Source organism: Streptomyces sp. IBSNAI002 (assembly GCF_052244475.1).
GTDB lineage: Bacteria > Actinomycetota > Actinomycetes > Streptomycetales > Streptomycetaceae > Streptomyces.
This window is the reverse complement of record NZ_JBQPXG010000002.1, coordinates 6,903,122-6,960,074: the sequence shown is the minus strand read 5'-3', so window position 1 is coordinate 6,960,074 and position 56,953 is coordinate 6,903,122. Positions and strand designations below refer to the sequence as shown.

Annotated in this window: 45 protein-coding genes, 1 tRNA gene and 4 pseudogenes (2 of these 50 cut by a window edge); 28 read left to right on the top strand and 22 right to left on the bottom strand. The window is 72.9% G+C overall.

Annotated elements, in window-relative coordinates:
• The 3 genes in view from ACTVZO_RS32795 to ACTVZO_RS32785 are tightly spaced (each overlapping or abutting the next) and all read left to right on the top strand, a layout consistent with a single transcriptional unit that may run on beyond the window.
• Positions 1 to 738 carry the 3' portion of an FAD binding domain-containing protein gene (locus tag ACTVZO_RS32795; RefSeq protein WP_443301766.1) on the top strand. It extends 90 nt beyond the left edge of the window, so the window shows 738 of its 828 coding nt (coding positions 91-828); its start codon lies beyond the left edge, outside the window; the stop codon is at positions 736 to 738.
• Positions 735 to 3,461, top strand: coding sequence for a molybdopterin-dependent oxidoreductase (locus tag ACTVZO_RS32790; protein WP_443301765.1), 2,727 nt, complete (start codon positions 735 to 737; stop codon positions 3,459 to 3,461). The genes ACTVZO_RS32795 and ACTVZO_RS32790 overlap by 4 nt, the downstream gene beginning before the upstream one ends.
• Positions 3,458 to 4,429 carry an antibiotic biosynthesis monooxygenase gene (locus tag ACTVZO_RS32785; protein WP_443301764.1) on the top strand — a complete coding sequence of 324 codons (972 nt, stop codon included), beginning with the start codon at positions 3,458 to 3,460 and terminating at the stop codon, positions 4,427 to 4,429. Before ACTVZO_RS32790 ends, ACTVZO_RS32785 begins: the two co-directional genes overlap by 4 nt.
• Before the next feature lie 64 nt (positions 4,430 to 4,493).
• On the opposite strand, the gene ACTVZO_RS32780 is transcribed toward ACTVZO_RS32785, so the two are convergent.
• The 5 genes from ACTVZO_RS32780 to ACTVZO_RS32760 all read right to left on the bottom strand — a co-directional run bounded on the left by ACTVZO_RS32780 (position 4,494) and on the right by ACTVZO_RS32760 (position 10,712).
• Positions 4,494 to 6,665, bottom strand: coding sequence for a 3-hydroxyacyl-CoA dehydrogenase NAD-binding domain-containing protein (locus ACTVZO_RS32780; RefSeq protein WP_443301763.1), 2,172 nt, complete (start codon positions 6,663 to 6,665; stop codon positions 4,494 to 4,496).
• Between the two features lie 44 nt (positions 6,666 to 6,709).
• Positions 6,710 to 7,924: an acetyl-CoA C-acetyltransferase gene (locus tag ACTVZO_RS32775; protein WP_443301762.1), complete on the bottom strand. Its 1,215-nt coding sequence runs from the start codon at positions 7,922 to 7,924 to the stop codon at positions 6,710 to 6,712.
• A gap of 28 nt (positions 7,925 to 7,952) precedes the next feature.
• Complete coding sequence (locus tag ACTVZO_RS32770) at positions 7,953 to 9,095, bottom strand: acyl-CoA dehydrogenase family protein (RefSeq protein ID WP_443301761.1); 1,143 nt, start codon at positions 9,093 to 9,095, stop codon at positions 7,953 to 7,955.
• Positions 9,092 to 10,225, bottom strand: coding sequence for a CaiB/BaiF CoA transferase family protein (locus ACTVZO_RS32765; protein ID WP_443301760.1), 1,134 nt, complete (start codon positions 10,223 to 10,225; stop codon positions 9,092 to 9,094). Before ACTVZO_RS32765 ends, ACTVZO_RS32770 begins: the two co-directional genes overlap by 4 nt.
• A gap of 94 nt (positions 10,226 to 10,319) precedes the next feature.
• Positions 10,320 to 10,712 carry an MmcQ/YjbR family DNA-binding protein gene (locus tag ACTVZO_RS32760; protein WP_443301759.1) on the bottom strand — a complete coding sequence of 131 codons (393 nt, stop codon included), beginning with the start codon at positions 10,710 to 10,712 and terminating at the stop codon, positions 10,320 to 10,322.
• A 232-nt stretch (positions 10,713 to 10,944) separates the two neighbouring features.
• On the opposite strand from ACTVZO_RS32760, the gene ACTVZO_RS32755 reads away from it, so the two are divergent.
• On the top strand, positions 10,945 to 12,561 hold the full coding sequence (locus ACTVZO_RS32755) for a hypothetical protein (RefSeq protein WP_443301758.1): 1,617 nt from the start codon (positions 10,945 to 10,947) through the stop codon (positions 12,559 to 12,561).
• 116 nt (positions 12,562 to 12,677) lie between these two features.
• Positions 12,678 to 13,880, top strand: a complete 1,203-nt coding sequence (locus tag ACTVZO_RS32750; protein WP_443301757.1) for a saccharopine dehydrogenase family protein — start codon at positions 12,678 to 12,680, stop codon at positions 13,878 to 13,880.
• Between the two features lie 7 nt (positions 13,881 to 13,887).
• Here ACTVZO_RS32750 and ACTVZO_RS32745 read toward each other — a convergent pair whose 3' ends face one another.
• Complete coding sequence (locus ACTVZO_RS32745) at positions 13,888 to 14,568, bottom strand: endonuclease V (RefSeq protein ID WP_443301756.1); 681 nt, start codon at positions 14,566 to 14,568, stop codon at positions 13,888 to 13,890.
• Between the two features lie 26 nt (positions 14,569 to 14,594).
• Here ACTVZO_RS32745 and ACTVZO_RS32740 point away from each other — a divergent pair, with 26 nt between their 5' ends.
• Complete coding sequence (locus ACTVZO_RS32740) at positions 14,595 to 14,894, top strand: YciI family protein (RefSeq protein ID WP_443301755.1); 300 nt, start codon at positions 14,595 to 14,597, stop codon at positions 14,892 to 14,894.
• Positions 14,895 to 14,953: 59 nt separating this feature from the next.
• On the opposite strand, the gene ACTVZO_RS32735 is transcribed toward ACTVZO_RS32740, so the two are convergent.
• Entirely contained in the window at positions 14,954 to 16,036 is a 1,083-nt protein-coding gene (locus ACTVZO_RS32735) for a WD40/YVTN/BNR-like repeat-containing protein (RefSeq protein ID WP_443301754.1), read from the bottom strand.
• A 323-nt stretch (positions 16,037 to 16,359) separates the two neighbouring features.
• Here ACTVZO_RS32735 and ACTVZO_RS32730 point away from each other — a divergent pair, with 323 nt between their 5' ends.
• The 3 genes from ACTVZO_RS32730 (at position 16,360) to ACTVZO_RS32720 (ending at position 19,886) form a co-directional block, all read left to right on the top strand.
• A complete protein-coding gene (locus ACTVZO_RS32730) occupies positions 16,360 to 16,776 on the top strand; it encodes an SsgA family sporulation/cell division regulator (protein ID WP_443301753.1) in 417 nt (138 codons plus the stop codon).
• Between the two features lie 212 nt (positions 16,777 to 16,988).
• Positions 16,989 to 18,629, top strand: coding sequence for an ABC-F family ATP-binding cassette domain-containing protein (locus tag ACTVZO_RS32725; RefSeq protein WP_443301752.1), 1,641 nt, complete (start codon positions 16,989 to 16,991; stop codon positions 18,627 to 18,629).
• A 285-nt stretch (positions 18,630 to 18,914) separates the two neighbouring features.
• The gene (locus ACTVZO_RS32720) at positions 18,915 to 19,886 is read left to right on the top strand and encodes an acyl-ACP desaturase (RefSeq protein WP_443301751.1); all 972 of its coding nucleotides are present in this window, start codon (positions 18,915 to 18,917) and stop codon (positions 19,884 to 19,886) included.
• Positions 19,887 to 19,970: 84 nt separating this feature from the next.
• Here the strand turns inward: ACTVZO_RS32720 and ACTVZO_RS32715 are convergent, their stop codons facing one another.
• Together ACTVZO_RS32715 and ligD are read right to left on the bottom strand one after the other, a co-directional pair.
• The gene (locus ACTVZO_RS32715) at positions 19,971 to 20,219 is read right to left on the bottom strand and encodes a WhiB family transcriptional regulator (protein WP_443301750.1); all 249 of its coding nucleotides are present in this window, start codon (positions 20,217 to 20,219) and stop codon (positions 19,971 to 19,973) included.
• 69 nt (positions 20,220 to 20,288) lie between these two features.
• Complete coding sequence (ligD, locus tag ACTVZO_RS32710) at positions 20,289 to 21,338, bottom strand: non-homologous end-joining DNA ligase (RefSeq protein ID WP_443301749.1); 1,050 nt, start codon at positions 21,336 to 21,338, stop codon at positions 20,289 to 20,291.
• A 75-nt stretch (positions 21,339 to 21,413) separates the two neighbouring features.
• Between ligD and ACTVZO_RS32705 the strand changes: the two genes are divergently transcribed.
• Positions 21,414 to 22,487 carry an ATP-dependent DNA ligase gene (locus ACTVZO_RS32705; protein WP_443301748.1) on the top strand — a complete coding sequence of 358 codons (1,074 nt, stop codon included), beginning with the start codon at positions 21,414 to 21,416 and terminating at the stop codon, positions 22,485 to 22,487.
• Between the two features lie 39 nt (positions 22,488 to 22,526).
• On the opposite strand, the gene ACTVZO_RS32700 is transcribed toward ACTVZO_RS32705, so the two are convergent.
• Positions 22,527 to 23,909, bottom strand: a complete 1,383-nt coding sequence (locus ACTVZO_RS32700; protein ID WP_443301747.1) for an NAD(P)/FAD-dependent oxidoreductase — start codon at positions 23,907 to 23,909, stop codon at positions 22,527 to 22,529.
• Between the two features lie 98 nt (positions 23,910 to 24,007).
• A pseudogene (locus ACTVZO_RS32695) lies at positions 24,008 to 24,999 on the bottom strand (NAD(P)/FAD-dependent oxidoreductase).
• A gap of 66 nt (positions 25,000 to 25,065) precedes the next feature.
• Between ACTVZO_RS32695 and ACTVZO_RS32690 the strand changes: the two are divergent.
• Positions 25,066 to 25,683, top strand: a complete 618-nt coding sequence (locus ACTVZO_RS32690) for a helix-turn-helix domain-containing protein (protein WP_443301746.1) — start codon at positions 25,066 to 25,068, stop codon at positions 25,681 to 25,683.
• Positions 25,680 to 26,165, top strand: a complete 486-nt coding sequence (locus tag ACTVZO_RS32685; protein ID WP_443301745.1) for a nucleotide triphosphate diphosphatase NUDT15 — start codon at positions 25,680 to 25,682, stop codon at positions 26,163 to 26,165. The genes ACTVZO_RS32690 and ACTVZO_RS32685 overlap by 4 nt, the downstream gene beginning before the upstream one ends.
• A gap of 76 nt (positions 26,166 to 26,241) precedes the next feature.
• On the opposite strand, the gene ACTVZO_RS32680 is transcribed toward ACTVZO_RS32685, so the two are convergent.
• The 4 genes from ACTVZO_RS32680 to ACTVZO_RS32665 all read right to left on the bottom strand — a co-directional run bounded on the left by ACTVZO_RS32680 (position 26,242) and on the right by ACTVZO_RS32665 (position 31,694).
• Entirely contained in the window at positions 26,242 to 26,904 is a 663-nt protein-coding gene (locus ACTVZO_RS32680) for a GOLPH3/VPS74 family protein (RefSeq protein ID WP_443301744.1), read from the bottom strand.
• A gap of 138 nt (positions 26,905 to 27,042) precedes the next feature.
• Positions 27,043 to 29,097, bottom strand: coding sequence for an MDR family MFS transporter (locus ACTVZO_RS32675; RefSeq protein ID WP_443301743.1), 2,055 nt, complete (start codon positions 29,095 to 29,097; stop codon positions 27,043 to 27,045).
• 143 nt (positions 29,098 to 29,240) lie between these two features.
• Positions 29,241 to 30,596 (bottom strand): 6-phospho-beta-glucosidase, encoded by a 1,356-nt coding sequence (locus tag ACTVZO_RS32670; protein ID WP_443303342.1) that lies wholly within the window; start codon positions 30,594 to 30,596, stop codon positions 29,241 to 29,243.
• A 111-nt stretch (positions 30,597 to 30,707) separates the two neighbouring features.
• Complete coding sequence (locus ACTVZO_RS32665) at positions 30,708 to 31,694, bottom strand: helix-turn-helix domain-containing protein (RefSeq protein ID WP_443301742.1); 987 nt, start codon at positions 31,692 to 31,694, stop codon at positions 30,708 to 30,710.
• Positions 31,695 to 31,912: 218 nt separating this feature from the next.
• Here ACTVZO_RS32665 and ACTVZO_RS32660 point away from each other — a divergent pair, with 218 nt between their 5' ends.
• The 3 genes from ACTVZO_RS32660 to ACTVZO_RS32650 all read left to right on the top strand — a co-directional run bounded on the left by ACTVZO_RS32660 (position 31,913) and on the right by ACTVZO_RS32650 (position 34,387).
• Positions 31,913 to 32,581: a helix-turn-helix domain-containing protein gene (locus ACTVZO_RS32660; protein WP_384223941.1), complete on the top strand. Its 669-nt coding sequence runs from the start codon at positions 31,913 to 31,915 to the stop codon at positions 32,579 to 32,581.
• A 64-nt stretch (positions 32,582 to 32,645) separates the two neighbouring features.
• Complete coding sequence (locus ACTVZO_RS32655) at positions 32,646 to 33,203, top strand: toxin-antitoxin system, toxin component (protein ID WP_361752715.1); 558 nt, start codon at positions 32,646 to 32,648, stop codon at positions 33,201 to 33,203.
• Complete coding sequence (locus tag ACTVZO_RS32650) at positions 33,200 to 34,387, top strand: MAB_1171c family putative transporter (protein ID WP_443301741.1); 1,188 nt, start codon at positions 33,200 to 33,202, stop codon at positions 34,385 to 34,387. Before ACTVZO_RS32655 ends, ACTVZO_RS32650 begins: the two co-directional genes overlap by 4 nt.
• Positions 34,388 to 34,419: 32 nt before the next feature.
• Here ACTVZO_RS32650 and ACTVZO_RS32645 read toward each other — a convergent pair whose 3' ends face one another.
• Both ACTVZO_RS32645 and ACTVZO_RS32640 read right to left on the bottom strand, forming a co-directional pair.
• On the bottom strand, positions 34,420 to 35,196 hold the full coding sequence (locus ACTVZO_RS32645; protein ID WP_443301740.1) for a bestrophin-like domain: 777 nt from the start codon (positions 35,194 to 35,196) through the stop codon (positions 34,420 to 34,422).
• A gap of 116 nt (positions 35,197 to 35,312) precedes the next feature.
• Positions 35,313 to 35,942 (bottom strand): hypothetical protein, encoded by a 630-nt coding sequence (locus tag ACTVZO_RS32640; protein ID WP_443301739.1) that lies wholly within the window; start codon positions 35,940 to 35,942, stop codon positions 35,313 to 35,315.
• A 204-nt stretch (positions 35,943 to 36,146) separates the two neighbouring features.
• Here ACTVZO_RS32640 and ACTVZO_RS32635 point away from each other — a divergent pair, with 204 nt between their 5' ends.
• The 3 genes from ACTVZO_RS32635 to ACTVZO_RS32625 all read left to right on the top strand — a co-directional run bounded on the left by ACTVZO_RS32635 (position 36,147) and on the right by ACTVZO_RS32625 (position 40,084).
• A complete protein-coding gene (locus ACTVZO_RS32635; protein WP_443301738.1) occupies positions 36,147 to 37,070 on the top strand; it encodes an alpha/beta hydrolase in 924 nt (307 codons plus the stop codon).
• A 108-nt stretch (positions 37,071 to 37,178) separates the two neighbouring features.
• A complete protein-coding gene (locus ACTVZO_RS32630) occupies positions 37,179 to 38,555 on the top strand; it encodes a M20/M25/M40 family metallo-hydrolase (RefSeq protein WP_443301737.1) in 1,377 nt (458 codons plus the stop codon).
• Complete coding sequence (locus ACTVZO_RS32625) at positions 38,552 to 40,084, top strand: YfcC family protein (RefSeq protein ID WP_443301736.1); 1,533 nt, start codon at positions 38,552 to 38,554, stop codon at positions 40,082 to 40,084. Before ACTVZO_RS32630 ends, ACTVZO_RS32625 begins: the two co-directional genes overlap by 4 nt.
• A gap of 60 nt (positions 40,085 to 40,144) precedes the next feature.
• On the opposite strand, the gene metG is transcribed toward ACTVZO_RS32625, so the two are convergent.
• A complete protein-coding gene (gene metG / locus ACTVZO_RS32620; RefSeq protein ID WP_443301735.1) occupies positions 40,145 to 41,860 on the bottom strand; it encodes a methionine--tRNA ligase in 1,716 nt (571 codons plus the stop codon).
• Between the two features lie 495 nt (positions 41,861 to 42,355).
• Between metG and ACTVZO_RS32615 the strand changes: the two genes are divergently transcribed.
• Together ACTVZO_RS32615 and ACTVZO_RS32610 are read left to right on the top strand one after the other, a co-directional pair.
• Positions 42,356 to 42,943 carry an RNA polymerase sigma factor gene (locus tag ACTVZO_RS32615; protein WP_443301734.1) on the top strand — a complete coding sequence of 196 codons (588 nt, stop codon included), beginning with the start codon at positions 42,356 to 42,358 and terminating at the stop codon, positions 42,941 to 42,943.
• A gap of 833 nt (positions 42,944 to 43,776) precedes the next feature.
• A pseudogene (locus ACTVZO_RS32610) lies at positions 43,777 to 44,496 on the top strand (IclR family transcriptional regulator domain-containing protein); the annotation flags it as partial.
• 441 nt (positions 44,497 to 44,937) lie between these two features.
• Here ACTVZO_RS32610 and ACTVZO_RS32605 read toward each other — a convergent pair.
• A tRNA-Leu gene (locus ACTVZO_RS32605) sits at positions 44,938 to 45,022 on the bottom strand.
• A gap of 157 nt (positions 45,023 to 45,179) precedes the next feature.
• Complete coding sequence (locus ACTVZO_RS32600) at positions 45,180 to 46,121, bottom strand: beta-ketoacyl-ACP synthase III (RefSeq protein ID WP_443301733.1); 942 nt, start codon at positions 46,119 to 46,121, stop codon at positions 45,180 to 45,182.
• A 218-nt stretch (positions 46,122 to 46,339) separates the two neighbouring features.
• On the opposite strand from ACTVZO_RS32600, the gene fdhD reads away from it, so the two are divergent.
• Positions 46,340 to 47,167 (top strand): formate dehydrogenase accessory sulfurtransferase FdhD, encoded by an 828-nt coding sequence (fdhD, locus tag ACTVZO_RS32595; protein WP_443301732.1) that lies wholly within the window; start codon positions 46,340 to 46,342, stop codon positions 47,165 to 47,167.
• Between the two features lie 54 nt (positions 47,168 to 47,221).
• Here the strand turns inward: fdhD and ACTVZO_RS32590 are convergent, their stop codons facing one another.
• Both ACTVZO_RS32590 and ACTVZO_RS32585 read right to left on the bottom strand, forming a co-directional pair.
• Positions 47,222 to 47,653, bottom strand: a complete 432-nt coding sequence (locus ACTVZO_RS32590) for a (2Fe-2S) ferredoxin domain-containing protein (RefSeq protein WP_443301731.1) — start codon at positions 47,651 to 47,653, stop codon at positions 47,222 to 47,224.
• 9 nt (positions 47,654 to 47,662) lie between these two features.
• Positions 47,663 to 48,706, bottom strand: a complete 1,044-nt coding sequence (locus ACTVZO_RS32585) for a bile acid:sodium symporter family protein (RefSeq protein WP_443303341.1) — start codon at positions 48,704 to 48,706, stop codon at positions 47,663 to 47,665.
• Positions 48,707 to 48,836: 130 nt separating this feature from the next.
• Between ACTVZO_RS32585 and ACTVZO_RS32580 the strand changes: the two are divergent.
• The 7 genes and pseudogenes from ACTVZO_RS32580 to ACTVZO_RS32550 all read left to right on the top strand — a co-directional run.
• Positions 48,837 to 49,688: pseudogene (locus ACTVZO_RS32580) on the top strand (LysR substrate-binding domain-containing protein).
• Between the two features lie 109 nt (positions 49,689 to 49,797).
• A complete protein-coding gene (locus ACTVZO_RS32575) occupies positions 49,798 to 51,621 on the top strand; it encodes an AMP-dependent synthetase/ligase (RefSeq protein ID WP_443301730.1) in 1,824 nt (607 codons plus the stop codon).
• 132 nt (positions 51,622 to 51,753) lie between these two features.
• The gene (locus ACTVZO_RS32570) at positions 51,754 to 53,022 is read left to right on the top strand and encodes an ABC transporter substrate-binding protein (RefSeq protein WP_443301729.1); all 1,269 of its coding nucleotides are present in this window, start codon (positions 51,754 to 51,756) and stop codon (positions 53,020 to 53,022) included.
• 9 nt (positions 53,023 to 53,031) lie between these two features.
• Positions 53,032 to 55,779 (top strand): ABC transporter permease subunit, encoded by a 2,748-nt coding sequence (locus ACTVZO_RS32565; RefSeq protein WP_443301728.1) that lies wholly within the window; start codon positions 53,032 to 53,034, stop codon positions 55,777 to 55,779.
• Positions 55,776 to 56,027: pseudogene (locus tag ACTVZO_RS32560) on the top strand (ATP-binding cassette domain-containing protein); the annotation flags it as partial. The gene ACTVZO_RS32565 and the pseudogene ACTVZO_RS32560, both read left to right, overlap by 4 nt.
• A 65-nt stretch (positions 56,028 to 56,092) precedes the next feature.
• The gene (locus ACTVZO_RS32555; RefSeq protein ID WP_443301727.1) at positions 56,093 to 56,560 is read left to right on the top strand and encodes an ATP-binding cassette domain-containing protein; all 468 of its coding nucleotides are present in this window, start codon (positions 56,093 to 56,095) and stop codon (positions 56,558 to 56,560) included.
• Between the two features lie 90 nt (positions 56,561 to 56,650).
• Positions 56,651 to 56,953: the start of an aldo/keto reductase gene (locus ACTVZO_RS32550; protein ID WP_443301726.1), read on the top strand. It continues 546 nt past the right edge of the window; only the first 303 of its 849 coding nucleotides appear in the window; the start codon lies at positions 56,651 to 56,653; its stop codon lies beyond the right edge, outside the window.

Sequence of the window (56,953 nt, the reverse complement as noted above, 5' to 3'; positions counted from 1 at the left end):
GGCACCTGGCTGTTCTCCGCCGAACAGCCCGCCCTGCGCCGTCTGGTCGACCTGACGGCGCTGCACTGGGAGCCCCTCGTACCGGGCGACGCGGGCCTGGAGATCGGGGCCACGTGCACCATTCGCGAGCTCCACGCCTTCACCCCGCCCGGAGACTGGCCCGCGGCCCGCCTCTTCCCGGTGTCCTGCGAGGCGTTCCTCTCCTCGTTCAAGGTGTGGAACGCGGCGACCGTCGGCGGGAACATCTGCCTGTCCCTGCCCGCCGGACCGATGATCACGCTCACGGTCGCGCTGGAGGCGCGCTACGAACTGTGGGCCCCCGACGGCTCCGTGCGCACCGTCGACGCCCTCGACTTCGTGACGGGCGACCACCGCAACGTCCTCGCGCCCGGCGAGATCCTGCGCCGCGTCGACATCCCGGCGCACGCCCTGCACAAACGCGTCGCGCACCGCCGCTTCGCCCTGACCCACCTGGGGCGCTCGACCGTCTTCCTCATCGGCACGCACACACCGGGCACCAGCAACCTGCTGCTCACGGTCACCGCCGGCACCACCCGGCCGGTGCGGTTCGCCTTCGATTCCATGCCCGATGCCCACACCCTGCGGCAGAGCATCGACGCCATACCCGCCGACGTCTGGTTCGCCGACCCCAACGGCACCCCCGACCACCGTCGCCACCTGACACGGCACTTCGCCGAGGAGATCCGCGGCGAACTCATCGCTGGGGGCCCGGCATGACCTACCTGGTGAACGGACGGAGCTTCGACGAGGAACCGGCCCCCGGCCAGTGCCTGCGCACCTTCCTGCGCGCGCTCGGCCACTTCGGCGTCAAGAAGGGCTGCGACGCGGGCGACTGCGGTGCGTGCACGGTGTGGCTGGACGGCACCCCGGTGCACAGCTGCGTCACCCCCGCCTTCCGCGCGGACGGCCGCGCGGTGACCACGGTCGAGGGTCTGGGCTCGCCCGGCGACCTGCATCCGGTGCAGCGGCGGTTCCGCGACGCCCCGGGGTTCCAGTGCGGTTTCTGCACCGCCGGGATGATCATGACCTCCGCGGCCCTCACCGAGGACCAGAAGGCGGACCTGCCAAGGGCGTTGAAGGGCAACCTCTGCCGCTGCACCGGCTACCGGTCGATCGAGGACGCCGTGCAGGGCGTCGCCTCCGTGCGGAGCGCCCGGCCCGGCAAGGCCGTCGGGACGAGCGTCGGCGCGCCGGCGGCCGAGGACGTGGTGACCGGCCGGGCCGAGTTCACGATGGACACCCGCATCGAGGGCATGCTGCACCTCAAGGTGCTGCACTCACCCCACGCGCACGCCCGGATCGTCTCGGTCGACCGGTCCGCCGCGCTCGCCGTCCCCGGCGTGCACCGCGTCTACACCTGGGAGGACGTGCCGCGCAGGCGGTTCACCACGGCGATCCACACCGACCACCTGGTGGATCCGGACGACACGTACATCCTGGACGACACGGTCCGCTTCGCCGGCCAGCGCGTCGCGGTCGTCGTCGCCGACACGGTCGGTGCGGCCGAGGAGGGCTGCCGGCAGCTGGCCGTGGAGTACGAGGTGCTGCCCGCGGTCTTCGACCCCGAGGAGGCCATGGCCGACGGGGCGCCCCAACTGCACGGCTCGGAGGACCCGTTCGTCCGCGACTCCGTCCACAACCTGCTGCTGGAGATCCACTCGCACATCGGCGACGTCGACGCGGGGTTCGCCGCGGCCGACGTGGTCCACGAGGGCACGTACTCCTCGCCGCGCGTGCAGCACGCCCACCTCGAGACCCACGGCTCGATCGCCTGGATGGAGGACGGCCGGCTGAACGTCCGCACCAGTTCGCAGTCCCCCTCGATCGCGAAGGTCAAACTGGCCTACCTGTTCGCGCTGCGCCCCGATCAGCTGCGCGTGTTCTGCATGCGCGTCGGCGGTGGATTCGGCGGCAAGCAGGAGGTCATCTCGGAGGACCTGGTGGCGCTCGCCGCCCTGGACACCGGCCGGCCCGTCTGCTTCGAGTACACGCGCGAGGAGGAGTTCACCACGGCCTCGCCCCGGCACCCGATGAAGCTGACGGTCAGGCTCGGCGCGAAGTCGGACGGCACGCTCACCGCCTTCCAGGTCCGCAACGTGTCCAACACCGGCGCCTACGGCAATCACGGCGGCGAGACCCTGTACGCGGGCGGCGCCGCCGTCATGATCTACCGCTGCCCCAACAAGAAGTACGACGCGTACTCCTTCTACACCAACACCGTGCCCAGCGGCGCCCTGCGCGGCTACGGGATGACCCAGCCGGCCTTCGCCGTCGAGTGCGCCATGGACGAGCTGGCCCTCGCGCTGCACATGGATCCGCTGGAGCTGCGCCGCCGCAACATCGTGCGCCCCGGCGATCCGCTCGTCGCGATGCACGACGGCCCCGACGACGTGGTGTTCACCGAGGACGGGCTCGCGAAGTGCATCGACCTCGTGGCCGGCGCCCTGTCCCGTACCTCCGGCCAGCCCTCCCCCGGCCCCGGCTGGCTGGTCGGGACGGGCGTGGCCAGCTCCCTGCACGAGACGGCGCCGCCGACCGACCACGTCTCCGAGGCCTGGCTCACGCTCGGCGACGACCTCGTCTACGAACTGGCCGTCGGAACGGTCGAATTCGGCGAGGGAACCTCGACCGCGCACGTCCAGATCGCCGCCGGCCAGCTGGGCACCACCCCGTCGCGGATCCGCCTGGTGCAGTCCGACACCGACCGCACCGGCTTCGACACCGGCGCCTTCGCGAGCGCCGGCCTCTTCGTGGCGGGCCAGGCGGTGCTCAAGGCGGCGAACGCGGTGCGCGACCGCATCCTGGAGTTCGCCGCCGCGCACACGGGCGTGCACCTCGTGATGTGCTCGATGGACGACGAGCACGTCGTCTGCGGGGACGAGCGCGTCGCGCTGGCCGAGCTCGTCGCCCTGGCCCGGTCCCGCGGAATCCGCTTCACCGCGGCCCGCAAGGCCTACGGATCGCCCCGCAGCGTCACCTCCAACACCCAGGGCTTCCGCATCGCGGTGCACCGGGTGACGGGTGAGATCCGCGTCCTCTACAGCGTCCACGCCGCCGACGCCGGAGTGGTCATCAACCCCGAGCAGGTCCGCGGGCAGGTGGAGGGCGGTGTCGCCCAGGGCATCGGTTTCGCCCTGACCGAGAACTACCAGGTCGGCGCGGACGGGGTGATGGCCAATCCGAACCTCCGCAACTACCGGATCCCCTCCTACGCCGACGTTCCCCGCACCGACCTGCTCCTTGTGGGCTCCTCCGACTCGGTCGGGCCCATGCGGGCGAAGGGGATGGCGGAGTGCTGCATCAACCCGGTGGCCCCCGCCCTGGCGAACGCGCTGCGCGACGCCACGGGCGTCCGCTACCGCGAGCTGCCCCTCACCCCGGAAAGGATCTACAGCCGGCTGGGTGAGAGCCGGTCGGCGCCGACGGGCCCGAGACGATGACCGGCGACGGGCGGCCGGAGGCGGCGGCGACCGTCATCATCGGCCGCAAGGTCCGGCGCGGCATGGAGGCGCAGTACGAGAAGTGGCAGGAGGGCGTCAACGCGGCCGCCGCCCGGTACGCCGGGCACCTCGGCGCCGAGGTCTCCCCGCCGACGGAGCTCCAGCCCGACTGGGTCGTGGTCTACCGCTTCGACTCGGTGGCCCACCTCCAGGCGTGGATCAACGGCGCGACCCGGCAGCGGCTGCTCGACGCCGGCGAGCAGTACTTCGACGGTCCCGCGACCCAGCAGGTGATCAGCGGCGGAACCCAGCCGACGGACCCGCTCGTGACCGTGGTCGTCACCCACCGGGTCCACCCGGACCAGGTCGAGGACTTCCTCGCGTGGCAACGCCGCATGAGCCGGGAGGAGGGCAGGTTCGAAGGGTTCCGCGGCACCGAGATCTTCCGCCCCATCGAGGGCCTCCAGGACGAATGGACCACCCTGTACCGCTACGACAACGCCGAACACCTGGACGCGTGGCTGACGTCGGACAAGCGGCGGGAGGTCCTCGCCGAAGGCGAGCGGTTCAACGACTTCAAACTGCGCACGATCGACAACTCGTTCGGCAGCTGGTTCGCCTTCGAGGAGAACGGCAAGGAGCTGTCGCCGCCTTCGGAGACCAAGACCTCCGTCGCGGTCTGGGTCGGCCTCTACCCGACCGTCGTCCTGCTGTCGCTCGCGCTGCACCCGCTGGGCATGCCGCTGTGGCTCGGGCTGCTCGTGGGGAACCTGTTCTCGAGCTTCATCATGAGCTTCCTCACCATGCCCCACTACGTGAACCGGCTGCTCAAGCGGTGGCTGTGGCCCGGACCGGACGAGTCCCCGGTGCGCAGCAACCTCACCGGGCTCGGCATCGTCGCCGCGGCGCTCGGGTTCTGGGTCGTGGTCTTCTACCTGGTGACGGAGCGGTTCTGGACCCTGCCCTGATCCTGCGCCCCGGATGGGGGAAGGCCGGCCGGGAGCGACCCGGCCGGCCTTCCGCTCCACCGCACTAGTCGGCGTACGTCTCGCCCCGTTCGGCCTTCGCCACGAGGGAGGCCGGCGGGGTGAAGCGCTCGCCGTACGTGGTGGCGAGTTCGCGCGCACGGGCCACGAAGCCCGGCAGGCCGCCCTCGTAGCCGTTGACGTACTGGATCACGCCGCCGGTCCAGGCCGGGAAGCCGATGCCCATGATGGAGCCGATGTTGGCGTCGGCGACGGAGGTGAGCACGCCCTCGTCGAGGCAGCGGACGGTGTCCAGGGCCTCGGAGAAGAGCATCCGCTCCTTCATGTCCTCGAAGGGGATCTCGTACCCCGGCTTGGTGAAGTGCTCGCGCAGGCCCGGCCAGATGCCGGCGCGCTTGCCCGCCTCGTCGTACGCGTAGAAGCCCGCCCCGCCGCTGCGGCCCGGACGGCCGAACTCGTCGACCATCCGGTCGATGACCCCGTCGGCGGGGTGCTCGGCCCATGCGCGGCCCTCGGCCTCGAAGGCCTTGCGGGTCTCGTTGCGGATCTTGCGCGGGAGGGTGAGGGTGAGCTCGTCCATCAGCGAGAGCACCTTGGCCGGGTAGCCGGCCTGGGCGGCGGCCTGCTCGATCGAGGCGGGCTCGATGCCCTCGCCGACCATGGCCACGCCTTCGTTGATGAACTGGCCGATGACGCGCGAGGTGAAGAACCCGCGCGAGTCGTTGACCACGATCGGGGTCTTGTTGATCTGGCGGACCAGGTCGAAGGCGCGGGCGATGGCCTCCTCGCCGGTCCGCCCGCCCTTGATGATCTCGACCAGCGGCATCTTGTCGACGGGCGAGAAGAAGTGCAGGCCGATGAAGTCGGCGGGGCGCCCGACCCCCTCGGCGAGCCCGGAGATGGGCAGGGTGGAGGTGTTGGAGCAGAGCAGCGCGTCCGGCGCGATGACGTCCTGGATCTCCTGGAACACCTTGTGCTTGAGGGCGGTGTCCTCGAAGACGGCCTCGATGACGGCGTCGCAGCCCGCCAGGTCGGCCGCGTCGGCGGTGGGGGTGATCCGGGCGAGCAGCTCGGCGCGCTGGGCCTCGGTCGTACGGCCGCGGGAGACGGCCTTGTCGAGCAGCTTCTCGGAGTAGGCCTTGCCCTTGGCGGCGGCCTCGGCGCTGACGTCCTTGAGCACCACCTCGATGCCCGCGCGGGCGCAGGAGTAGGCGATGCCCGCGCCCATCATGCCGGCGCCGAGGACGGCGACCTTGCGGACCGTGCGCGGCTCGATCCCCTGCGGGCGGCTGCGGCCCGCGTTGACGGCCTGGAGGTCGAAGAAGAAGGCCTGGATCATGTTCTTGGCGGTCTGGCCGGTGACCAGCTCGGTGAAGTAGCGGGCCTCGATGGTCAGCGCGGTCTCGAAGTCCACCTGGGTGCCCTCGACGGCGCAGGCCAGGATGTTGCGCGGGGCCGGGTACGGGGCCCCGTTGAGCTGCTTCTTCAGGTTGGCCGGGAAGGCCGGGAGGTTGGCGGCGAACCGCGGGTTGGACGGGGTGCCGCCCGGGATCCTGTAGCCGGGTACGTCCCAGGGCTGCTTCGACTCGGGGTTCGCGTCGATGAAGGCGCGGGCCTTGGCGATCATCTCCTCGGGGGTGGCGGCCAGTTCGTGGACCAGGCCGTTCTCCAGGGCGCGCTTCGGGTTGTACTGGGTGCCCTGGAGCAGCACCTTGAGCAGCGCGTCGGCGATGCCCATCAGGCGCACCGTGCGGGTGACGCCGCCGCCGGCCGGGAGCAGGCCGAGGGTGACCTCGGGCAGGCCGATCTTCGAGCCGGGGGCGTCCAGCGCGACGCGGTGGTGGGAGGCCAGGCAGATCTCGTAACCGCCGCCCAGGGCGGCGCCGTTGATCGCGGCGACCACGGGCTTGCCGAGGGTCTCGATGCGGCGCAGCGAGCGCTTGATCTCGGTGCCGGTGTCGAAGGCCAGCTGCGCGTGCTCGGGGCGCAGCCGGATCATGTCCTTGAGGTCGCCGCCCGCGAAGAAGGTCTTCTTGGCGGAGGTGAAGATGATGCCCCGGATGGAGTCCTTCTCGGCTTCGGCGCGGTCGGCGACGGCCGCGATGGAGTCCTTGAAGGCCTGGTTCATGGTGTTGGCGGACTGGTCGGGGTCGTCGAGGACCAGGGTGACGACGCCGGTCTCGTCCTGTTCCCAGCGGATCGTGGTGGACTCGCTCATGTTCGCTACTTCCGTGTCGGAGGGGAATCGGGGATCAGGACGGATCAGATGCGTTCGACGATCGTGGCGACGCCCATGCCGCCGCCGACGCAGAGGGTGACGAGCCCGTAGCGCTTGTCCTGGCGCTCCAGTTCGTCGACGACCGTGCCGAGGATCATCGCGCCGGTGGCGCCGAGCGGGTGGCCGAGCGCGATGGCGCCGCCGTTGACGTTGACCTTGTCGAGGGAGACGCCCATGTCCTTGACGAAGCGCAGCACGACACCGGCGAAGGCCTCGTTGATCTCGATCAGGTCGATGTCGTCGATGGTCAGCCCGGCCTTGGCGAGGGCCTTGCGGGTGGCCGGGGCGGGGCCGGTGAGCATGATGGTGGGCTCGGAGCCGGAGACGGCCGCCGAGACGATGCGGGCGCGCGGGGTGAGGCCGCTCCGCTCGCCCGCCTCGCGGGAGCCGATGGCGACGAGGGAGGCGCCGTCGACGATGCCGGAGGAGTTGCCCGCGTGGTGGACGTGGTCGATCTTCTCGACCCAGTGGTACTTCTGGAGGGCGACGGCGTCGAAGCCGCCGAGCTCGCCGATGTCCGCGAAGGAGGGCTTCAGCTTGGCGAGGGTGTCGGCGGTGGTGCCCGGGCGGACGAACTCGTCGTGGTCCAGGACGACCAGGCCGTTGCGGTCGGTGACCGGGACGACGGACTTGGCGAAGCGCCCGTCCTTGATGGCCGCGGCGGCCCGCTCCTGGGACAGGGCGGCGTACTCGTCGACGTCGCGCCGGGAGAATCCCTCGATGGTGGCGATCAGGTCGGCGCCGATGCCCTGCGGGACGAAGTTGACGTCCCAGTTGGTCATCGGGTCGTTGAACCAGGCGCCGCCGTCGGAGGCCATCGGGACGCGGGACATGGACTCCACGCCGCCCGCGAGGACCAGGTCCTCCCAGCCGGAGCGGACCTTGGCGGCGGCCAGGTTGACGGCCTCCAGGCCCGAGGCGCAGAAGCGGTTCTCCTGTACGCCCGCGACGGTGTCCGGGAGTCCGGCGGCGATGGCCGCGATGCGGGCGATGTCGGAGCCCTGGTCGCCGACCGGGCCGACGACGCCGAGCACGATGTCGTCGATGGCGGCGGGGTCCAGCCCGGGGTTGCGCTCGCGCAGGGCGTGGATGAGGCCGACGACCAGGTCGATCGGCTTGGTGCCGTGCAGGGCGCCGTTGGCCTTGCCGCGGCCGCGCGGGGTGCGGATCGCGTCGTATACGTAAGCTTCGGTGCTCACTGGTCAAGCCTTTCGGGAGGTCTGGGTCTTAGCCGAGGAGGGAGCGGCCGATGATCTCTTTCATGATCTCGGTCGTGCCGCCGTAGATGGTCTGGATGCGGCCGTCGGTGAAGGCCCGCGCGACCCGGTATTCGCTCATGTATCCGTATCCGCCGTGCAGTTGCAGACAGCGGTCGGCGACGCGCTTTTGCAGTTCGGTGGCCCACCACTTGGCCATCGAGGCGTGTACGTGGTCCAGTTCGCCGTTCGCGTGGTCGGTGATGCAGCGGTCGAGGAAGGTGCGGGTGACCGCGCACTCGGTGGCCATCTCCGCGATCTCGAAGCGGATGTGCTGGAGCTTGGCCAGCGGCCGGCCGAAGGCCTCGCGCTCCTTGACGTACCGGGTGGTGATCTCCAGCAGGTGCTCGGCGGCGGCGATGCCGGCCATCGCGATGCCCATCCGCTCCTGCGCGAGGTTGGTCATGAGGTGGACGAAGGCGCCGTTCAGCTCGCCGAGCAGGTTCTCCTTGGGGACGCGGACGTCGTGGAAGAAGAGTTCGGCGGTGTCCTGGGCCTTCTGGCCGATCTTGTCGAGGTTGCGGCCGCGCTCGAAGCCCTCCGCGCCGCGCTCGACGACCAGCAGCGACAGTCCGTGTGCCCCGCCCTCGGGCGTGGTCTTGGCGACCACGATCACCAGGTCGGCGAGGATGCCGTTGGAGATGAAGGTCTTGGAGCCGTTCAGCACCCAGTGGTCGCCCCGGTCCTCGGCGCCGGTGCGGATCCCCTGGAGGTCGGAGCCCGCGCCCGGCTCGGTCATGGCGATGGCGGTGATGGTCTCGCCCGAACAGAACCCGGGCAGCCAGCGGCGCTTCTGCTCCTCGGTGGCCAGCGAGGTCAGGTAGGGCCCGATGATGTCGTTGTGCAGGCCGATGGCCAGCCCCGGGGCGCCCGCGCGGGTGAACTCCTCGGCGATCACGGCGGCGTAGCGGAAGTCGGTGTTCCCGCCGCCCCCGTACTCCTCCGGGACGGCCAGCCCCAGCAGGCCCTGCCGGCCGGCGGCCCGCCATGCCTCGCGGCTGACGATGCCGTCCTTCTCCCACTGCTCGTAGTGGGGCAGCACCTCCTTGGTGAGGAAGGTGCGGACGGTCTCGCGGAACGCCTCGTGGTCGGCGTCGAAGATCCGGCGTTTCATCGGTCCCCTTTCGGGAGCAGGGCCGGCACGTCCCAGTCGGCGGCCACGGAGGCGGTGTCCGCGCCGGGCAGGGCCGGCGCGGAGGTCACGCGGGTCGGGGTCGCGGAGAAGCGCGGGGCGGGGGCGGGCTGGGTGATCCCGGAGTGTTCGGTGAAGGTCCCGCGGGCCGCGAGGTGGGGGTGGTGCGGGGCTTCGCGCAGGGAGAGCACCGGGGCCACGCACGCGTCGGTGCCCTCGAAGACCGCCGTCCACTCCTCGCGCGTACGGGACTTGAACCGGGCGGCCACGGCCTCGCGCAGCTCGCCCCAGCGGGCCAGGTCCTTGCGGGCGGGGGCCTGATCCGCGATGCCGAGCAGTTCCACGAAGGTGTCGTAGAACTGCTGCTCCAGGGCGCCGACCGCCATGTACTGCCCGTCGGAGGTCTCGTAGGTCCCGTAGAAGGGGCAGCCGCCGTCGAGCAGGTTGGCGCCGCGGCGGTCCTGCCAGCCGCCGGCGGCCAGCATGCCGTGGATCATCGCGGTGAGGTGGGCGGTCCCGTCGACGATGGCCGCGTCGACCACCTGGCCGGCGCCTCCGGGGGTACGCGCGTGCCGGAGGGCCGCGAGGACGCCGATGACGAGGTAGAGCGAGCCGCCCGCGTAGTCGCCGACCAGGTTGGCGGGGACGGCCGGGGGCTCGTCCGGGCCGCCGATCATGCCGAGGGCGCCGGTGACGGCGATGTAGGCGATGTCGTGCCCGGCGGTGTGGGCGAGCGGCCCGTCCTGGCCCCAGCCGGTCATCCGGCCGTAGACCAGCTTCGGGTTGCGGGCGTGGCAGTCGGCCGGCCCGACGCCGAGCCGTTCGGCGACGCCGGGGCGGAAGCCCTCGATCAGGACGTCGGCCCGCTCGACGAGGTCCAGGACGCGGGCGGGGCCCTCGGCGGACTTGAGGTCGACCAGGACGGAGCGCTTGCCGCGGTTGGTGAGGTCGTAGGCGGGGTTGACCGCGAGCCCGCCGCCGCCCGGCCGGTCCACGCGTACGACGTCGGCGCCCAGGTCGGCGAGGAGCATGGCGGCGAACGGGCCTGGGCCGATGCCCGCCAGTTCGACGACGCGCACCCCGGCGAGCGGGCCGGTCCCTGTCACTGCCATCGAGCCCCCAGCATTCGTAGCCGCACGGTGTGACACAACTGATGTAACACCAGCGATGCTAGGAACGCGTTCCACTCAGCACAAGAGCAAGCGCTTAGCCATTTGCCTCGATCCGGGCGTCCAGCTCCCTGACGTGCCGCTTGAGGGCCACGGTGCGGTAGCTCTCCTCCACCCACTCGCACAGGACCTGCGCGGAGGGCGCCCCCTGCTCCCCCAGCGGGACGGATACCCAGCCCGAGCGGCCGAGGCCGTAGCCGGTGGGCTCCGCACCGGGCGCGGACATCGCGTGCCCGTGCAGCGCCTCGTCCCTGAGCTTCACGGACAGGCCGGGCGGCTGCGGCCCGTCGGCGTTCCCGAGGAAGACGAAGATCTTCTTGTTGACCTTCACCACACAGTCCTCGGGACCCCACGGATACTCCTCGACCGCCTCCGGAAGCCCACGGGCAAACTCCCGCACCGCCTCCCACTTGCGCACCGCAGCCTTCATCAACGCCTCCCGCGTACCGCCGGTCACATCTGCCCCGAACCGGCACCGACCGGCACCGACCGCCCGCCGGGAGGGCCCGGTCCTCACGCTAGCCCCCACCCGCTGATCAAAGTCCTTTCGGCGCGGCAGGCGGCTATGTACTCTGATCACGCTTCAAACCTGAGCAAGTTCAAAAAAACGAAAAATGGGGGGGCCGGTGCGCAATCGCCGACTCGTAATTTCCGCTGCCGTCGTGGCCGCGGGCATGGGTCTCATACCCGGGGTGGCGCAGGCCGATCCGGTCGCGCCCGCCAAGCAGGGCGTGACGGTTCCCGACGCGGACCTGAAGAAGGCCGCGGCGGAGAACTTCAAGACCTTCAAGAGCTCCGCCGAGCGCTCGGTCCGCACGTCCGGCGGGAAGGCCACCGCGCAGGCGGAGGCCGCCAACCCGAGCCTCGCCGTCGACCTCGCGGCGTGGAACGTGTCCGCCCACTCGCTGGAGCTGGACACCACCGTCACGAGCGACCCGAACCGGTACGTCGACGTCGTCATCGACTGGGGCGACGACACCACGAGCAACGAGACCGCGTACGGCAGCACCACGATGACCACCGCGCACAACTACGCGGAACTGGGCACCTACACCATCACGGTCACCGCGACGGACCGCGCCGACGGCACGACCGTCACCAACACGGTCGAGATCCTGACCGCGGGCTCGGACTTCACCCCGCACAGCCCCACCCGCCTGCTCGACACCCGCAGCGGCATCGGCGGCGCCAAGGCGAAGATCAAGCCGTACACCACGGCGCGCGTGCAGATCGCCGGCAACGGCTCGATCCCGGCGGGCGTCACCTCCGTGGTCCTCAACCTCACGGTCACCAACACCACCAGCGGCGGCCACGTCACGGCGTTCCCCTCCGGCACCACGCGCCCGATCACCTCGAACGTCAACTTCGTCGCCGGTCAGACCGTGCCGAACCTGGCGGTCGTCACGGTCGGCCAGGACGGCTACGTGGAGCTGTACAACGGCGGCTGGGAGTCGATCGACCTCATCGCCGACGTCACCGGCTACTTCGCCAAGGCAGCCGCCAGCGGCTACACCCCGGTCTCCCCGGTCCGCTTCGCCGACACCCGTGAGGGCCTCGGCACCGCCAAGGGCCAGGTCCCCGGGCAGACCGCCTTCGGCCTGCAGATCGGCAACAGCCGCGGCGTGCCGGCCGGCATCACCGCCGTGGCGCTCAACGTGACCGTCACCAACCCGCGCGAGGCCGGCCACCTGACCGCCTACCCGAGCGGCCAGGCGGCGCCGAGCGCCTCCAACGTGAACTTCACCGCCGGTCAGACCATCGCCAACTCGGTGATCGTCCCGGTCGGCCCCGACGGCAAGATCAACATCCGCAACGGCGCCTGGGCCGGGACCGATGTCATCGTCGACGTCGTCGGCTACTACAGCGAGGCGAGCGAGGGCGCGTACCTGCGCCTCAACCCGAAGCGCGTGTTCGACACCCGCGACCCCGCGGGCTCCGTCTACGGACCGGTGTGGGGCCGCAGCTACATCTGGGTGGACTTCGCCTCGCAGTGGCCCAACGACATCGGCTACGTGCTGAACACCACCGCCACCAACACGGCCGGCCCCGGCTTCGTCGCCGTGGCCCCGGACCCGAACTACCGCTGGCAGTACGACAACGGCTCGGAGTCCTGGCCCGCCGCGCCCACCTCCTCCACCCTCAACTTCACCGCGGGCAAGACCGTCCCGAACCTGGTGCAGGCGAGCACGGGCAACACGGGCATCGTGGACTTCTGGAACCAGTCGGACGACGACATCGACATGATCGTCGACATGTTCGGCTACTACGACAAGAACTGACCCACCGGCAGCCGGCGGACCCAGCGCCCCGGGAACGGCCCCAGGCCGTCCCCGGGGCGCTGCCCGTCCTCCCCGCACGCTAGCCTCGCCCCCTACACCAGCTGGGAGGAACGGTCATGAACGCACAGGCTCGGCAGGACCATCCGCGGGAGCGGGCCCACGACATCGTGCTCTTCGGCGCCACCGGGTTCGTGGGGGCGCTGACCGCCGAGTACCTCGCCGCGCACGCGCCCGCCGGCTGCCGCTGGGCCCTCGCGGGCCGGGACCTCGCCAAGCTGGAGAGGCTGCGCGAGCGGCTGGCCGCCATCGACCCGGCCTGCGCCGCGGTGCCGCTGCTGCGGGCGGACGCCTCCGACGCCGGGGCGGTGCGGGCTCTGGCCGCGTCGACCCGGGTGCTGGCCACCACCGTGGGACCGTACGTCTGGTACGGGGCGGAGCTGGTCGCCGCCTGCGCCGAGACGGGCACGGACTACGTGGACCTCACCGGCGAGCCCGAGTTCGTGGACCGGATGTACGTCGAGCACGACGCGCGGGCCCGGGAGACCGGCGCGCGGATCGTGCACGCCTGCGGCTTCGACTCGATCCCGGCCGACCTCGGGGCCTACTTCACGGTCGGCCGGCTGCCCGAGGGCGTGCCGCTGCGCGTCGACGGGTTCATGCGGTCCAACGCCCTGTTCTCCGGCGGGACCCTGGCCTCGGCGCTGACCGCGCTGGGCCGCGGCCCGCAGACGCTGGCCGCCGCGCGGGAGCGCCGGCTGCACGAGCCCCGGCTGCTGGGGCGGCGGGCGCGCGGACCGGCCGGCGCGCCCCGGTTCAGCCGGGAGACCGGCACCTGGGCGCTGCCGCTGCCCACGCTGGACCCGCGGATCGTGGCCCGGTCGGCGGCCGCGCTGGAGCGCTACGGCCCGGACTTCCGCTACCGGCACTACGCCTCGGTCACGCACCTCCCGGTCGCGGTGGGCGGCGCCGCGGCGGTGGGCGTGACGGCGGCCCTGGCCCAGGTCCCGGCGGCCCGGCGGTGGCTGATGAACCGCTGGGAGCCGGGCCGGGGACCGGACGCCGAGCGGCGGGCACGCAGCTGGTTCACGGTGCGGTTCGTGGGCGAGGGCGGCGGCCGGCGCGTGCTGACGGAGGTGTCGGGCGGCGACCCGGGGTACGGGGAGACGGCGAAGATGCTCGCCGAGTCCGCGCTCTGCCTGGCCCACGACGCCCTGCCCGAGGCCGCCGGACAGCTGACGACGGCCGTCGCGATGGGCGACGCGCTGATCACCCGCCTCCAGAAGGCGGGCATCGTCTTCCGGGTGGCGGACGCCCGCTGAGCGGACGTCACCCCGCGGCCTCGCGCAGGGCGCGGCGGCACAGGGAGTCGGCGTGCCGGGTGGTCTCCGGGATCCGGAACCGGGGGCTGAGGGCGAGGACCTGGGCGCAGGCGTTGTCCAGCGACACCCGGTGCCCGACGGAGACGAACACCGGCTTGATCCGGTCCTGGGTCCGCAGCGCCCGGCCGACCTCCGCCCCGTCGGCGGCGACGAGCGGGGCGAAGTCACCGCGCCCGGCGCCCGGTTCCCCGTACGTGAAGGTGAACGGGTTCTTCGCGACCCCGATGGCCGGGAGGCCGGTGACCACGCCGAGGTGGCAGGCGAGGCCGAAGCCGCGCGGGTGGGCGAGCCCGTAGCCGTCGCAGACGACGAGGCCGGGCGCGGCGGTCAGCGAGTCGAGGGCGGCCAGTACGGTCGGCAGCTCGCGGAAGGCGAGCAGCCCCGGCACGTAGGGGAAGCTGACGCGTCCGACGGCGGTGGCCTCCTCGACGACTTCGAGGGTGGCCGCGTCCAGCACCACGGCCGCGGCTGCCACCAGGTCCCGCTCGTCGTCGTAGGCGACGTCCACTCCGGCGACCAGTCCGCGGCCGGGGGGCGGCCCGGGCTCGGAGAGCACGACCTGATGGCGTAGTTCGTCCTGTATCGCCCGGGCCTCGGCCTCATCGGCGGGAGTCTTCGTCCTCGTCATGATGGAGCGAGAGTAGCCTGGCGATCATGTTCGTCCTGGAGCTCACCTACACCGCGCCCGTGGAAGCCGTCGAAGACCACATGGACGCCCACATCGCCTGGCTGGACGGCCACTACGCCGAGGGCGTCTTCCTCGCGTCGGGGCGCAAGGTCCCGCGCGACGGCGGCGTGATCCTGGCCGGCGGGGTCTCCCGCGCCGAGATCGAGAGGATCGCGGCCGGGGACCCCTTCGCCGTGGCGGGCGTCTGCGCCTACCGCATCACGCAGTTCATCGCCACGAAGACGTCCGCCGACCTCGCGACGGTCCGCGAGAACCCGGCGGCGTAGCGAGGTCCGGGCCACCCCGTCCGCACCCTGCCGGCGGGGCGGCCCGTGCTCCTCTCGGGTCAGCGGTGTTCCAGCCGGGCCACCCGGCCCTTCTCCCCCGAGGCCCAGCAGCCCGTGTCCGGGGCGCAGTCGACCGTGTCGAAGGATCCGGGGTCCAGCGGCCGCCAGCTGCGCCCGCCGTCCCGCGTCACGTCCGTGCCCGTCGGCCCGACCGCCAGCGCGGTGCCGCGGCTGTACGGGTACCAGGCCGCGCCGGACCGGTAGGCCGGCGGCGGGGCGGCCGCCTGGCGCCAGCTGCGCCCGCCGTCGCCGGAGACGGCCGCGGCCTGCGGGGAGGCCTGGCCGGTGCGGTAGTCGCCGCCGACCGCGAGGCCCTTCGTACGGTCCCGGAAGGCCAGGGCGAAGACGCCCCGCGCCGGGTCGCCCGCCGGGACGCCGGATTCGGCGGCGCGCCAGGTCAGGCCGCGGTCCGCCGAGTGCAGCACGCGCGCCGTCGCCCCGCCCCCCGTCGCCAGCCAGACATCGCGCGGCCCCGCGCTGACCAGGCACTGGCCGCTCGCCGCGAAGCCCGCCTCCCCGGGCAGCGCGGGCGGCATGCCGGCGTCCGGCAGCACCCGCCAGCTGCGTCCGCCGTCGTCCGTGGACAGGATGCGGAACCGGCCGTCCACCGGGTCGCTCATCGCCAGCCCGTGCCACGGGTCGAAGAAGGTGAGGCAGTCGTAGAAGGCGCGGGGGTCGGGGTTGCGGAAGGTCTCGGTCCAGGTGGCGCCGCCGTCCTCGGTGCGCAGCACCCGGGAGGCCTCACCCTCGCCGATCGACAGGGCCACCGCGCGCCGCGCGTCGAAGGCCTCGACGTCCCGCAGCTCCAGCCCCTCCGCGACCGCGCCCGACGGCGAGACGTCCTGCCAGCTGCGGCCGCCGTCCACCGTGCGCAGGACGGTGCCCTTGGAGCCGGCGACCCAGGCCGTGCTCCGGCTCACCGCGGCCAGACCGCGGAAGCGCACGTCCTTGCCGGTGTCCTTCAGCGCCCAGCCCGCGCCGCGCAGTTCCGCCGTGTCTCCGGCCCCGGACGCGTGGGCCGGCGCGGCCAGTAAGCCCACCGTCAAAGCCGCCGCGCACATGCCAACTCCCAGAAGTCTCATGGCGCCGGAAGCTAACGCACGTCCGATGCCCCGTCCAGGGTGCGTCGCCTCGTCCGCAGGGCGGGCCGGGCCCTGCTTTGGGCCTGTGGAGTGAACGGTAACCGGCCCTTCTCCGGCCCCTGCGGAGCATGCGGCCCGCACCGGCCCTCCTGCCCCCACTCCCCCCTGACGGTCACTCTGTGCGATCACACAGGCGGCTTCCGGCCAATCGGTGACACAGGTCACGTCAGCCCCCATGCACGGATTTGCCGATTCCGGCGTCTATCGGGTTGCCGGGTTCCACCCCACAGTCCGGCAGCAGATCCGCCGCAAGGGAGTGAGCCTTGATCACTGTCATCGAGCAGGCCGTACAGGCCCGCCTGGTCGCCACCGCGCCGAAGGTCGAGACCGTTCCCGTCACCCTCTGCTACGACCGTGCGGATCCGTTCGCCGTGCGCATGGCCTTCCCCGCCCCGGCCACCCTGGAGGGCGTCGAGGTCTCCTGGACCTTCTCGCGGGAGCTGCTCGAATCCGGACTGGACCGCCCGTCCGGCTGCGGCGACGTGCGGGTGCGGCCGTACGACGGGGACCGCACCACCATCGAGTTCCACGCCCCCGAGGGCGTGGCGATCATCCTGATGCTGACGGCCGAGCTGCACCGGTTCCTGGAGCGGGCCTCGACGGTGGTCCCGCCCGGCCTGGAGCACCTGTACCTCGACATGGACCACAGCCTGGCCGAGCTGATGCGCGACACCTGCTGAACCGGCGGCGGCCTTAATTCGTTTGCGGGCGGCTCCGGCCGCCCGTAGCTTCGTTCACGCCCCTCGCACTCATGCGCACGCCCTTCACCGCCGCGTGCCGCCGAAACGGAGCAGGACATTGTTCGTCTGAGGTCCGAGACACCGGCCACCGCCACCGACAGCCGGCCGTCTCCCCGCGTTGCACGCACCACTCACGCAACCTGGAGGCCTCCATGAGCCATGCTCCCTCATTCGTCACCTGCTCCGCACTTTCCTTCGACTGGCCCGACGGCACGCCCGTGTTCGACGGGTTCCAGCTCGCCGTCGGCCCCGGCCGCACCGGCCTTGTCGGGCTCAACGGCTGCGGCAAATCCACCCTGCTGAAACTCATCGCGGGGGAACTCACCCCGTCCGACGGCCAGTTGTCGGTGGCCGGCCGCATCGGTTACCTCCCGCAGAACATCACCCTCGACACCGCGCTGCGCGTGGACGAGGCCCTCGGCATCCGCACCGCCCGGGCCGCCCTGCACGCCATCGAGGCGGGCGAGGCCACCGAGGCGAACTTCGCCGCCGTGGGCGACGACTGGGACGTGGAGGAGCGGGCCCTGGCCACGCTCGACCAGCTCGGGCTCGCCCGGATCGGCCTGGACCGGACCGTCGGCGAACTCTCGGGCGGTGAGTGCGTCCTGCTGCGGCTGGCCGCCCTCCTGCTCGCGCGTCCCGACGTACTGCTGCTGGACGAGCCGACCAACAACCTCGACCTGCGGGCCCGCGGCCGCCTGTACGCGGCGGTGGAGTCCTGGACCGGGGTGATGGTCCTGGTCAGCCACGACCGGGAGCTGCTGGAGCGGGTCGACCAGATCGCGGATCTGCGTGACGGCGAAGTCCGCTGGTACGGCGGGAACTTCACCGACTACGAGACGCTGCTCGCCGCCGAGCAGGACGCGGCCGGGCGGATGGTCAGGGTCGCGGAGGCCGACGTACAGCGGCAGAAGCGCGAACTGTCCGAAGCCCAGGCCAAACTGGCCCGGCGCAAGCGGTACGGCCAGAAGATGAACGACACCAAACGCGAGCCGAAGATCGTGATGGGCGCCCGCAAGCGGGCCGCGCAGGAGTCGGCCGGCAAGCACCGCATCATGCACACCGAGAAGCTCGCCCAGGCGAAGGAGCGGCTGGACCAGGCGGTGGACGCGGTGCGCGACGACGACGCGATCCGCATCGAACTGCCCGCCACCCAGGTCCCGCCGGGCCGGCGCGTCCTGACCCTGAGCGATCTGCGCCTGGTCCACGGGGCGTACGTACGGGGCGAGTGGGAACTGCGCGGTCCGGAGCGGATCGCGCTGGTGGGCAGGAACGGCTCGGGCAAGACCACGCTGCTGCGCACGGTCGCCGGACTGCTCGCCCCGGAGGCCGGGGCCGCGGTCACCCATGTGACCACGCGGTTCCTGCCGCAGCGGCTGGACGTGCTCGACGAGAGCCGTTCGGTCGTGGAGAACGTGGCGCGGTTCGCCCCGCAGGCCACGAACAACCTGATCCGGGCCCGGCTGGCGCACTTCCTGTTCCGGGGCGCCCGGGCGGACCGGGCGGCGGGCACCCTGTCGGGCGGCGAGCGCTTCCGCGCGGCGCTGGCGGCACTGCTGCTGGCGGAGCCGGCTCCGCAGCTGCTGATGCTGGACGAGCCGACGAACAGCCTGGACCTGGCGAGCGTGCGGCAGCTGACGGACGCGCTGGAGTCGTACGAGGGGGCGCTCGTGGTGGCCAGCCACGACGTGCCGTTCCTGGAGTCGATCGGCATCACCCGGTGGCTGATGCTGGACGGCAGGCTGCGCGAGACCACGGCCGCGGAGGTCCGCGAGACGCTGTGGCACGGCTGACCGGACCACAGAACCCGGCACGTCCGGGTGCCGCCCGCTCCGGCGGGCGGCACCGCCGTCTTCCGCAAGCGCCCGGCCCGGCCGTCAAGGCGGCGGCCGCGGGCCACCTGGTGGCATGACTTTGACCTCTCGTTTCCCCCTCAGGACCCCTTCAAACTGCATAGATAACGGGACGTAACCGGTCATAGCCCCACCTAGGGCTTGGCTGGCCTTGATGTCAGGCTTAACCTACGACTCCGTAGGCTACGGAACCGTAGGTAATTCGCTTTGCACCCAGGAGTACCCGTGACGATCACCTCTCCCCACCTCGGCAGCTCGGAGGCGTGGACCGACGCCAAGCTGCTGTTCGCGCTGGAAGAGGTGGTCGAAAAGGAGCTCAACCGCCATCTGAAGGTCACCAAGGACTGGATGCCCCACGAGTACGTCCCGTGGAGCGACGGCCGGAACTTCCCCGGATTCTTCGAGGACGGCGAGGCCTGGGACCCCCAGCAGTCCAAGGTGACCGACATCGGCAAGATCGCGCTGGTCGTGAACCTGCTGACCGAGGACAACCTCCCCAGCTACCACCACGAGATCGCCTCGCTCTTCGGCCGCAACGGCGCCTGGGGCACCTGGGTGCACCGCTGGACGGCCGAGGAGGGCCGCCACGGCATCGTGATGCGCGACTACCTGCTGGCCTCGCGCGCCGTGGACCCGGACAAGCTGGAAGCGTTCCGGATGCAGCACATGTCGGAGGGCTTCGAGTCCGACAACCGGCACTCCATGCTCCACTCGGTGGCGTACGTCGCCTTCCAGGAGCTCGCCACCCGCATCTCGCACCGCAACACCGGCCACCAGTCCGGTGACCCCGTGTGCGACCGGATGCTGGCGCGCATCGCGCAGGACGAGAACCTGCACATGATCTTCTACCGCAACCTGCTGGGCGCGGCCTTCGAGATCGCCCCGGACCTGACCATGCAGGCCGTGCGGGACGTCGTGGTCGGCTTCCGGATGCCCGGACACGGCATGCCCGGCTTCGAGCGGATGGCCGCGCAGATGGCGATCGGCGGGGTCTACAACCTGCGGATCCACCACGACGACGTACTGAGCCCCGTGATCCGCTTCCTGAAGGTCATGGACATCGACGGCCTGGGCCCCGAGGGCCAGAAGGCCCAGGAAGAGCTCGGCCTGTTCATGAACGGCCTGGACTCCGAGGCCCGCAAGTTCGACGAGCGCCTGGCCGCCCGTGCGGCCCGCCTCGCGGCCCGCAAGGGCTGACGCTTCCCCCCTCACTCGCCGGAGTGGGGCCGATCGCCCTGGTGGAGCACTGCTCCGCCAGGGCTCTTCGCGTCCCGGCGCCGTTCAGCCGCGGCGGGTCCGCAGGGCCTGGCGCTCGGACTCCGAGAGGCCGCCCCAGACGCCGAAGCGCTCGTCGTTGGCCAGGGCGTACTCCAGGCACGCCGCCCGCCCCTCGCACGCCCCGCACAGCCGCTTCGCGTCGCGCAGCGAAGAACCCGGCTCCGGGAAGAAGAAGCCCGGGCCCGTCTGGGCGCACAGGGCGAGGTCGTACCAAGCGGTGGTGGCGGTGGCGTCAGCGGTGTTCATCGACATGCCGGTGATCCTGGCCGTCCCCGATTAACGTCCTATCAACGGTCGATCAACACCGCGCGGCCCGCCCCGTCACGCGGTTCCCTCGGGCCCGGGCGCCGGCGCGTCCTCGTGTTTCGCGCGGCTCGGCTGGACGCGCTTGGGCTCGCCCGGCATCTTCGGGTAGTCCGGCGGATAGGGCATGTCGCCCAGGCCGTGTTCGTGCTCGTCCCGCGCGGCGAGTTCGAGCACGGCGTCGAGGGTGAAGGCGTGGTCGTCCATCTCCGCGTGCAGGTCGCCCAGTTCGGCGAAGCGGGCGGGCATGGTCACGATGTCGAAGTCGCGCGGCTCCGCGTCATCGACCTCATCCCAGCGCAGCGGCGCCGACACCGGTGCGTGCGGGCGGGGCCGGACGGAGTAGGCGGAGGCGATCGTGCGGTCGCGCGCCGTCTGGTTGTAGTCGACGAAGATCCGCTCGCCTCGTTCCTCCTTCCACCACGCGGTCGTGACCTTGCCCGGCATGCGGCGCTCCAGTTCCCGGCCGAGCGCGATGGCGCACCTGCGGACCTCGGTGAAAGTCCAGCGAGGCTCGATCGGGACGAAGACGTGCAGGCCGCGGCCGCCCGAGGTCTTGGGCCAGCCCCGCAGCCCCAGCTCCTCCAACAGGGCGCGCAGCTCGTGCGCGGCCGCCACCGCGTGGTGGTAGTCGGTGCCGGGCTGGGGGTCGAGGTCGATCCGCAGCTCGTCGGGCCGGTCGGTGTCCGCCCGGCGCACGGGCCACGGGTGGAAGGTGAGGCAGCCCAGATTGGCGGCCCACAGGACGGCGGCCGGCTCGGTCGGGCAGATCTCGTCGGCGCTGCGGCCGCTCGGGAAGGCGATGTGGGCGGTCGGGATCCATTCGGGAAGGTTCTTCGGAGCCCGCTTCTGGAAGAAGGACTCGCCCTCCACCCCGTCCGGGAAGCGCTCCAGGGTCGTCGGCCGGTTGCGCAGGGCGCGCGTGATGCCGTCGGCGACCGCCAGGTAGTACTCGGCCACGTCCCGCTTGGTGAGGCCGCGCTCGGGGAAGTACACCTTGTCCGGGCTGGACAGCCGTACCGTCCGCCCGCCCGCGTCCAGCTCGATGGCATTGCCGGCAGCACCCATGTGCGCCACGGTAGGCGGGTCCGGCCGGGTGCGCACACCGGGCGGGCGCGGACGTACCACCGCAGAATCGGAGGCATGGACCTGCCGGTGATGCCGCCCGTGAAACCGATGCTCGCCAAGTCCGTGACGAAGATTCCGCCCGGGATGCAGTACGAGGCGAAGTGGGACGGCTTCCGGGCCGTCGTGCACCGCGACGGCGACGAGATCGAGATCGGCAGCCGCACGGGCAAGAGCCTGACCAGGTACTTTCCCGAGCTGGTGGCGGCCCTGAAGGAGAACCTGCCCGACCGCTGCGTCGTCGACGGCGAGGTCGTCATCGTCAGCGGCGGGCGTCTGGACTTCGACCGGCTGACCGAGCGCATCCACCCCGCCGCCTCGCGCGTGAAACTGCTCGCCGAGACCACCCCCGCCAGCTTCGTCGCCTTCGACCTGCTGGCGCTCGGCGACGAGGCGCTCCTCGACACCCCGCTCAGCGAGCGCCGCAGCGCCCTCGCCCGGTCCCTGTCCACCGCACGGCCCCCCGTCCACCTCGCGCCCGCGACCACCGATCCCGCGCTCGCGCAGGAGTGGTTCGAGCGATTCGAGGGCGCCGGGCTCGACGGGGTGATCGCCAAACCCCTCGATCTCCCCTACCGGCCCGATGCCCGCCTCATGTTCAAGATCAAGCACGAGCGTACGGCGGACGTCGTCCTGGCGGGTTTCCGTTTCCACAAGAGCGGTCCGATTGTCGGATCGCTGCTGCTCGGCCTGTACGACGGCCACGGCGCCCTCCAGCACGTGGGCGTGTGCGCCGCGTTCCCCATGAAGCGCCGGGCCGAGCTGGTCGAGGAGCTCGACCCCCTGCGCATGCCGGACCCCGAGGGCCACCCCTGGGCCGCCTGGACCGAGGAGTCGGCCCACGAGAACGCCCGCCTGCCCGGCGCCCAGAGCCGCTGGACCGGCAAGAAGGACCTCTCCTGGGTACCGCTGCGCCCCGAACGGGTCCTCGAGGTGAAGTACGACCACATGGAGGGCGACCGCTTCCGCCACACGTCCCAGTTCCGCCGCTGGCGCCCCGACCGGCAGCCGCAGAGCTGCACGTACGCCCAACTGGAGGAGGTCGTGGGCTACGACCTCGCCGAGGTGCTCGGCGCTCCCCCGTCCGGCTGACCGGCCGACCGGGCCGATCCGGCCGTCCGACCGGCGGGGTCAGCCCGACGTGAGCTTCTCCCATTCCGCGCGGTCCGGGCCCACCGTGTTCGGCTCGTAGTCCGGGTGGGACGCCAGCCAGCGGGACACGCGCGCCCGGATCTCGGGGTCCGCGTACGCGCGCTCCGGGACCTCGGCCAGGTGGCGGACCCTGGCCCGGGCCCGCATCACCTCGGGGTCCTCCAGCGCGCAGTCGAAGAGCGCCGCCACCTCGCGCGCCGTCCCCGTACGCCCGGCCCGGGTCGCGAAGCGCTCCCCGATGGCCGAGTCGGCGACGACCTGGAAGTCGAACCACGGCTTCAGGGTGCGCACCGCCCAGGCGTGGTGGTCGGCGGCGTACCGCTCCGACGACGGGTCGCGGTGTGCCGTACGGGCCACCCTGCGGGCCGCCCACAGGGCCAGCGAGGTGCCCTGCCCGAGGGTCGGGTTGGTGTGCGTGATCGCGTCCCCGACCGGCACCAGCCCGCTCACCACCGGCCCCCGCTCGTCGACCAGCGCGCTCCACCGGTTGTCGAGGCTCGCGGTGGCCAGCACCTCCGACAGGGGTTCGGCGCCGAGGGCCAGCCAGGCCGCGCCGGGCGGGAAGGAGCGGGCCGCGGCCTCGAAGACGGCGGGGTCGCGCAGCGCCGAGCGCGTGGTGTCCGTGGTGTGGACGAACAGGGTCACGGCGAAGACCCGGTTGTCGGCGGGGAAGACCGCGCACCCGGCGAAGGCGCCGCCCGTCACCGCCCAGGGCCGGCGCGGCCCCTCCTCCATGCCGTCGGGCAGCCGGTACCAGCGGCAGAAGTACGCGAGCCCCGTGCGGTGCCGTTCCACGACCGGCGGCCGGCAGCCCGCCGCGGTGAGCCAGCGCTCGACTCCCCCGCGCCGCCCGCCCGCGTCCACCACGAGGTCCCCCCGGTAGCTCCCGGCTTCCGTGGTCACCCCCGTCACACGGACCCCGGGGGCCGTGAGCAGCCCGGTGACCGGTTCCCCGTACCGCGAGACGACGCCCTGCTCCGCGCGCAGGGCGCCGGCCAGTGCGCTCTCCAGCAGGATCCGCCGGGCCTGGAGCATGACGAGGTCCTCGTCACCGGGGCGCGCGGGCGGCCGTTCGTCGAACCAGTCCAGCTCGTGCCGCTCGCGCGCTCCGAGCCGGAGCATCTCCGCGTGGACGTCGGGCAGTTCGTCGCGCAGGAGGCTGCGCGCCGCCCCCAGCAGCGCGTGCGGCTGGTTCGCCTGCGGCACGGCCGGGCGACGCCAGCCGAAGAAGTCGCGGTCGAGCGCGGTACCCGGGGCACGCGTATCGCGTTCGAACAGTTCGGCCGTATGCCCCTGCCGCGCCGCGAGCAGCGCGGTCGCCAGCCCTCCGACACCTCCGCCGATGACCAGTACATGTGCCATTGCGCCCCCTGAGCCGACGAACCGTACGACGATCACACCGCCCAGAGCCTGCGCGATCGGACACTGGCCGAAACCCGCACACCTGTGCGTACGCGCGTCTACCGGCGGCCCGCCGCAGCGCGGTGGGCCTCCACCGCACGCCGGGTCTCCTCCTCCACGAGATCGGCGTTGATCGCGGCGGCCGCGCGCACCCCCTGGGCCGCCGCGCCCGCGACCTGTTCCATCGGGGCGGTGACATTGCCCGCCGCCCAGACGCCCGGGTGGGCGGTGGCCCCGGTCACCGGGTCGGACTCGACGCAGGTGCCGACGACGTGGCCGTTTCGTTTCAGGGCGGCCGTCGGCAGCCCGAGGCCGGTCAGGACGCCGGAGCGGGCCGTGAACCGGGGCGCGACCACGAGCGCGCCGCACCGGGCCGTACCCCCGCCCGCCAGGGTCACCCCGGTGAGCCGGTCCTCGTCGACGAGGAGGCCGGTGACCTCGCCCTCGACGACCTCGACGCCCCGGGCCGCCAGCAGCTCCCGGTCCTCGGCGGTGAGCCGCCAGGTGTGCGCGAGGAGGATGGTGCGCGCGGTCCACTGCCGCCACAGGCCGGCCTGGAACACGGCCAGGGGGCCGTCGGCCAGCACCGCGACGGCTGGTCCCGCACCTCCCAGCCGTGGCAGTACGGGCAGTGCAGTACGTCCCGCCCCCAGCGCGCCCGCAGCCCGGGCACGGCGGGGAGCTCGTCCACCAGACCGGTGGCGACGAGCAGCCGCCCCGCCCGGACGGTCGAGCCGTCCCCGCAGCGGACCAGGAACCCTCCGCCGGGCAGCCGGTCCGCGGCGACCACCGTGCCCGGCCGGATCCGCCCGCCGTAGCCGGTGACCTCCGCCCTCCCCGCGGCCAGCAGGTCGGCCGGGCTGCGCCCGTCGTGGCCGAGGTAGCCGTGCAGGTGCGCGGCGGGGGCGTTGCGCGGGCTCCCGGAGTCGATCACCAGCACCGAGCGGCGGGCCCGGACCAGGGTCAGCGCCCCGGCGAGCCCGGCGGCTCCGCCGCCGACGACCACCACGTCGAACCGCTCCGTCTTCATGTCTTCGTTCTCGCTGTCCATACGGTGAGGATCTTCCCGCCCGGCCGGACTTGACAAATGTTGTTGCCGAAGCGGCAAATGGGAACCATGGCCACCGAGAAGCAGGACGAGGAACTCGCCGGCGTGCTCACCGCCGTCGGGCCGCGGCTGCGCGCCCTTCGCCAGGAGCGCGGCACCACCCTGGCCCAGCTCAGCGAGGCCACCGGAATCTCACTCTCCACCCTGTCCCGGCTGGAATCCGGACAGCGCAGGCCCACGCTGGAGCTGCTGCTCCCGCTCGCCAAAGCGCACCGGGTGGCGCTCGACGAGCTGGTCGGCGCGCCCGAGACCGGGGATCCGCGGATCCGCCCGCGCCCCCTCGTCCGCCACGGCACCACCATCCTGCCGCTGACCCGCCACTTCGGCGGGGTGCACGCCTTCAAGCAGGTCTTCCCCGCCGTCGAAGGCACGGCGGCCCCGCCGGAACTGCGCGTCCACGAGGGCTACGAGTGGCTGTACGTGCTGTCCGGACGCATCCGGCTGCTGCTGGGCGAGCACGACCTGGTCCTCGGCCCCGGGGAGGTCGCCGAGTTCGACACGCGCACCCCGCACGCCTTCTTCAACGCGGGACCGCACGCGGCGGAATGCCTCAGCCTCTTCGGGCCGCAGGGCGAGCGGATCCACGTCCGCGCCCGGCCCACCACCTCACCGGAAGGACGCACATGAGCCCCACCGACGAGCGCCCCGAACGCCCCGAACGGGCCGCCCCGCAGCCCAACGCCGTCGTCGGCGTCGGCCTGGTCGTGGTCGGCCGGGACGGCCGGATCCTGCTCGGCCAGGCGCACGACGGCCGCTGGGAGCTGCCCGGCGGCAAGGTGGACCCCGGGGAGGGCTTCGAACAGGCCGCCGCCCGGGAACTCGCCGAGGAGACCGGCCTGCGGGCGGACCCCGGGGGGATCCGCGTGCTCTCCGTGCAGATCGACTCGAAGGCGGGCCTGACCCGGCTGACGGCGGCCGCCGTGACCACGACGGCGCACGGCGTCCCCGCGGTCACCGAGCCGCACAAGATCGCCCGTTGGGAGTGGTTCGCCCCGGCCGACATCCCCACCGCGCTCTACGCCCCGTCGGCGGGGGTGCTGCGCGTCTGGCGCCCGGACCTCACGACACTGCCGCACGTGCCCTCGTACGACTACCCGACCACGACCTGACCGACCCCGCCCGGCACCCGGCCCTCGGCAGCCTGCACCCAGCGCCCGGCACCCCGGACGCCCCGTACGAGCGGCCTCAGCCGGTCGCCGCGACGACCGTCACCGCCGTGACCGCCACCATCGCCGCCTGCATGTCGCGGATCGCGGCCCGCACGCTCTCGGCCGCCCACTGACCGGCGGCTATCTCCGCCATCCGCGCCGACACCTGCCCGCGCGGCAGGTCCGGGAACGCGAGCCGGTGCAGCTTGGCCGCGTGCAGCAGGGCCACCAGACCCGCCGTGCGCTGGTCCGGTTCGGCGCCCCGGAGCACCACGGCGACGAGCCGCTCCCGCAGGGCCCGCTCGACCGTGCCGTCGGCCTCGGGGTAGCGGCGGCGCGGGAACACCCCGAACACCTTGCTCTCCTCCACCGAGACGACGCCGCGCTCACGCAGCCGCTCCACGGCGGCGCCGACCGCCTTCGCCTGGTCCTTCGTCAGCCAGTCCGTCACCCGCCGCTTGCTGCGTCCGCGCAGCCACGTCCCGATCAGCCCGAGCCGGCCGTCGAGCAGTTCCTCACCGGTGGGCGTGTCGTCGGACAGTGCCAGGTACTTGCCCTTCACCGTCACCCGCTCCGCCAGGACGAGTTCGAGCAGGAGCCCGCCCGCGACCGCCCAGCCCACCGCCTGCCGCTGCCTCGTCGCCCCGGACTCGTCGTCCAGGGAGAGCAGCATGATCTCCTCCGCCAGCGTGACCGTCATGACCGATACCCCCGTCGTCCGATGCCCGCGCTCCCCGCGCCCTCCGCGTGCCCCGCACAGAAGGACGCCCGGCGGCCACCGGAAGTTCCCGCCCCGCCTCCCGCCCCGCCTCCCGCCCCGCACCACCCCCCACCGCCCCTACGCCACCGCCTTCGGCGCGAAGTTGCCCTCGCGCAGGTCCTCCGCCAGCAGTCGCTTCGCGATCGCGTCCGCCGCCACCCGCAGCTCCGCGCTCCGCGGCCGGCCGCGGTCCTTCTCCAGCTGGTCCCCGAGCCAGTCCGCCCACGCCGCCGAGATGACGTCGGCCTCCCGCTGTCCGCCCGTCGTGAGCGTGAAGTAGTTGCCCTCGCGGCTGAGGTAGCCCTCCTCCACCATCCGGTCGAAGACCGGGAGCAGCACCTCCGGCGGCACGGAGCGGCGCCCGGCGATCAGGCCGAGGCCGGCGGCGCCCACCGTCCGGGTCAGGAGTTCCACCTGCATCACGGCCCACGCGCCCGCCATGTCCAGCCGGGTGTCCGAGGCGTGCACGATCGCCCGCGCCGTCTCCGGCCCCATGCTCCGTACGAGTTTGCCGACCGCCAGCTCCAGCAGCTTGGCCGAGTTCCCGCTGGCCGTGGCTGGCGAGGCGAAGCCGTCCCCCATGTCCGTCGACCCGGCGCGGGCGCTGTCGCGGAGCTTGACCTCCTTCAGGAACAGCCCGACGACGAACCCGATCACCGCCACGGGCACGGTCCACAGGAACACCGTGTGCAGGGCGTGCGCGTACGCGTCGACGACGGGCGCCGCGGCCGCCGGATCGAGCCGGTGCACGCCTTCTGGAGTGGAGATCGCCTTGGCCAGCTGCGCCGGGTCCTGCCCGGTGATCCGCGCCGACTCCGCGATCCCCGCCTTGAGCTCGGGGGCCAGGCTGTTCGCGTAGATCGTGCCGAAGACCGCCGTGCCGAAGGCGCTGCCGAGCGTGCGGAAGAACGTGACCCCCGAGGTCGCCGTGCCGAGGTCGGCGTAGTCCACGGTGTTCTGCACGGCGATCGTCAGCACCTGCATGGACAGGCCGATGCCGGTGCCGAGCACGAACATGTAGAGGGATTCCAGCAGGGTGCCGGTGCCGGGCTCCATCCGCGACAGCAGGTACAGGCCGACGCCCATGACCGCGTTGCCCACGATCGGGAAGATCCGGTACCGGCCGGTCTTGCTGGTGACGTTGCCGCTGAACACCGAGGCGATCAGCAGTCCGAAGACCATGGGCAGGGTCCGGACGCCCGAGACCGTGGCCGAATCCCCGTCGACGTACTGGAGGTAGGTCGGCAGGAAGGTCAGCGCGCCGAGCATCGCGAACCCGACGATGAAGCTGAGGACGGAGCACACGGAGAAGACCGGGTTGCGGAACAGCCGCATCGGCAGCATCGGCTCCGCGGCCCGCGTTTCGGCCAGGCAGAACAGCACCAGGGCGACGGCGCCGCCCGCGAACAGGCCGATGATCGTGACCGAGTTCCACGCGTACTCGTTGCCGCCCCAGCTGGTGGCCAGGATCAGGGCGCTCGCGCCGACCGCGACCAGGGCGATGCCCAGGTAGTCGATGACCGGTCTGCCCTCGGCCCGTACGGCGGGGATCGTGCGGGCGGCCGCGATGACGACGAGGATCGCGATCGGGACGTTGACGTAGAAGCACCACCGCCAGGTCAGCTGGTCGGTGAAGAACCCGCCGAGCAGCGGTCCGATGACGGTGGCGACGCCGAAGACGGCGCCGATCATGCCCTGGTACTTCCCGCGTTCGCGCAGCGGCACCACGTCGGCGATCAGTGCCATCGCCGTGACCATCAGGCCGCCGGCCCCGACGCCCTGGACGCCGCGCCACAGGATCAGGAACGTCATGTTGGGGGACAGACCGCACAGGAACGAGCCGCTGATGAAGACGACGGCGGAGATCTGGAAGATCAGTTTCCGGCCGAAGAGGTCGCCGAACTTGCCGACCAGTACCGTCGCCACGGTCTCCGCGAGCAGGTAGGCGGTCACCACCCACGACATGTGGTCGCCGCCGCCGAGGTCCCCCACGATCGTGGGCAGGGCGGTGCCGACGATCGTCTGGTCGAGCGCGGCCAGCAGTACGCCGAGCATGATCGTGCCGAAGACGATGTTGCGCCGCCGCCGGTCGAGCACGGGGGGCGCGGCGGCCGTGGCGGGGGCAGTGGTCACCCTCGCACTCTCACAGCCCCCCCGCCCCGCCGCATGCGGCATGGGCCGTACGGGCGATCGCACGGGCCACGGCGCGAAGCCCCGGGCGGGCGCCCGCGCGAAGCCCCGCGCGGACGCCCGCGCGATGCCCCGCGCGCCGGCGGTCAGCGCAGGTAGGCCAGGCCCGGGTGCTCGGAGGCGTACCCGTCGAGCAGCCGCCGGGCCACCCCCACCGAGTCCACCAGCGGGTGCAGTGCGAAGGCCTTCACCGCGGCCGCCCGCGAGCCGCTCGCCGCGGCCGCCAGGACCTCCCGCTCGACCGCCTTGACCGCCGTCACCAGCCCCACCGCGTGCAGCGGCAGCGGGGCGACGCCCACCGGGTGGGCGCCGTTGGCGTCGACCAGGCAGGGCACCTCGATGACGGCTTCCGCGTCGAGGACGGACAGGGTCGTGCCGTTGGGCACGTTGAGGATCAGCGTGGCCCGCTCGTCCCGGGCGATGGCCCGCATCAGCGCGAGCGCCACCTTCTCGTAGCCGCCGGACTCCAGGTCGCTCTCGTCGCGCTCGCCGGCCCCCGCCGCCTCGCGGTTCTCGGCCATGTACGTGGCCTCGCGCTCGGCCCGGGTCCGGTCCCAGGCGGCCAGCGCCGCCCCGGCCGGCAGCCCGGACTGCCCGGCCTCGGCGTAGAACCCGCGCTGCTGGTCGCGCAGGAAGGCCCCGCGCGTCTGCTTGGCCTCCTGGTAGGCCCGCACGGTGTCACGGTTGAAGTAGTAGTAGTGCAGGTACTCGTTCGGGATCGCACCGAGCGAGCGCAGCCACTCGGCGCCGAAGAGCCGCCCCTCCTCGAACGATTCCAGCGCCTGCGTGTCGGCCAGCAGCCGGGGCAGTTCGTCGCGGCCGCCGACGCGCAGCCCGCGCACCCAGCCCAGGTGGTTGAGGCCGACGTAGTCGATCCAGGCGTCCTGCGGCCGGGCGCCCAGCAGCCTGGCGATGCGCCGGCCCAGCCCCACGGGCGAGTCGCAGATGCCGATCACGCGCGCGCCGAGCTCCTCGGCCATCGCCTCGGTCACCAGCCCGGCCGGATTGGTGAAGTTGATGACCCAGGCGTCGGGAGCGGCGCGGGCGATCCTGCGCGCGAGTTCCCGGGCCACCGGCACGGTCCGCAGTCCGTACGCGATCCCGCCCGCGCCCACCGTCTCCTGGCCCAGCACGCCCTCGGCCAGGGCGATGCGCTCGTCGGCGGCCCGCCCCTCGAGCCCGCCGACCCGGATGGCCGAGAACACGAAGGCGGCCCCGCGCAGGGCCTCGTCGAGGTCTCCGGTGGCCGTGACGGCCGGGGCGTCGGGCACCCCGGCGGCGGCCGCCTGGTCCGCGAGCACCCGGGCCATGGCACCGAGCCGCACCGGATCCCCGTCGTACAGGGCCACCTCGGTCACCCGGCCCTCGGCACGGTCGCCGAGGAGTGCTCCGTAGACGAGGGGGACCCGGAAACCGCCCCCGCCGAGGATCGTCAGCCGCACGCCCTTACCGCCCTTCACCGCCACCAGTGCCACGATCGGTGACACCGGACCGTGACGGCATCCGTGGCACGCGACCTACCGGGCACAGTCTCCCCCGGCAGGCCGGTCCGCTCACTCCCCCAGCGACGGCACGGCGCGCAGCCGCGCGCCCTGCTGCTGGGCGGGCCCGCCGCCCCGGACGGGGCCCGCCGGCGCGCCCTGCGGCGCCGAGAGGATCAGGGTGATCCGGGTCAGCCCCATCGCGTCCAGCATCCGGCTGGTCTCGGCCACCATGCGGCAGCGCACCATGCCCCGCCGCGGGTCGGGGTGGCGCACGGTCCGCACCGCCCCGTCCTGTTCGGCCGCCTCGGCCCCGCGCATGCTCAGCCAGTGCGGCACGCCGTAGCGGTAGGCCGCCTCCATGAAGGGATCGCGGGCCACCTCCTGGCGGATGCTGCGCAGTCCCTCGTCCTCCGGGGCCGCGGCGAGCGCGGTGGCGAACTGGGCCAGCAGCGGTACGCACCAGGCCGGTTCGTGGTCCTCCAGCACGGCGGCGGCGTCCGGATGGAACAGCACGAAGCGCAGGAAGTTGTCGTCCGGCAGGGCCGTCGGATGCGGCCGTACCGTCTGGAAGAGCTGGTCGAAGGCCGAGTTGGTGAGCGCGACGTCCCAGCGGTGGTCCACCAGGAAGCTCGGGTAGGGGACGGCCTCCATGAGGGCCGCGTAGTCGCACAGGTAGTCGCGCTGCGCGGGGTCCTCGGGCAGCCGGTTCTCCTCGGCCGCCCGCCAGGTGGGCGGGGGGTCGCGGTCGACCATGACGCGGAAGAGCCAGAAGCACTGTCTCTCGCTCATCTCCAACGCCTCTGCCAGGGCCAGCAGTTTGCGGTCCGTCCACTCCTTGACCAGGCCGCGTTCCCAATTGCCGTACGCGCGCACGCTGATGCGCAGCCGAGCGGCGAGGTCCTCCTGGCTCAGCCCCAGTTCCTCGCGGCGCTGGCGCAAAATCTCCTTGCGTCGCTCCGACCGCACGGCGCCGCGTGCGGACTCCTCGCCCGCCAGGCGCTCCTCACCGGCTCGGGCGAGGCCATCGGCCGGGCCCACCGCTGCGAGATGTGGCACCGAGAGCTCCCCCTCCTCACGGTCTGGATCTTCATTTCCGTGTGGCGATCCTGCTACCGACTTCATTCGAGTGTCAACTATTGTGGCAATTCCAGCCTCTTGACAGCTCATTCCCGCCACAGCTGTGGCACGTTCTAGCCCTTCGGTGCGATAGCGGCTAGATTCCAGGAGCCGACCATGTGCCCGTACCGACTTCGTGCGAACTAGGAGAACCCCTGGTGACAGACGGCTTCCCGGCTCCCGTCGCGGTGGCCCACGCACCCCTGGCAGCCACCGTCACGCGCGTCGCCGAACTCGCGGGCAAGCTGGGCCGCGACCTGAACCAGGTCTTCGACCTGCGGCGCCTCTCGGAGGCGTCCGGCGTACCCACGGACGTGGTCAGGATCCTGCTCGACGGCAGGCCCGCCGGCGAACCCGATCTCCAGACGCGCTTCCTCCAGCGGCTCGACCTGCTGCGGCGCACCCGGGTCAAACCCAACGGCCGCCGCTACACGCAGCAGGAGATCGCGGACGGCGCCGGAATGTCCCGGCAGCAGGCCGGAGCCCTGATCAACGGCGACCGCCGCCCCACCATGGAGCACTGCGACGCGATCCAGCGCTTCTTCGGGGTGCACGCCGGCTTCCTCACCGCCCACGACGCGGACGCCCTCACCGACGCGCTCCAGCGCACCGAGCAACAGCTGCTCCAGGACTTCGCGGGCCGTGCGCGGGAAACCGTACCGGCCGCGGCCGCTTCGGCAGGCGATCCGCTGGCAAGACTTCTCCAGAACCACGGTGTGCGGGGCATCGCCTGGAGAGCCGCCCAACTGCCCAGCGACAAGCACCGGGACAAGGTGACCGAATGGCTGGACATGCTCCTCGAAAGCGTCAAACCGAACGAATCCTGACCCAGTCGAACATCTGGGTCTGATCCTTGAGTCCTGATCCGGATCCGCGCCGACGGGGAGAACGGTGAGCATAGGCAGAGAGCAGCGGCGGTTGTGCGGGGAGCTGGTGGCCGGGATCCGGCTGACCGCCCCCGTGGAACCCGTGGACCTCTACGCCGCCCTCTGCGAGGGCATGAGCAGACACCGCGGCCGCCGGGTGGATTTCCGGATGGCCTCGTTCCCGCCGGGGACGGCCAGCGGTCTGTGGCTCGACATGGCGGACCGCGATCTCGTGGTCATCGAGGAACGCACGGCACCCGACCACCAGCTGGTGATCCTGGGCCACGAGTTGTGGCACATGAAGGCCGGCCACTGCAGCCACCACGTCGACGGAGCCGCCGTCGCCGCCCGGCTGCTGTCCGACGAGGCCGACATCGGCGAGACCGTCCGCCGCGTCGCCGCGCGCACGCGTGCCGACGTGCGGGAGGAGAGCGAGGCCGAGACCTTCGGCTTACTGCTGGGGAGCCGGTGCCGGACCTGGCTCGCCGGGTCGGCGAGCCACCGGGCCCCGGCACAGCGCGACCATTTGGCGGGCCGGATCGAGGCCGCGCTGGGCTACCGGGGGCACAGGAACGATCGTTGAACGGCCAGGACTACTACATACCGGCAGCCGCGATGGCGGTCTCGCTCGCCTTCAAACTGCCGGCCCTGCGCTACAACTGGCGCGATCCGCTGCTCCGGTCGGTCTGCGCGCTGCTGATGCTGGCCGGCGCCGTGTTCGCCTTCGCCGCCCCGCCCACCATCGCGGCGGTCAACCGCTGGACCGGGGTGCCGAACGTCTCCGCTCCTCTGGTGTACTGCCTGATCACCGCCTTCAGCGCGTCCTGCCTGGTCCTGGTCGTCAACTGGCGGGGCGGGCCGCCCGAGGAGACCCGCCGCGTCTCGCAGCGCTGGATCCTCGGCTACAGCCTGGTGATCGTGGCCCTGGTCGTGCTCTTCGCCCTGGGCGAGGCCCCCGAGGAGCGGCTGCGCGACCTGGACACCCACTACGCGAACACCCCGTACATCCGCGAGATGATCGCCCTCTACCTCGTGGCGCACAACGTGGCCGCGGTGGTGATGGTGGCCATGTGCTGGCGCTGGTCCCTCCAGGTGCGCGGCTGGCTGCGGGTCGGCCTGATGATCATCGTCGCCGGCTACATGTTCAACCTCAGCTACGACGCCACCAAGATGACCGCGGTGATCGCCCGCTGGGCCGGGCACGACCTCGACTTCCTGAGCACCCTCGTCGCCCCGCCGCTGGCCTCCGTCGGAGCGCTGATCAGCGCGATCGGCTTCGTGCTCCCGCTCGTCTGCCAGCGGATGTCGGACAACTGGGAGACGTGGGCGACGTACCGCAAGCTCGGTTCGCTGTGGCAGGAGGTGCAGATCTCCGCGCCCGCCGGCACCCCGTCCGTGCAGATGGCCTGGTGGTCCGCGGCCGAGCTGCGCGTGATCCAGCGCGAGTCGGACATCCACGACGGATTCCTGCACCTGGGCCCGTACTTCGACCGTGCCCTGCGCGAACGGGCGTACGAGCGGGCCCTCGCGGAAGGGGCGGACGAGGCGGCCGCCCGCGCGGTCGCCGACGCCGCGATGGTCGCGGCCGCCGTGCAGGCCCGCTCGGCGGACCCCGAGGGCAGGGTCATCGGCGCCGGCGAGGAGACCGTGCTCGACACCGCGGACGGACCGCGCGACCTGCTGCGGATCTCCCACGCCCTGCGGCATTCGCCGGTGGTGCAGGCGGTCCGGCAGCAGGCCGCGCTGTCCGGGAGCGGCCAGGCCTGAGCCCCGAACGCCGAAGGGCGAAGGCCGAAGGCTCAGCGGGCGGCGGCCACCGCCGTCGCCGGGAACAGGTCCTGGAACGGCCCCGCGGAGTCGTTCCCGTCCCGCCCGTAGGGCGCGTCGAAGCTCCACACCATGAACAGCAGGAACACGATCAGGGCGCTGAACAGCCCGGCCAGCAGCAGCTCCCGCCCCGACCGGCGGATCTGCAGGGTGAAGATCAGCCCGACCGTGACCACCCCGCCGACCAGCAGCCCGAACCACACCACGCTCGGCAGCGTGGACTCCGAGCTCTGGGTGCGCGAATGGCGGGCGTCGTCGGCGGCGGCGATGTGGTCCAGCAGCGGCTGGTAGGCCTGCGCCTGGAGTTCGGTCGCGGGGCTCTGGTGGGTGACGTCGCTGCGCAGCTTGCCGAGCAGCTGCGCCCCCTCGGCCGAGGCGCTCTCGCCGGAGGTCAGCAGCGGCCAGTCCACCGCGACCGTGTGGGTGACGTACGCGTCCACCTCGCCGCGGATCCGGTCGCGGACGGCGGCCGGGTAGACGTCGGCGCGCTGGGTGACCTCGTACAGCGCCTGGGCCTCGCGGCGGACGCTGTCCTCGGCGGCGCCGCGCGCCTCCCAGACGCCCGCGATGGCCAGACCCAGCACGATCGCGTAGACCACGCCCACCATCATGGTCATGTACTCGATGACATCGGGGGTTTCGCTGGTGTCCTCGTCGTCGGCGGCCCGGCGGTGCCGGATCAGGGTGATGGTGAGGACGAGGGCGCAGACGAGCGCCATGGCGATGGCCAGGACCAGCCATTCGGACACGTGGGTTCTCCCGTGGTGGATCGGTGGGCGGTTCGGTGGGTGTTCGGTGGGCGGACCGGCCGGCGGTTCGGTCGGGTGGACGTGCGGCGCGGGCGGCGGGCGGCGGGCGGCGGCGGTCAGCCGCGGCTCTTGGAGCGGGGGCGCAGGGCGGCGGCCGCCAGTACGGCCGGGGTCGTGACGACGACCATGAGCATCACGGTGGACATCCCGCCGGGGCCGCGCCGCTTCAGGGCCACGGAGCGGTACGGACGCACGTGGAAGGCGCCCGCGGGCGCGGCGGCGGCCCTGGGCCGGGGCGGGGCGGGTGCGTCCGCCCGGACCGGTTCCGGACCGGCCCCCGGATCCGGCGCGGGCACCGGCGGCTCCGCCACCCCGGCCCGGGCCTCCGCGGAAGGCCCCGCGAGACCCGCCGGAGCCGGCGGCCCCGGCGGCCCCGGCGGCCGGGACGGCGCGGGCCGGTCCACGGCCGCGGGCGGCTCGGGGGACCGCCCCGGGTGGTGCACGGTGGGCCGCTCGGCTCCGGGCAGGCCCGCGCGTACCGAGGGCGGCCGGAACACCGGCCGGCCCGGCTCGCCGCCCGGCACGCACAGGTCGACCCGGGCGCCCCGGCCGTGCCCGTCGCCCGCGACCGCCACATGGCCGTGCAGCGGGCACAGGGCCGCCACCAGGCCCGCCCCGGCGAGGTACTGCCAAGCGGTCACCGCGTGTCCTCCCGATCCGCAGCGCAGATGCGCTTCGAGCTTCATCAGGTTCCTGAGGGTTACGGCTGAAGAAACGATCACGGCCCTGCTTCGACACGCGGCCGACCGGACAAGATCGCCGACGGAGCGGATCGGACCGGGTTCGGCGCGTCACGTCATGAATACGACAATCCGAGCGCAGGATGCTCCCGTGGACACGGACGTCATCACCGTCGGCGCCGAGCCGACTGCCCCAGGGGCGGTGCCGGCATGAGCACCGCCCGCGAGGACCTGTCTCCGGGGGTGCGCCGGATCAGCCTGGACGCCGGCGGCGGTTCCCTGTCCGCCCTGCTCTGCACCCCGTCCGGGGGCCCGCCGCGGGCCACGGTGGTCGCGGTGCACGGGGCGGGCATGAGCGCCGGGTACTTCGACAGCCAGGCCCTGCCGGACTTCTCCCTGCTCACCCTGGGGGCCCGCCTCGGGTACACGGTGGTGGCCGTCGACCGGCCGGGCTACGGCCGGTCGGCGGCCGCGCACCCCGAGGGCCGGACCATCGCCGAGCAGGCGGCCGCCCTCGCCGCCGCCGTCGGGGACTTCGGCGCCCGGCACCCGACCGGGGCCGGCGTCTTCCTGCTGGCCCACTCCTTCGGCGGCAAGGTCGCTCTGCTCACCGCGGCCGACCACGCCCCGACCGACCTGCTCGGCATCGAGATCTCCGGATGCGGCCACCGCTACGCGCCGGACGCCTTCACCGGAACGGGCGCCTCCCGGGGCGGCCGGCGCAACTGGGGGCCGCTGCGCCTCTACCCGCCGAGCACCTTCACCACCTGCGCCTCGATCGTGGCCCCCGTCCCGCCGCGGGAGCAGGCGGACATCGTCCGCTGGCCCGAGGTCTTCCGGGCCGCCGCGGGCCGCGTCCGCGTGCCCGTGCGTTTCACGTTCGCCGAGCACGAGCCGTGGTGGCGGTTCGACCGGGACGCGCTCGCCGAGCTGAGGTCGCGGCTCACCGCCGCCCCCCGGGTGCACATCGACCGGCAGCCGGAGGCCGGCCACAACATCAGCCTGGGCTACGCGGCGCGCGCCTACCACCTGCGCTGCCTGGGCTTCTTCGAGGACTGCCTGGTGCGGGGAACCGTCACCCACCCGCCGCTGGACTCCGACGGGGACCAGGAGCTGAAGGCCGTCACCGCCTGACCCGGTTCACCCCGTTCACCCGGTTCACCCGTCCGGCTCCGTCCGCCACGGCACCCCCGCCCGCCCCGCCCCATGATCGGAGCACCAGCAGCGGAGGGACGGTGGCGGATGGAACGGGACGGCCTCGGGCACCGGGTGGACGCCCTGATGGACGGGCTGCGGGCCGATCTGGAACGGCTGGCGGCCATCCCGTCGGTCGCTTTCCCGGGTTTCCCGCCCGAACCGGTCCTGGAGGCGCACGACCTGATCGTCTCCCTGCTGCGCGGGGCGGGCGTGCCCGCCATCGAGCGGATCGACCTCCCCGACACCGCCCCGGTGATCTACGCGGAGATCCCGCCGCCCGGTCCGGACGCCCCCACCGTCCTGCTCTACGGGCACTACGACGTCCAGCCGGCCGGCGACGAGGCCCTGTGGCTCTCCCCGCCCTTCCGAGCGACCCCGGTGCCCGGCGGCGGGCTGCGGGCCCGCGGCATCGCCGACGACAAGTCGAACGTGATCGCCCACCTCGGCATGCTGCGGCTGTACGGCGGCCGGCCGCCCGTCGGGATCAAGCTGGTGATCGAGGGGCAGGAGGAGTACGGCAGCCCCTTCGACGACCATCCGCCCACCGACCCGGGGCGGTTCGCCTGCGATGCCATGGTGATCGCCGACATCGGCAACCTGCGGCCGGGCACCCCGACCCTGACCACCGGCCTGCGCGGCGCCTGCGAGGTGCTGGTGGAGGTGCGCACCCTCGACGAGCCCCGCCACAGCGGGGCGTTCGGCGGCGCCGCCCCCGACGCCCTGCTCGTCCTCCTGCGCGCCCTGGCCACCCTGCACGACGCCGCCGGGGACGTGGCCGTACCGGGCCTGCGCCGCGACCCCTGGGACGGGACGGACTACACCGAGGGGGAGTTCCGCGAGCTCGCCGCCGTCCGGGACCGGCTCCCCCTCCTCGGCACGGGCTCCCTCGGCGAGCGGCTCTGGAGCGGTCCGGCCGTCACCGTCATCGGCCTCGACGCGCCCGGCGTGGACCACGCGGCCTCGGCGGTGGTCCCGTACGCCCGGGCCAAGGTGAACCTCCGGTTCCATCCGCTCCAGGACCCGTACGAGGCACGGGCCGCCCTGGTGCACCACCTGCGCGCGCAGCGCCCCTTCGGGATCCCGCTCACCGTCACCCCGGGCGACACCGGCCCGGGCTTCGAGGCCCGCACGGGCGGGCCCGCGTACCGCGCCGCGCTCACCGCGCTGAAGGAGGCCTGGGGCACGGAGGCCTCGTTCATCGCCACGGGCGGCTCGATCCCGCTGGTGAACGGCCTCGCCAAGGCGGCCCCCGACGCCGAGGTGCTGCTGTTCGGGGCGCAGGACGGCATGTGCAACCTGCACGCGCCCAACGAGCGGGTCCTGCTGTCGGAGCTGCGCAACACGGTGGTGGCGATGGCCGCCTTCGTACGGGAGTACGCGGCGGACTTCGCGGCCACCCGCGCGCCGGGAGGCACCCGGTGACGACCGCGCCACCGGTGCCCGCGCCCGAGGGCGAACCGCCCGCGCCGCCACGGAAGTTCGCGTTCCCCAGCGCGCTGACGATCCTGGCGATCGTCACGGTGGCGGTCTGGCTGCTGGCCTTCCTCGTCCCGGCGGGCCAGTACGACCGCGACGGCCGCGGCGCCCCCGTCTCCGGCACCTACCACCGGGTCGACGACACGCAGAGCTTCACGCAGCGGCTGAACGACCTCTTCCTCTCCCCCGTCAACGGTCTGTACGGCATCCAGGACCCCGGGTCGGGCGAGGTCGGCCCGAGCTTCGCCGGCGAACTGTACGGCAGCGCGGGCGTCTTCCTCTTCGTCCTCGCGATCGGCGCGTTCATCACCGTGGTCTTCGCCACCGGCGCCCTGGACCGCGGCATCGCCCGGCTCGCGCACCGGCTGCGCGACCGCGGCGGGCTGCTGATCGCCGCCGTGATGCTGGTGTTCTCCGTCCTCGGCACGGTGGAGGGCTTCGCCGAGGAGACCCTGGGCTTCTACGGCCTGCTGGTGCCGATGATGCTGGCCCTCGGCTACGACCGGCTCGTGGCCGTCGGCGCCTCGATCCTGGGTGCGGGCATCGGCGTGCTGTGCTCCACCGTGAACCCGTTCGCGACCGGTGTGGCCTCCTCGGCCGCCGACATCTCGCTGGGCGACGGCATCGTGCTGCGGTTCGCGATGTGGGTGGTGCTGACGACGGTGACGATCCTCTACGTCGTCCGGTACGCGAGGCGGGTCCAGCGGGACCCCGCCAAATCCCTGTGCGGCTTCCTGCCGGGCGACCGCGAGCAGAAGGCCACCGGCGCCGACGAGGTGGAGCCCGAGCTGACCCGGCTGCACCGGACGGTGCTGGTCCTGCTCGTCCTGGTGTTCACCTTCATGATCTTCTCGGTGGTCCCCTGGTCCGGCGCGCTGACCGGCGCGGCGGACGCGGTCCCGTACGCCTGGGAGCTGGACTGGTCCTTCCCGCAGCTCTCCGCGCTCTTCCTGTGCGCGGCGGTGCTGGTGGGTCTGGTGGCACGGATGGGAGAGGCGAAGCTCAGCTCCACGATCATCCAGGGCGCCGCGGACTTCATCTCGCCGGCCCTGGTCATCATGCTGGCCCGCGGGGTCACCGTCATCATGAACAACTCGAAGATCACCGACACGGTGCTCCACTCCATCGAGGGGGTGGTCCAGGGCACCTCGTCCGGCGTCTTCGCGGTGATCGTTTTCGTGGTCAACCTCCCGCTGGCCTTCCTGATCCCCTCCACCTCCGGCCACGCCACCCTCGCCATGCCGATCCTGGCCCCGCTCGCGGACTTCGCGGGCGTCTCGCGCGCGGTGGTGGTCACCGCCTGGCAGTCGGCCAGCGGCTGGATGAACCTCTGGGTGCCCACGACGGCCGTGACGATCGGCGGTGTGGCGCTGGCCAAGGTCGGCTACGACAAGTACCTGCGCTTCGTCTGGCCTCTGCTGGCCATCCTCTTCGTGCTGATCTGCGGCTTCCTCGTGCTGGGCGCGGCGATGTGAGCCCGGGTACGCCGGAGGGGCGCGGCCACGGCTGGTCGCGCCCCTCCGGTCGGACGTCCGTCAGACGGCGTCGGTGCCGCCGAACCGCTCGCGGTAGGACTCCAGGTCCTCCTCGGTGACCCGGGCGAAGAGCACCGGCGGCACGGTGAACGGGGTGCCGGCCGGGACCGCGTCCAGCGACCTGGCCTGCTCCGGGGTGACCCAGGCGGCCGTGTCGCCGGCCAGCTCGAACGCGGAGCGCATGGCGCGCGCCGAGGCCGGGATGAACGGCTCGGAGACCACCGAGTAGAGGTGGATGAGGTTCATCGCGGTGCGCAGGGTGAGCGCCGCGCCCTCCAGGTCGGTCTTGACCTCCAGCCAGGGGGCCTTCTCGTCCAGGTAGGCGTTGCCGGCCGACCACAGGGCGCGCAGCGCGGCCGCGGCCTTGCGGTACTGGAGGGACTCCATGTGGCCCTCGTACTCGGCCAGCAGCTCGGCGATCTGCTCGCCCAGCTTGGCCTCGGCCTCGCCGGCGGCGGTGCCGGCGGGGACCTCGTCGCCGAACTTCTTGCGGGAGAAGGTCAGTACGCGGTTGACGAAGTTGCCGAGGGTGCCGCCGAGGTCCTTGTTGACCGTGGCGGCGAAGTGCTCCCACGTGAAGGACGAGTCGTCGGACTCGGGCGCGTTGGCGATGAGGAAGTAGCGCCAGAAGTCGGCCGGGAGGATCTCCAGCGCCTGGTCGGTGAAGACGCCGCGCTTCTGCGAGGTGGAGAACTTGCCGCCGTAGTACGTCAGCCAGTTGAAGGCCTTGACGTAGTCGACCTTCTTCCAGGGCTCGCGGGTGGCCAGCTCGGTGGCGGGGAACATCACCGTGTGGAACGGGACGTTGTCCTTGGCCATGAACTGCGTGTAGCGGACGTCCTCGGCCTCGTACCACCACGACTTGTAGTCGCGGTTCGCCGGGTCCAGGTCCGACCACTCCTTCGTCGCGCCGATGTACTCGATCGGGGCGTCGAACCAGACGTAGAAGACCTTGCCCTCGGCGGCCAGTTCGGGCCAGGTGTCGGCCGGGACCGGGACGCCCCAGTCGAGGTCACGGGTGATGGCGCGGTCGTGCAGGCCCTCGGTCAGCCACTTGCGGGCGATGGAGGAGGCGAGCTGCGGCCACTCCTCCTCGTGCTCGGAGACCCAGGCCTCGACCTCGTGCTGCAGGGCGGACTGGAGCAGGAAGAGGTGCTTGGTCTCGCGTACCTCGAGCTCGGTGGAGCCGGAGATCGCCGAGCGGGGCTCGATCAGGTCCGTGGGGTCCAGGACGCGGGTGCAGTTCTCGCACTGGTCGCCGCGGGCCTTGTCGTAGCCGCAGTGCGGGCAGGTGCCCTCGACGTAGCGGTCCGGCAGGAAACGGCCGTCGACCGGCGAGTACACCTGCCGGATCGCGCGCTCCTCGATGAAGCCGTTCTCCTGGAGCCTGCGGGCGAAGTGCTGGGTGATCTCGCGGTTCTGCTCCGAGGAGCTGCGGCCGAAGTAGTCGAAGGACAGCTCGAAGCCGTCGTAGACCGCCTTCTGGGCGTCGTGGGCCTGCGCGCAGAACTCGGCGACCGACAGACCGGCCGCCTTGGCGGCGAGTTCGGCGGGGGTGCCGTGCTCGTCGGTGGCGCAGATGTAGAGGACGTCGTGGCCGCGCTGGCGGAGGTACCGGGAGTACACATCCGCCGGAAGCATCGACCCGACCATGTTGCCCAGGTGCTTGATCCCGTTGATGTAGGGAAGCGCGCTGGTGATCAGGTGTCGAGCCATCCTCGGATGCTCCATTTCGTATGTGCGGTACAACGTGACGTGACGGATTGTGAGTGCGGTTCATCGTATCGAACCGCCGAAAGGCCCCGCGCCGCATTTGTTCTGGGTGGACGTAACACAAAAGCGAGGGTGGTGACCTCTGCGTCACGGCCCTCGCGATGGCGCCCATGCTACAGCCGGTCGGCCGCGCACCCGACAGGCGGTCGTACGACGGACCTCCGGGGGGCGTACGACGCGCATCCGCGTCGCACCGGCGGGCGCGGGACCAGCCGCTGTCACCCGCCGTGCACTGCCATCTGCGCGAGGCATATGCATATGCGCTGGCTGAACGCCTGCGTGATCGCCCTCGATCACGACTCGATCATCACCGAACGTAATATTTCCAGGTTTCTTCTCTGCGCCCTCCGAGTGCGCCCGCGCTGATTTCCTGGTGCGCGGCACAGGGGATGAGGTGGAACGGTGAGCGATGGCGGACCGGAGGAGTCCGGTGGGGCCGTGGGACTGCCGAGCCGGCGCCGGCGGCCGACGCCCATGAGCCAGTGGGATCCGACGGCGCGCCTGTCGTACTGGGCCTTCCACGCCAACCGGCGGCCCGCGTACATGCGCTTCGCGTATCTGCAGCTGGGCTCCGACGAGGCGGCCGAGGAAGCGGTGGACGCCACCTTCGACTCGATCATGGGCGAGTGGCTCCGCATGCTCCACATGGACCGGCTCGACGCGTACGCGTGGACCGTGCTCAAACAGTGCCTGGCCGAACGCCGGCACCGGCGCCACCCCTGGCAGCCGTACCGGCCCGAGCCGGTGGACATCAGCGCCTTCGAGGCCGCCCTGAAAGAGGCCCACGCCGATCAGTACGAGGTGCTGACCGACACCATCCGTTTCTACTCCGCCGTCTCCCGGCTGGCCGAGCGGCAGCGCGACGCGGTGCTGCTGCGGTACGGGCTCCAGTGCACCCCCGGCGAGGCCGCCGCCGTGATGGGCGTCGACGAGGCCACGGTCCGCTCGTACCTCGGCCAGGCCCACCGGCGCCTGGCCCGGCTGCTCGACACCTCCGTGGACACCGCCGGCCCGGCCGAATCATGAGGCCCTACGAACGCCGCCGACCGCAGGACGGCGAACAGACCCCCCGCTCCCTGGCCGAGTTCCTCGCCCGGGCGGGCGTCCGCGACCGCTATCCGCACTACGACCTGGGCGCGGCCGAGGCCCGGCTGCTGCGGGCCACCCCGCACGCGCCCGCCGCCGGCCACCGCGCCCGCCGCCGGTCGGTGTTCGGCTGGAGCGACCCGGCGCGGGACTGCCCGCTCGAATCGGAGCGGGCCCGGCGCGACCTCAAGGCCGCCTGCCTGGCCGCCGTGTGCGGTCCGAAGGCGGAGGAGCAGCTCGGCTCCTTCGTCTCCAGCCGGCACACCGACCTGGCCGGCGCGGTCGTCTTCGGCTGTCTGCTGCACCTGGCCGGGATGCGCGAAGGGGCGCGGTTCTGGTGGCAGTTCGCCGCCGGTTCGGGCCGGGCACGCACCGCCCCGGCCGCGTACTGCCTCTTCCTCGACCACTCCCGGCGCGGTGAGCACCACGACGCCCGGCTGTGGGCGCGCGAGCTGGTCCGCCGCGGCTTCCGGCCGGGCGGCCGCCGGGACCTGCGGGAGGTGCGGCTCTGTGCGCAGGCCGCGGTCCTGCGGTACGTCGACCAGCTGGACGATCCCGACCTGGGCCCGGTGCCGCTGCCCAGGCCCGGACTGCCGGGGGTGCTGGCCGCGTTCCGGCCGCCGGCGGCCCTGGGCGCGGCCGCCCCGGCCGGCGCCCCCGCGGCCGCGGACGCGGCCGTGACCGTACCGCCGCTCTCGGCGGGCCCGCTGCGCCACCCGGCGCTGACGGCCGCGGCCCGCGGGACCGTCGTCCAGGCCGGGACCGGCGAGGCACTGGCGGAGGCGCGGCGCGCGCTGGCCGTCGTACGGGTCCTGGAGCAGTACCCCCTGGGCGTGCGGGCCGGCCGGCTCGCACGGACGTCGGGCCTGACCGAGGAAGCGCTCGGCCCGCTGCTGTCGATGCTGTGCGAGGAGGAGTACGCGTACCGCCCGGCCGCGGGGGTGTACGCGCGCGGACCGGCCCTGGACCGGCTCGCGGCCCCCGGCGGCCACGGTCTGGCGGGCCAGCTCCAGCGCACGCTGGCCCTGGCCCGGGACAGCGCGGGCGCCGCCGTCTACCTGAGCCGGTACGCGGAGGGCGAGGTCCGCATCACGCAGATGGCGGACGGGCCCGGCACCCCGCCGGTGCGGGAGTGGGTGGACTTCCGGGCCGCCGCCCACGCCAGCGCCGTGGGCAAGTGCCTGCTCACCCAGCTCGACCACGACCGCCGCGCCGACCACGTGGCCCGGCACCGCCCGGCCCGGCTCACCCCGCGGACGATCACGGACAGCCGCACCCTGTTCACCGCTCTGGACTCGGTGGCACCGGGCGCACCCGTCTTCGACCTGCTCGAGTACTCCCCCGGCGTGGTCTGCTCGGCGGTCCCGATCGCGGCCGGCGACGCCGCCGGGAGCCTCGCCCTCTCGCTGCCCGCGGCTCATGCGCACCGGCTGGCCGCGGCCACCGAGGCGCTGCGCCGCAAGGCCGTTCCGGTGCTGCTCGCCCTGCTCCTGTCGGGCGCGATCCCGCCGGACGTCCCGGCCGCCCCGCCCGGGGAGCGGGCCCCCGCCCGGCCGGGCACCGCCGAGGCCCCGGACTCCTCGGCCGCGGACTCGCCGGCTCCGTCGCCGCGGCCCGAGCGGGGGCGGGCGCCGCTCACCCCGGAGACCCTGCGGCACCTCAGGCGCCTCTTCCGCACCCCGGTGACCGGCACGACCGGCTCGCCCGACGGCCCCCACCTGGTCAGCGACACCACCTCCGCGGCGGCGTACCTGTTCGACGCACTCCCGGACACCGGCCAGCCGTGCCTGTCCCTGCCGCACACCTTCACCCAGGTCGCCCCGGGCACCCTGGCCACCCCGACGGGTCTGGTGGTCCTGGGCCCCTGACCACCGTCCCGCGGACCGTCCCCGGGACAACGAAAAGGACCCCGCCGCAGCGGGGTCCTTCTTCTGTGTCCGAGGGGGGACTTGAACCCCCACGCCCGATAAAGGGCACTAGCACCTCAAGCTAGCGCGTCTGCCATTCCGCCACCCGGACCAGGTGGTCGGCCCCGGTTTCCCGCGGCGACATGGACAACAATAGCAAAGGATCGGCTGGGTTCCGACCACTTATCCGAGCGGCTGCCGTCCGCCACGCCGTGCTGACCTGCACGCATGCCGCGGCGGGCGTGGCGATACGGTGCGTCTCGCCCGGGTCAGGGGCAGCGGACGACCTGGCCCGCGTAGGACAGGTTCCCGCCGAAACCGAAGAGGAGCACGGGGGCTCCCGTGGGGATCTCGCCGCGCTGCACCAGCTTGGACAGCGCCATCGGGATGCTGGCGGCCGAGGTGTTGCCCGAGTCGACCACGTCGCGGGCGACGACGGCGTTGACGGCGCCGATCCTGGCGGCGAGCGGCTCGATGATCCGCAGGTTCGCCTGGTGCAGGACGACCGCGGCCAGCTCCTCCGGGACGACCCCGGCCTTCTCGCACACCTTGCGGGCCAGCGGCGGGAGCTGGCTGGTGGTCCAGCGGTAGACCGACTGCCCCTCCTGCGCGAAGACCGGCGGCGAGCCCTCGATCCGCACGGCGTTGCCCATCTCGGGGACCGAACCCCACAGCACCGGGCCGATGCCCGGCTCGTCGGCGGCCTCGACCACGGCGGCGCCGGCGCCGTCACCGGTGAGCACGCAGGTGCTGCGGTCGCTCCAGTCGGTGATCTCGGTCATCTTGTCGGCGCCGATGACCAGGGCGCGGGAGGCGGAGCCGGCCCGGATGGCGTGGTCGGCGGTGGCCAGGGCGTGCGTGAAGCCCGAGCAGACGACGTTGATGTCCATCACGGCGGGGCCGCCGCCCATGCCCAGCTTGGCGGCGACGCGCGCGGCCATGTTGGGCGAGCGGTCGATGGCGGTGGAGGTGGCGACCAGGACCAGGTCGATGTCGTCCGGGGTCAGGCCGGCGCCGGCCAGGGCCTTGCCCGCCGCCTGGAAGGCCAGCTCGTCCACCGGTTCGTCCGGACCCGCGATGTGGCGCGTCTTGATGCCGACCCGGGACCGGATCCATTCGTCAGTCGTGTCGACCATGGCCGCGAGGTCCTCGTTGGTGAGCACTTTCGCGGGCTGGTAGTGCCCTAGCGCCACCACGCGTGAACCGGTCATGGGCGGGGTCCCCCCTCGTTACGGAAGTCAGGATCACCCAGCTTTGCCTGCTACCGGCGGGTACGTGTGCGCGTGACCCGACAGGATTCCGGTGCCGGAATTTGGAGATTCCCGAGGATCCGGCAGCCGGGGAGGGTGGGGGAAGCGGAACCGCGACAATGAGGTTGTCGGACACGGACAGAAACCGCAAACAAAAACGAAAGGGTGTACTGATCGCCATGGGACGGGTCACCGAGCGTCGTCGTGTAGTCCGGATCCGGAACGGCGTGGTGGGGGTCCGCCCGGACACGCTGGTCGCCGAGGAGCCGCTGGAGATACGGCTGAACGGCAAGCCGCTGGCGATCACGATGCGCACCCCGGGGGACGATTTCGCGCTCGCGGTGGGCTTCCTGGTGAGCGAGGGCGTGCTCGCCCGCTCCTCGGACGTGCGGGCCGTCACCTACTGCGAGGGGGCGGCCGAGGACGGCACCAACACCTACAACGTGGTCAATGTGCAGCTGGCGGCCGGGGTTCCCCTACCGGACATCACGCTGGAGCGGAACGTCTACACCACCTCCTCCTGCGGCCTGTGCGGCAAGGCCAGCCTGGACGCCGTCCGCACGGCGGCCCGCTTCCCGACGCCGGGCGCCGACCCCGTACGGATCTCCGCGGATCTCCTGGCCGCGCTGCCGGACCGGCTGCGCGCGGCCCAGAAGGTCTTCGACCGCACGGGCGGGCTGCACGCGGCCGGCCTGTTCTCGGCGGGCGGTGAGCTGCTGGACCTGCGCGAGGACGTGGGCCGGCACAACGCCGTGGACAAGATCGTCGGGCGGGCGCTCCGGTCCGGCGGCCTCCCGCTGACCGGCTCGGTGCTGCTGGTGTCGGGCCGGGCCTCCTTCGAGCTCGCCCAGAAGGCCGTGATGGCGGGCATCCCGGTCCTGGCGGCGGTCTCGGCCCCGTCCTCGCTGGCGGTGGACCTGGCCCTGGAGACGGGCCTGACCCTGGTCGGCTTCCTGCGGGGCCCGGACATGAACATCTACGCGGGCGAGGAACGCATCACGACGTGAGCGCCGGGCCGCCGCCGCTGTCCCGGCCGCCGTCGCATTCTCGCCGCCGCCGGTTCAACGCCCGCGGCGGGTGCGGCGGGTGGCGCGGGCGGCCGGGGCGGGGGCCGGCGGTGCGATGCGGTGCAGGTCCAGGGCGGGCGGGACCGGTGTGGTGCCGGGGCCGCCCGATTCGGCCCAGGCGATGATCTCGTCGGTGGCCGTGTCGTCCAGCGCCCAGCCGAACCAGGCCGCGCGGGCTCCGCGGCGGCGGGCCTCGGTGGTGGGCTGGACCACGATCACGTTGGCCTGGGCGCAGGGGCCGAGGCATTCGCTCGTACGGACGGCCAGCCGTCCCCCGGAGGCGGCCGCGGCCTCGCGCAGCCGGGCGAGCTGCCCGGCGTGGTCGGTACCGGGGTTCTTGCGGGGGTCGCCGCAGCAGCAGCCGCGGCAGACCACGAGGGTGCAGGGGCGTTCGGCGTGGGCGCCGTTCGGGCGTATCCAGGTCACCACCGAACGTTATCGGGCCTGACCCGTGGGCTGTTGGGACGCGGGCGAGACCTCCGCCACACGGTCGGCGGCGGCTTCGGGGCCCACCGGATCGGCGGCGCGGCGGCGAGCGAGGACCGCGCAGACCATCAGCTGCATCTGGTGGAACAGCATCAGCGGCAGCACCGCGAGGCTCGCCTGCGCCCCGAACAGCACGCTGGCCATGGGGAGTCCGGCGGCCAGGCTCTTCTTCGACCCGGCGAACTGGATGGCGATGCGGTCCGCCCGCCCGAAGCCCAGGCGCTTCGCCCCGTACCAGGTGACGAGCAGCATGACGGCGAGGAGCACGGCCTCCACCGCCATCAGGGCGCCCAGCCTGGCCGGGCTCACCTGGTGCCAGACCCCGGCGGCCATGCCCGCACTGAAGGCGGCGTAGACGACGAGCAGGATCGAGCCGCGGTCGACGTAGCCGAGGACCGGCCGGTGGCGTACGAGGAAGCCGCCGACCCAGCGGCGCAGGAACTGCCCGAGGAGGAAGGGCAGGAGGAGCTGGAAGACGATCTTGAGGACGGAGTCCAGGGAGAAGCCGCCCGCGTCGCCGCCGAGCAGGCCGGCGGCGAGGAGGGGGGTGAGGAGGATGCCGGCGAGGCTGGAGAAGGAGCCGGCGCAGATCGCGGCCGGGACGTTGCCGCGGGCGATCGAGGTGAAGGCGATGGAGGACTGGATGGTCGAGGGGACCAGGCAGAGGAAGAGCAGTCCGCTGTAGAGGGGCTGGGTGAGCACCCCGGGGACCAGGCCCCCGGCGGCGAGGCCGAGGAGGGGGAAGAGAACGAAGGTGCAGGCGAGCACGGTGAGGTGCAGCCGCCAGTGGCGCAGGCCGTCGAGGGCCTCACGGGTGGAGAGCCGGGCCCCGTAGAGGAAGAACAGCAGGGCCACGGCCGCGGTGGAGGCGCCGTCGGCGACGGTGGCGGCCGCGCCGCGGGCGGGGAACAGCGCGGCGAGGCCGACGGTGCCGAGGAGCGCCAGGACGTACGGGTCCAGGGGCAGCCAGGCGGGGAGGTGCGGGCGGCGCATCTGCGGGGTGCTCACTTGCTCTCGGGGAACGGTCTCCCTCCCATCGTCGGGGGTGCCATGGTGATCGGGAAACCCGCACACCACACTCACTGTCATCGTGATTCGCGATGGGCGCGGTAGCGTGGGCGGCATGTACGACCCCGTCCAGCTGCGCACGTTCCTCACGGTGGCGCAGACGCTCAGCTTCACGCAGGCCGCCGGGCGGCTCGGCGTACGGCAGTCCACGGTCAGCCAGCACGTGCGGCGGCTGGAGGAGGCGACGGGGCGGCCGCTGTTCCTGCGCGACACGCACAGCGTGGAACTGACGGAGGACGGCGAGGCGCTGCTGGGCTTCGCGCGCACGATCCTCGAGGCGCACGAGCGGGCGGCGGCCTTCTTCACGGGGACCCGGCTGCGGGGGCGGCTGCGGTTCGGGGCCTCGGAGGACTTCGTGCTGACCCGGCTGCCGGAGATCCTGGAGGGGTTCCGGCACCAGCATCCCGAAGTGGACCTGGAGCTGTCGGTGGAGCTGTCGGGCACGCTGCACGAGCGGCTGGACGCGGGGCGGCTCGACCTGGTGCTGGCGAAGCGGCGGGGGCCGGGCGACGAGCGGGGCCGGCTGGTGTGACGGGACCGGATGGTGTGGATCGGGGCGGAGGGGCTGCGAGTGGATCCGGAGCGGCCGGTGCCGCTGATCGTCTTCCCGCCGCCGGGGATCACCCGGGCGCGGGCACTGGAGGTGCTGGAGCGGGACGGGCGGCGGTGGCGGATCGCCTGTACGAGCGGCAGCCTGAGCGGGCTGATCGCGGCGGCCCGGGCGGGGCTGGGCGTGATGGCGCACACCCGGGGGCTGATCCCGCCGGGGCTGGTCCGCGTCGGCGGGCTGCCGGAGCTGGGCTCGGTGGAGTTCGCGCTGCTGCGCGGCGCCCGCGTACCGGCCGCCGCCGAGGCCCTGGCCTCGGCGATCCTCTCGGGGGCGGACCGCCTCAGCCGCACGGCGTGACCCGCGTACCGAACCCCGCTGAGGAGGTCTTGTGGAGGTATGCGCAGGCTGATCAACTGCCGTTCGGCGTGGGGTAGCGTCGCCGCGCCGTACGGAGAGGAGCGGGGCCTTGCGCGAGATCACCGTCCCACCTGTCGTCACGGGCGCGCCCGTCGGCGGTCTGGCCGACTCCGTCTTCCGCCATGCGCACGAGGACCCGGACCGGGTGGTCCTGGGCCGCAAGACCGGCGGCGTCTGGCGGGACGTGACCTCCGGGGAACTGGCCGCCGAGGTGCTCGCGCTCGCCAAGGGGCTGCTGGCGCAGGGCGTGCGGTTCGGGGACCGGGTCGCCGTCATGTCCCGTACCCGCTACGAGTGGACCCTCTTCGACTTCGCCCTGTGGGCGGTCGGCGCCCAGCCCGTGCCGGTCTATCCGACCTCGTCTGCCGAGCAGGTGCAGTGGATCCTGCACGACTCGCAGTGCACGGCCTGCGTCGTCGAGAACGAGGACCAGGCCATGACGGTGGGCTCGGTGGTCGACCGGCTGCCCCGGCTGCGGCTGCTGTGGCAGCTCGACGCGGGGGCCGTGGACGCGCTGGTCGCCGACGGGCACGGGGTCGCGGAGGACGTCGTGCACCGCCATCGCGGCGCGGTGACCCCGGACGCGGTCGCGACCGTCATCTACACCTCGGGGACCACCGGGCGGCCCAAGGGGTGCGTGCTCACGCACGCCAACTTCATGTTCGAGGCCGACACGATGGTCAGCCGCTGGGAGTCCGTCTTCCAGGCGGGTCCGGGCGAGCAGCCGTCGACCTTGCTCTTCCTGCCGCTGGCCCACGTCTTCGGGCGGATGGTGGAGGTGGCCGCCATCCGGTCGCGGGTCAAGCTCGGGCACCAGCCGCAGCTGACGGCGGCCGAGCTGCTGCCGGAGCTGGCGGCGTTCCGGCCGACCTTCGTGCTCGGGGTCCCGTACGTCTTCGAGAAGGTCTTCGCGGCCGCCCGGCGCAAGGCGGAGGCGGAGGGGCGTACGGGACCCTTCGACCGGGCGGTGGAGACGGCCGTGCGGTATGCGCAGGCGCGCGAGCAGAAGGCCTTCGGCAGCGGGCCGGGGCCCTCCGCGGGGCTGCGGGTGGAGCACCAGGTCTTCGAGAAGCTGGTGTACGGGAAGGTCCGCTCGGCGATGGGCGGCCGGGTGCGGCACGCCATGTCGGGCGGGTCGGCGATGTCGCGCCGCCTCGGACTGTTCTTCGACGGGGCCGGGATCACGGTGTTCGAGGGGTACGGGCTGACCGAGTCCAGCGCGGCGGCCACGGCGAACCCGCCGGGGGCGACCAAGTACGGCACGGTGGGCCCGCCGATCCCGGGCGGCACGGTGCACATCGCGGACGACGGGGAGGTCTGGCTGCACGGCGCCCACGTCTTCTCCGGCTACCTCAACGACCCGCGCGGTACGGAGGAGGTGCTGCGCGGCGGCTGGCTGGCGACGGGGGACCTGGGGCGGCTGGACGAGGACGGCTACCTGACCATCACGGGCCGCAAGAAGGAGATCCTGGTGACCTCCAACGGCAAGAGCGTGCAGCCGGCCGCGCTGGAGGAGCGGGTCCGCTCGCATCCGCTGGTGGCCCAGTGCGTGCTGGTGGGCAACGACCGGCCGTACATCGCGGCCCTGATCACGCTGGACCCGGAGGGGATCGCGCACTGGCTGTCGATGCGCGGCCTGCCGCAGCGGCCGCCGGCGGAGCTGGTGCACGACACGGACCTGTCGGCGGAGGTCCGACGGGCGGTGGTGGCGGCCAACACCCTGGTCTCGCAGGCGGAGGCGATCCGCACCTTCCGGGTGCTGCCCGAGCAGTTCAGCGAGGAGCGGGGGCTGCTGACGCCCTCCCTGAAACTCAAGCGCCGGGCGATCGAGAAGGCGTACGCGATGGAGGTCGCGGCCCTGTACCAGTCGTGAGCAGGCTGGTTCCCGGACCGGGACGCCCCGCCCAGCATTTCTGACGGTTCGTCACATAGACGCTGCCGCTGATATTGACGATGCGTCAGGTCGCACACAGAATGCGGGGATTCGACCGGAGGGGATCCCCAGATGTCGCGACCGATCCGCACCCTTGCCGCCGCGGCGGCAGTCCTCGCACTCGTCTCCGCCTGCAACTCCGCCTCCACCAACGGCAACGACATCGGCAGGCCGGGCGACAAGCCCGGGGACCGCCGCGGGGTGACCGCCGAGTCGATCAAGGTCGGCGGCATCGTGTCGATGACCAGCGCGAGCGGCTACAGCAAGAAGGACACCGATCTCGGCGCCAAGGCGCGCTACATGAGGGCCAACGCCGAGGGAGGCGTCAACGGCCGGAAGATCGACTACCTCGGCGCGGAGGACGACGGCCAGGACCCCTCGAAGAACATGGCGGCCGCCCGCAAACTCGTCCAGCAGGACAAGGTCTTCGCGGTCGCCCCCATGAGCTCGGTGACCTTCTCGGGCGCCGACTTCCTGGAACAGGAGAAGGTCCCCACCTTCGGCTGGGGCACCCTGCCCTCCTTCTGCGGGCCCAAGTACATCTACGGCTTCAACGGCTGCCTGGTCCCCACCCCCGGCGGCACCATCAACCAGACCTGGCCCGAGGGCATCGGACAGCTGCTCGGCGGGGCCCAGGGCAAGTCCGTGGCGATCATCGCCAACGACAGCGACGCCGGGAAGTTCGGCATCCGCACCTTCCAGCAGGGCTTCGCCAGCGCCGGGTTCACCGTCTCCTACGCCAAGGCCTCCGTGCCCGGCACCGCCGTGCCCAGCGACTGGTCGGCGTACGTGAAGGAGATCCTCGGGAGCAACGGCGGCAAGGCGCCCGACGCCGTGATCTCCGTCATGCAGACCCCCAACAACATCGGGCTGTTCACCGCCCTCAAGCGCGGCGGCTACCAGGGCCTGCTCTCCGACCCCACCGACTACGACCCGGGCCTGCTCGCCAAGGACGCCACCAAGCAGGCCCTCGACGGGGTGCACGTGCTGCTCCAGTTCGAGCCCTTCGAGTCGGACAGCCCGAAGATGGCCCGGTTCAAGGCCGACATCAAGGCCGCGGCGGGCGGGCAGGACGTGCCGCTCAACATGCACATGCTCACCGGCTACATGTCGGCCGACCTCTTCGTCGCCATCGCGCAGAAGGCCGGCACGGACCTGACCGTCGAGTCCTTCCAGGCCGCCGCACAGAACTTCTCCGACACCGGCACGCTCGTCGGCGACCGGGCGGAGCCCAAGGGGCAGAAGGACAGCTTCGGCTGCGGGGCGCTCGTACAGCTGAAGAACGGCGCGTACGAGGTCTCCGTCCCGTTCAAGTGCCACGAGCCCATCCCCTTCAAGTAGGTCCGCACCATGGGAGATCTGCTCGTCTTCGTCCTGAGCGGCCTGGTCTCCGGCGCCCTGTACGCACTGCTCGCCACCGGGCTTGTGCTGTCGTACTCGGCGTCCGGGCTGTTCAACTTCGCGCACGGGGCCACCGCCTACCTGTGCGCGCTCACCTTCTACGAGCTGCACTCGGGCCTGGGCTGGCCGGCGGTCCCCACGGCGCTGCTCGTGGTGTGCGTGCTGGCCCCCGGACTCGGCTGGGGGCTGGACCGGCTGATGTTCCGGTGGCTCGCGCGGGTCGGCGAGACGGCGCAGATCGTGGCGACCATCGGACTGCTGGTGGCCCTGCCGGCGGCCGGGCTGTGGGTGGTGGAGCTGCTGGCGGACGCGGGCGCGCCCGTGAAGCCCGCCGAGAACCAGTTCGGGCTGCCCGGGGTCGGACCGAGCCCCGCGAAGTCCTGGCAGCTCGCGGAGGGCGTCGGCATCGACTCCGACCAGCTGATCACCTGGGTGGTGACGGCGGTCGTGGCGGTGGCCCTGTGGGTGCTGATGCGGCACACCCGGCTCGGGCTGCTGCTGCGGGCCGCGGTGGACAACCGCGCGCTGACCGAGCTGCGCGGGATCAGCGCCGACCGGCTCTCCTCGGTGGCCTGGATGATCGCCTCGGCGCTGGCCGGGCTGGCGGGCGTGCTCGCGACGCCGCTGCTGGGGCTGTCCGCGCACGACTTCACCCTGTTCCTGTTCGTCTCGGCCACGGCGGCGGTCATCGGACGGTTCGCGTCCGTGCCGCTCGCCTTCGCGGGCGGGCTGGGACTCGGGGTGCTGCAGAACCTGGTGGCCGGATACGCCTCCTTCGCCGAGGGGATCACCGGCTTCCGTACGGCGGTGCCGTTCCTGATCCTGTTCGCGGGCCTGCTGGTGATGACGCGCAGGGCGCGGACGGCGGGGGTGGCGGCCGTGGACACGCCGCCGGTCGACCATCTGGCCGGGGCGGCGTGGGGGCGGCGGTGGGGGGTGTGGGCGGCGGGCGCGGCAGCACTGTGCGTCGCCTTCTACACCGTGACCACCCCGTTCTGGAGCGGGCTGCTGGCACAGGGGCTGGCCATCGGGCTGGTGTTCATGTCCTTCACCGTGGTGACCGGGCTCGGGGCGATGGTCTCGCTGGCCCAGGGCACCTTCGTGACCGGGGCCGCACTGGTGGCCGGGCTGCTGATGAGCCGGGGCTGGCCGTTCGTGGCGGCGCTGGCGGCCGGGACGTGCGTGGCCGCCGTGCTGGGGGCGCTGGTCGCGCTGCCGGCGCTGCGGCTGGGCGGGCGGTCGCTGGCGCTGGCCACGCTGGCCCTGGCGTTCCTCGCCGACCAGGTGCTGTTCCAGCTGCGGTGGCTGCGCAACGGGGACTCCGGATGGCCGGTCCCGCGGCCGGTGTTCGGGCCCGTGGACCTGACCGACGACCGGGCCCTGGGGGTGGCCCTGGTGGTCGTGGCCGCGGTGGTGGCGGCCGGGCTGAGCGCGCTGCGGGGGTCTCCGTCCGGGCGGGCGATGCTGGCCGTGCGGTCGGCGCCCGCGGCGGCGATGGCCTCGGGGGTGTCGGTCCTGCGGACGAAGCTGCTGCTGTTCACGCTGTCGGCGGGGCTGGCCGGGTTCGGCGGCGTGCTGTACGCCTCGTTCAACACCCGCATCACGGCCACGGACTTCACGGCGATGACGGGGCTGGTGTGGCTGGCGGTGGTGGTGGCGGCGGGTGTGCGGCGGCCGCAGTACGCGGTGGTGGCGGGGCTGGTGTTCGCCGTTGCTCCGCGGGTGCTGGCGGACTACGTGACGGCGTCGGCCCATCTGCCGGTGATCCTGTTCGGCTTGGCGGGGCTGGCCTTGGCCAACGATCCCGACGGCTACTGCGCGGCCGTCCCGGTCCGCCGGGCGAAGCGGAGGGCCGGGGGGCGCGGTCCCGCGGGGCTCTCCCCCGCCCCGCCCCGCCCCGAAACCGCGGGCTCCGCCCCCGTCCCCCCGCCCCGCGGCCCCGCCCCGGAGCCTTCGGGGGCTCCGGCCCCGGCTGCCGCCGGGGGGACCCCCCGCGCGGCCGCGGGGCCCGCGCTGGAGCTGCGCGGCGTCACGGCCGGGTACGACGGCGGGCTCGTGCTGCACGGTGTCGGGCTCGCCGTCCGCCGGGGGGAGATCCTCGCCGTGCTCGGCCCCAACGGCGCCGGCAAGAGCACCGCGTGCCGGGTGGCCGCCGGGGCGCTGGCCCCCACCGCGGGGGCGGTCCTCGTCGGCGGGCGGGACACGACCCGCGACGGGCCCGTGCGGCGGGCCCGGTCCGGAGTGCTGCTCGCCCCCGAAGGCCGGGGCATCTTCCCCGGGCTCACCATCGAGGAGAACCTGGCCCTGTACCTGCGGGACCCCGCCGCCCGCGCCGCCGTCTACGACCGCTTCCCGCGCCTCGCGGAACGCCGCTCGGTGGCCGCCGGGGCCCTGTCCGGCGGGGAGCAGCAGATGCTGGCGCTGGCCCCGCTGCTGCAGCGGCCGCCCGAGGTGCTGATCGCCGACGAGCCCTCGCTCGGGCTCGCCCCGCGCGTGGTCGAGGAGGTGTACGCGCTGCTCACCGAACTCCGCGACGCCGGGACCGCGCTGCTCCTGGTGGAGGAGAAGGCGGCGGAGATCTTCGGGATCGCCGACACCGTGGCCTACCTCTCCCAGGGCCGCGTCTCGTGGTGCGGCCCGCGTGCCGAGGTGGAGGCGGACCGGCTCACCGAGGCCTACCTGGGGATGGCGACATGAGCGGATACGTGCTGGAGGCCCGGGGCGTCGGCGTGCGCTTCGGCGGGGTCCGGGCCCTGACCGGGGTGGACCTCGGCGTCCGGGCGGGCGAGGTGTGCGGGCTGATCGGGCCGAACGGGGCCGGGAAGACCACGCTGTTCGACGTCCTGTCGGGGATCCGCCGACCCGACCGGGGGCGGCTGCTGCTCGACGGGGTGGACATCACCCGCCGTTCCCCCGTCTGGCGGGCCCGGCACGGGATGCGCCGGACCTTCCAGCGCCAGCAGCTGTTCGGCCAGCTGAGCGTGGCGGACAACCTGCTGGTGGCGCAGGAGTGGCGGGGCGGCGGGGGCGGGGCGGCGGGGGCGGGCCGGCCGCGGACCTGGTCGCCTTTCCGGCCCGGCGGTCCCGGGAGCGGGCGCGCCGGGAGCACGGCGAGCGGGTGCTGGCCGGCTGCGGGATCGGCGCGCTGGGGTCCTCGTACGCGGGCGGGCTGCCCGTCGGGCAGGCCCGGATGGTGGAGCTGGCGCGGGCGGTGGCCGATCCGCCGAGGGTGCTGCTGCTGGACGAGCCCGCGTCCGGGATGTCGGCGCCCGAGCGCGAGCGGCTGGCCTCGGTGGTCCGGCGCCTCGCGCGGGAGGAGGGCTGCGCGGTGCTGCTGGTCGAGCACAACGTGGCGTTCGTGATGGACCTGTGCGCACGGGTGGTCGTACTGGACCTCGGGTCGGTGCTCGCCGAGGGGCCGCCGGCCGCGGTACGGGCGGACCCGCTGGTGCGGGAGGCGTACCTCGGGACGGCGTGAGCCATCCGGGGTGGCGGGAATACGTCGCACGAGAGGCCGGTTGTCGCCCCTCGTACGACGACGCCCATCGACCCGAGGGAACGACCAGACGTGAACCAGGTCCCCACCGTCAAGCTCAACAACGGAACGCTGATGCCCCAGCTCGGCTTCGGCGTCTGGCAGGTGCCGGACGCGGAGGCGGAGCGGGCCGTCGCGACCGCGCTGGAGGCGGGCTACCGCAGCATCGACACGGCGGCCGTCTACGGCAACGAGGCCGGCACCGGCCGCGGGCTGGCCGCCTCCGGGCTCGCACGCGAGGAGCTGTTCGTCACCACGAAGCTGTGGAACGGCCCGAAGCGGTCCTGGAACCGGGACGCGGTGCTGCGCGCCTTCGACGATTCGCTCGCCAAGCTG

Bases quoted from the DNA above. Each gene is read 5' to 3' on its own strand.
- ACTVZO_RS32790 (WP_443301765.1), top strand. From the start codon at position 735: ATGACCTACCTGGTGAACGGACGGAGCTTCGACGAGGAACCGGCCCCC.
- ACTVZO_RS32785 (WP_443301764.1), top strand. From the start codon at position 3,458: ATGACCGGCGACGGGCGGCCGGAGGCGGCGGCGACCGTCATCATCGGC.
- ACTVZO_RS32780 (WP_443301763.1), bottom strand. From the start codon at position 6,665: ATGAGCGAGTCCACCACGATCCGCTGGGAACAGGACGAGACCGGCGTC.
- ACTVZO_RS32770 (WP_443301761.1), bottom strand. From the start codon at position 9,095: ATGAAACGCCGGATCTTCGACGCCGACCACGAGGCGTTCCGCGAGACC.
- ACTVZO_RS32765 (WP_443301760.1), bottom strand. From the start codon at position 10,225: ATGGCAGTGACAGGGACCGGCCCGCTCGCCGGGGTGCGCGTCGTCGAA.
- ACTVZO_RS32760 (WP_443301759.1), bottom strand. From the start codon at position 10,712: ATGAAGGCTGCGGTGCGCAAGTGGGAGGCGGTGCGGGAGTTTGCCCGT.
- ACTVZO_RS32750 (WP_443301757.1), top strand. From the start codon at position 12,678: ATGAACGCACAGGCTCGGCAGGACCATCCGCGGGAGCGGGCCCACGAC.
- ACTVZO_RS32745 (WP_443301756.1), bottom strand. From the start codon at position 14,568: ATGACGAGGACGAAGACTCCCGCCGATGAGGCCGAGGCCCGGGCGATA.
- ACTVZO_RS32740 (WP_443301755.1), top strand. From the start codon at position 14,595: ATGTTCGTCCTGGAGCTCACCTACACCGCGCCCGTGGAAGCCGTCGAA.
- ACTVZO_RS32735 (WP_443301754.1), bottom strand. From the start codon at position 16,036: ATGAGACTTCTGGGAGTTGGCATGTGCGCGGCGGCTTTGACGGTGGGC.
- ACTVZO_RS32725 (WP_443301752.1), top strand. From the start codon at position 16,989: ATGAGCCATGCTCCCTCATTCGTCACCTGCTCCGCACTTTCCTTCGAC.
- ACTVZO_RS32715 (WP_443301750.1), bottom strand. From the start codon at position 20,219: ATGTCGATGAACACCGCTGACGCCACCGCCACCACCGCTTGGTACGAC.
- ligD (WP_443301749.1), bottom strand. From the start codon at position 21,338: ATGGGTGCTGCCGGCAATGCCATCGAGCTGGACGCGGGCGGGCGGACG.
- ACTVZO_RS32705 (WP_443301748.1), top strand. From the start codon at position 21,414: ATGGACCTGCCGGTGATGCCGCCCGTGAAACCGATGCTCGCCAAGTCC.
- ACTVZO_RS32700 (WP_443301747.1), bottom strand. From the start codon at position 23,909: ATGGCACATGTACTGGTCATCGGCGGAGGTGTCGGAGGGCTGGCGACC.
- ACTVZO_RS32690 (WP_443301746.1), top strand. From the start codon at position 25,066: ATGGCCACCGAGAAGCAGGACGAGGAACTCGCCGGCGTGCTCACCGCC.
- ACTVZO_RS32685 (WP_443301745.1), top strand. From the start codon at position 25,680: ATGAGCCCCACCGACGAGCGCCCCGAACGCCCCGAACGGGCCGCCCCG.
- ACTVZO_RS32680 (WP_443301744.1), bottom strand. From the start codon at position 26,904: ATGACGGTCACGCTGGCGGAGGAGATCATGCTGCTCTCCCTGGACGAC.
- ACTVZO_RS32640 (WP_443301739.1), bottom strand. From the start codon at position 35,942: ATGAAGCTCGAAGCGCATCTGCGCTGCGGATCGGGAGGACACGCGGTG.
- ACTVZO_RS32635 (WP_443301738.1), top strand. From the start codon at position 36,147: ATGAGCACCGCCCGCGAGGACCTGTCTCCGGGGGTGCGCCGGATCAGC.
- ACTVZO_RS32630 (WP_443301737.1), top strand. From the start codon at position 37,179: ATGGAACGGGACGGCCTCGGGCACCGGGTGGACGCCCTGATGGACGGG.
- metG (WP_443301735.1), bottom strand. From the start codon at position 41,860: ATGGCTCGACACCTGATCACCAGCGCGCTTCCCTACATCAACGGGATC.
- ACTVZO_RS32600 (WP_443301733.1), bottom strand. From the start codon at position 46,121: ATGACCGGTTCACGCGTGGTGGCGCTAGGGCACTACCAGCCCGCGAAA.
- fdhD (WP_443301732.1), top strand. From the start codon at position 46,340: ATGGGACGGGTCACCGAGCGTCGTCGTGTAGTCCGGATCCGGAACGGC.
- ACTVZO_RS32585 (WP_443303341.1), bottom strand. From the start codon at position 48,706: ATGCGCCGCCCGCACCTCCCCGCCTGGCTGCCCCTGGACCCGTACGTC.
- ACTVZO_RS32570 (WP_443301729.1), top strand. From the start codon at position 51,754: ATGTCGCGACCGATCCGCACCCTTGCCGCCGCGGCGGCAGTCCTCGCA.
- ACTVZO_RS32565 (WP_443301728.1), top strand. From the start codon at position 53,032: ATGGGAGATCTGCTCGTCTTCGTCCTGAGCGGCCTGGTCTCCGGCGCC.